Raw genomic sequence first — 55143 nt, forward strand, 5'->3', positions numbered from 1 at the left:
AGGGTGGGGTTAACGGGCCCACTGACAGGGGGGGGGAAGTTGGGTTTCCCGAAACGCTTGGGGGGGGTGTTGTGTGGGGGTTTTTTGGGGGAGCCACAACAAAAAAAACCCCCCCCCACGACCTGCGCCGAGCGGTTCTGGCCCGACCCTTGCCGCCCGCGTTGAGCACCTCTCGCTCAGGTTTCCGTAAACTCGGGATGAGCAGCGAGCGAAGTGGGTGAGGAACCGGTGGCCAACGCGGACGAACGCCGCTTCGACGTGCTGCGCGCGATCGTGGCCGACTACGTCTCCAACCAGGAGCCGGTCGGGTCCAAGGCGATCGTCGAGCGGCACAACCTGGGCGTTTCGAGCGCCACCGTGCGCAATGACATGGCCACCCTCGAAGAAGAGGGCTACATCACCCAGCCGCACACCAGCGCCGGCCGGGTGCCGACCGACAAGGGCTATCGGCTCTTCGTCGACCGGCTTTCCGAGATCAAGCCCCTGAGCGCCGCCGAGCGCCGGGCCATCACCACCTTCCTCGACAGCGGCACCGACCTCGACGACGTCCTCCGCCGCTCGGTGCGGCTGCTCGCGCAGCTGACCCGGCAGGTCGCCGTCGTCCAGTACCCGATGCTGACCAACGCCAAGGTGCGCCACCTCGAGGTGGTGCCGCTCACCCCGGCGCGGCTGATGCTGGTGCTGATCGCCGACAACGGCCGGGTCGACCAGCGCACGGTCGACCTCGGCGACGTCGTCACCGAAGACGACGTGGCCCGGCTGCGGTCCGTGCTCAACACGGCCATGTCCGGCCGGCGGCTCAACGAAGCGGCGGCGCGCGTCGCCGAGCTGCCCGACCAGGCGCCCGGCGGGCTGCGCGACGCGCTCATCCGCGTCACCACGGTCCTTGTCGAGTCACTGGCCGAACACCCCGAAGAACGCCTGGTCCTGGGCGGCACCGCGAACCTCACGCGCAACGTCGCCGACTTCCCGGGATCACTGCGTCAGGTCCTCGAAGCCCTCGAGGAACAGGTCGTCGTGCTGAAGCTCCTGGCCGCCGCGCGCAACCCCGGTGCGATCACGGTCCGCATCGGTGAGGAAAATGAGGACGAGCAGATGCGCAGCACCTCGGTCGTCTCCATCGGGTACGGCCAGGACATGGTGCTCGGCGGCATGGGGGTGGTCGGCCCGACCCGGATGGACTACCCCGGCACGATCGCCGCGGTGCGCGCGGTCGCCAACTACGTGGGGCAGATCCTGCACGGCCGCTGAGCCGGGCAGAGCAGAAGGAGAAGCAGAGACGGTGGCGAGGGACTACTACGGCATCCTCGGGGTGGCGAAGAACGCGAGCGACCAGGACATCAAGCGCGCGTACCGGAAGCTGGCCAGGGAGCTGCACCCCGACGTCAACCCGTCGGAAGACGCCCAGCACCGGTTCGGCGAGGTCACGACGGCCTACGAGGTGCTGTCCGACCCGCAGAAGCGCAAGATCGTCGACCTCGGCGGCGACCCGATGGACGGCGGCGCGCGCGGCGGGGGCGGCGGCGACCCGTTCGCCGGGTTCGGCGGCCTCGGCGACATCATGGACGCGTTCTTCGGCGCCGCGGGTGGTGGTGGCGGAGGTCGCGGGCGCGGTCCGCGCAGCCGGGTCCAGCCCGGCTCCGACGCGCTCATCCGGCTCGGCCTCTCCCTCGAGGAGTGCGCCACCGGGGTCGACAAGGAGATCGCCGTCGACACGGCGATCGTCTGCGACCTCTGCCGCGGCGCCGGCACCACCGAGGGCACCGGCGTCAAGACGTGCGACACCTGCGGCGGCGCCGGCGAGGTCCAGTCCGTCCAGCGGTCCTTCCTCGGCCAGGTCGTCACGGCCCGCCCGTGCCCGGTCTGCCGCGGCTTCGGCGAGGTCATCCCCGACCCCTGCCGCCAGTGCGGCGGCGACGGCCGCATCCGCGCCCGCCGCAACGTCACCGCCAAGATCCCGCCGGGCGTCGGCGACGGCATGCGCATCCGCCTCTCCGGCCAGGGTGAGGTCGGCCCCGGTGGCGGCCCGGCCGGCGACCTGTACGTCGAGATCGACGAGACCCCGCACGAGGTCTTCGTCCGCCAGGGCCACGACCTGCACTGCAACTTCCGCATCCCGATGACCACCGCGGCCCTCGGCGCCACCGTGCCGATCGCGACGCTGGTCGACGGCGACTACGAGCTCGACGTCGAACCGGGCACCCAGCCCAACGCCGAGCTCGTCCTCACCGGCAAGGGCATGCCCCGGCTGCGGTCCTCCGGCCGCGTCGACGGCCGCGGCGACCTGCACGTCCACATCGACGTCGTCGTCCCGACCAAGCTCGACGAAGCCCAGCGCGACCTGCTGGTCGAGCTCGCCCAGCAGCGCGGCGAGGAAGTGCCGACGCTGGCGTCCAACGGCAGCAAGCACGGCGGCCTGTTCTCCAAGCTGCGCGCCAAGAACCACCGCTGACCCGTGCCTGACACCACCCTGCCGGTCTTCCTCGCCGCCTCCGTGCCCGCCTCGGGGAGCACGGTCCTCGACGGCGAGGAAGCCCGGCACGCGGCGACCGTCCGGCGCCTGCGCGCGGGGGAGCGGCTCGTCCTCTCCGACGGCGCCGGCACGATGGCCCGCTGCGTCGTCGACGCCGTCCAGCCGGGCCGCGACGCCCAGCTGAACCTCACGGTCGAGGAGAGCTGGACCGAGGAGCCCCCGGCCCTGCGCGTCGTCGTCGCCCAGGCCCTCGCCAAGGGCGACCGCGGCGAGCTCGCCGTCGAGCTCGCCACCGAAGCCGGCGTCGACGCGATCGTGCCCTGGCGCGCCGCCCGCAGTGTCACCAAGTGGGACGACGGCGGCCGCGGCGACAAGGCCCTCGCCCGCTGGCGCGCCACCGCCCGCGCCGCCGCGAAACAAGCCCGCCGCGCCCACGTCCCCGACGTCACCGCACCCGTCGGCACCCGCGAGCTCGCCGGCCTCGCCACGACGATGTCCCTGGTCATCGTCCTCGAATCCGACGTCGAGGACCGGCTGACCGACCTGGAGCTCCCCGACACCGGCGACCTCCTGCTCGTCGTCGGCCCCGAAGGCGGCATCACCGACGAAGAGCTCCACACCCTGCGCGAAGCCGGCGCCCGAGCCGTCCGCCTCGGCACGACGGTCCTGCGCACCTCCACCGCCGCGGCCGTCGCCCTCGGCGCGCTCGGCGCCCTCACCACCCGCTGGCACTGAAAAGATCACCACAAAAAAGAGGCCACATTTTGCGCCCAGTTATGGCGCGATCACACTCCGACCCGTTACTCTCGTTTACTAACGCGCCACGCACCGTTTAGGCGCGCCACTGGGAAGACACAGACCCCGCCGGGCACCTCCCCCCTCGGTCCGGCGGAGCCGCGGATGCGGTAGATCGACCCCCAGGATCTACCGCTCCGCGGCGTTCCTTCCTCGCTTCGCTCGTTCGGTACGCCTTCGCGTTCGTTGTGTCTTCTGGGGGTCAAACCCCCAGACCCCCAGCCGGGGCGAGCCCCGGACCCCCGCGGGTTTTGTCTTTTCTCTGTTCAAAAGGCGCCTTGCTTTGCTCGGCGGCCTGCGGCCGTCTCGCAGCGTGTGGTTGCGTGCTCGCGGCCTTCGGCCGTCTTGCAGCGTGGGGTCGGTAGGGTGCTTGCATGAGTGAGGACGAGACCCTCTTTGAGCGGATCATTGCTGGTGAGATTCCTGCTGATGTTGTGTATCAGGATGCTTCCACCTTTGCGTTTCGGGATATTCGGCCTCAGGCGAAGGTGCATGTGCTCGTTGTGCCCAAGACTCGTTATCGGAACCTTGGGGAGCTTGCTGCTGCTGATCCCGGCCTGCTGAGTGATGTTGTTGCCACCGCTCGCAAGGTTGCCGAGATCGAGGGCATCGTCTCCAGTGGGTATCGCGTCGTCTTCAACACCGACTCCGATGCCGGGCAGACCGTCTTCCATGTGCACGCCCACGTGCTGGGTGGGGAGCCGCTCGGCTTCTTCGGAGCTCACGAGGGGTGAGTCGGGAAACCGGCCTGCGTCTTGTCGGGGGGTGCCAGTAGCATCGGTGGGGTCCGTAGTCCCTCACCGAGAAAGCAGGGCCGAGGCCACGTGGCCGGAACCGCACCGGGTGGAGCCGCCCGACCCGACGTCCCCGGAGACGTCCCCAAGACCGACGACAGCGCCGCCCAGGCAGCACAGTCCCGGTTCCCGATCCCCGACGCCGCCGCCCTCAGCCTGCTCGGCTCCCGCGACGAGAACCTGCGTGTCGCCGAGGAGCTCCTCGCCGCCGACGTGCACGTGCGCGGCAACGAGGTCACCCTGACCGGCACCCCCGCCGACGTCGCCTTCGCCGAACGCGTCTTCGCCGACCTGGTCACCCTCGCCACCGGCGGGCAGCAGGTCGGCCCGGACACCGTCCGCCGCACCATCGGGATGCTGAGCACCGGCGACGCCTCGCCGGCCGAGGTCCTCAGCCTCAACATCGTCTCCCGCCGCGGCAAGACCATCCGGCCCAAGACGCTCAACCAGAAGCGCTACGTCGACGCCATCGACAAGCACACCGTCGTCTTCGGCATCGGCCCGGCCGGCACCGGCAAGACCTACCTCGCCATGGCGAAGGCCGTCCAGGCCCTCCAGGCGAAGCAGGTCACGCGCATCGTGCTGACCCGCCCGGCCGTCGAAGCCGGCGAGCGCCTCGGGTACCTGCCGGGCACCCTGAACGAGAAGATCGACCCCTACCTGCGGCCGCTCTACGACGCGCTGCACGACATGGTCGAGCCCGAGTCGATCCCGCGCCTCATGCAGGCCGGCACCATCGAGATCGCGCCGCTGGCCTACATGCGTGGCCGGACCTTGAACGACGCCTTCATCATCCTCGACGAGGCCCAGAACACCACGCCCGAGCAGATGAAGATGTTCCTCACCCGCCTCGGCTTCGGCTCCAAGATCGTCGTCACCGGCGACATCACCCAGGTCGACCTGCCGAACGGGCAGCGCAGCGGCCTGCGGGTCGTCCGCGACATCCTGGGCTCGGTCGAAGGGCTGCACTTCTCCGAGCTGACCAGCCAGGACGTCGTCCGGCACAAGCTCGTCGGCGACATCGTCGACGCCTACGAGAAGTGGCAGGCCGTGCAGGACGCCCAGGACCAGCAGCAGGGCAACGGCTGGAAGGGTAACCGGCGTTGAGCATCGAAATCGCCAACGAGTCCGGCGTCGACGTCGACGAGACGTCCATCGTCTCGGCGGCCCGCTACGCCCTCGACAAGATGGAGGTCAGCCCGCTCGCCGAGCTGTCCATCCTGCTCGTCACCCTCGACGTCATGGAAGACCTGCACGAACGCTGGATGGACCTGCCCGGGCCCACCGACGTCATGGCCTTCCCGATGGACGAGCTCGACTCCTCCCGCCGTCCGGACGCGCCCGACGCGTCACCGGCGCTGCTCGGGGACATCGTGCTCTGCCCGGCGTTCGCCAAGGACCAGGCCAAGACGGCGGGGCACCGGCTGATCGACGAGCTGCACCTGCTCACCGTGCACGGCTGCTTGCACCTCCTCGGCTACGACCACGCCGAACCCGCCGAGGAACGCGAGATGTTCGCCCTCCAGAAGCGCATCCTCGGCGAGTACCAGGACGCCGTCTCCGCGCTGGAGAAGCGGGACGCCCAGCGCAACACCGACGACCGCGTGCTCGGCATCGCCGGGCTCGACGCGGGCGTCGCGCCGGCCGGGGAGCCACCCACCGGGGAAACGCCCTAGGCGCCAGCCATGGTCCAGCTCCTCTTCGCGATCGCGCTCGTGCTCCTCGCGGGCGTGTTCGCGGCGGCCGACGCCGCCGTCAGCACCGTGTCGCAGGCCCGGGCCGAAGGACTCGCCCGGCTCGGGCTGCCCGGCGCCCGCCACCTCGCCGCCGTCGTCGCCGAACGGCGCCGGCACATCAACCTGCTGCTCCTGCTCCGCCTCGGCTGCGAGCTCACGGCCACCGTGCTGGTCACGGTGTTCGTCGGCACCCGGCTCCGCCCGCTCGGCGTGGCCGTGCTCGTCGCGGCGGTCGTCATGGTCGTCGTCAGCTACGTCCTCATCGGCGTCGGCCCGCGCACCCTCGGCCGCCAGCACCCCTACCGCATCGGCCGGTACGTCGCCGGGCCGGTCCGCGTCCTCGGCTCGGTCCTCGGGCCGCTGTCCCGGCTGCTGATCCTCATCGGTAACGCCATCACGCCCGGCCAGGGCTTCCGCGAAGGCCCGTTCACCTCCGAGGTCGAGCTGCGCGAGCTCGTCGACCTCGCGCAGGAACGCGGGGTCGTCGAGGACTCCGAGCGCGAGATGATCCACTCGGTGTTCGAGCTCGGCGACACCATCGCCCGGGAGGTCATGGTGCCGCGCACCGAGATCGTCTGGATCGAGCGCACCAAGACCGTCCGGCAGGCCCTCGCGCTGGCGCTGCGCACCGGCTTCACCCGGGTCCCGGTGATCGACGAGTCGGTCGACGACATCGTCGGCGTGGTCAACATCAAGGACCTCATGGCCGCGTACATGGACCCGGACGGCCCGAGCACCGTCGTCGACACGCTGATGAACGAGGCCGGCTTCGTCCCCGACTCCAAGCGGCTCGACGAGCTGCTCAAGGAGATGCAGCGCTCGCACAACCACATGGCGATCGCCGTCGACGAGTACGGCGGCACCGCCGGCCTGCTCACCATCGAAGACGTCATCGAGGAGATCGTCGGCGAGATCACCGACGAGTCCGACGGCGACGAGCGTCCCGAGGTCGAGGAGCTCGACGACGGCGCCGTGCGCGTGTCGTCCCGGATGGGCGTCGACGACCTGGGCGAGCTGTTCGGCATCGACCTCGAAGACCACGACGTGGAGACCGTGGGCGGGCTGCTCGCGGAGCGACTGGGTAGGGTCCCGCTACCGGGGGCCGAAGCCGAGGTCGCCGGCCTCCGGCTCTTCGCCGAAGGCGGCAAGGACCGGCGCGGCCGCATGCGGATCACCTCGGTGGTCGTGCACCCGGCCGACGCCGAAGCGATGACCGACCCGGCCGACCGCACCACCCGGCGCCGGACGCGCCTGCCCCACCCCGACGAACGCGACAGGAGCGTCGAACATGCCTGACCTCGAGGCGGAGGACCAGAAGCTGGTCACCCTCGCCCGGTCCTCGCGCGCCCGCATCCAGGCCCCCGAAGGCGCCGCGGTCCGCGACACCGACGGCCGGACCTACGCCGCGGGCACGGTCGACCAGCCGTCGTTCAAGCTCACCGCGCTCCAGGCCGCGGTCGCCGCCGCGCTCTCCAGCGGCGCCGAAGGCATCGAAGCGGCCGCCGTCGTCAGCGAAGAAGGACTGCTCAAGGGCGCGTCCGTGCACGCCGTGCGCGACATCGCGAAGTACGCGCCGATCATCCTGGCCGCGCCGGACGGCACGGTGCTCGAGGTGCTGGAGCGATGACCGACCACCGCTCCGGCTTCGCCTGCTTCGTCGGCCGTCCCAACGCGGGCAAGTCGACGCTGACCAACGCCCTGGTCGGCACCAAGGTCGCGATCACCTCCAGCAAGCCCCAGACCACCCGCCACGCGATCCGCGGCATCGTGCACCGGGAGGACGCCCAGCTCGTCCTCATCGACACCCCCGGCCTGCACCGCCCGCGCACGCTGCTCGGCGAGCGGCTCAACGACATCGTGCACACGACGTGGTCCGAAGTGGACGTTGTCGGGTTCTGCGTGCCGGCCAACGAAAAGATCGGCCCCGGTGACAAGTTCATCGCCGCGGAGCTGCAGAAGATCGCGAAGCGCACGCCGGTCATCGGGATCGTCACCAAGACCGACCTCGTCCAGCCCCAGCAGGTCGCCGAACAGCTCCTGGCGCTGCAGAACGTCATGGAGTTCGCCGAGCTGATCCCGGTGTCCGCAGTGGACGGTTTCCAGGTCGGCGCGCTCGCGGACCTGCTCGTCGGCAAGCTGCCCGAGGGCCCGCAGCTCTACCCGGGCGGGGAACTCACCGACGAACCCGAACAGACGCTGGTCGCCGAGCTGATCCGCGAAGCGGCGCTCGAAGGCGTCCGAGACGAGCTGCCGCACTCGATCGCCGTCACCGTCGAGGAGATGCTGCCGCGCGAAGGCCGGGACGACCTCATCGACGTGCACGCGTTCCTCTACGTCGAGCGCCCCAGCCAGAAGGGCATCATCCTCGGGCACAAGGGCGAGCGGCTGCGCGAGGTCGGCGCCACCGCGCGCAAGAACATCGAGGCGCTGCTCGGCTCGAAGGTCTACCTCGACCTGCACATCAAGGTCGCCAAGGAGTGGCAGCGCGACCCCCGTCAGTTACGCCGCCTGGGCTTCTGACCCGGCCATTCCCCGGACGGGGGATGATCAGCGGAATTCCTGGTCTCGATTCGGTCGCGGCGGGAGGATTCACCGCACGCGCGACCGCGGCGCCCCCTACAGTCGCGGCTTCGACCACACCGCGACCGGTCGGGGCGGCCCGCGGAACCGGTGGTCGTCCACGGAGCAAGACGAAGGGGAACAACCGACCATGACCGACAGCCAGGGCATGCCCAACTACCCCGGCGACCAGCCGAACCAGCCCGGCGGCCAGCCGAACTACCCCGGTGGGCAGCCGGGTGGCTACCAGCCGGGCCCGCCCCCGAGCAACAACCTCGTCTGGGCCATCCTCACCACCCTCTTCTGCTGCCTCCCGTTCGGCGTCGTGTCGATCGTGCAGGCCGCGAAGGTGAACGGGCTGTGGGCGCAGGGCCAGACCGCCGCCGCGCAGGAAGCCTCCGACTCCGCCAAGAAGTGGGCGATCATCTCCGCGGTCGTGGGTGTCGCGTGGATCGTGCTGGTCGTCATCCTCTCGATCGCCGGTGTCTTCACCTTCGGCACGACGTCGTCGTCATACTGACGTAGCCGAGCAGCAGGAGGAACCCGGTGACCGACCAGTACCCGCCGCCGTACCCGCCCCCGGGCGGGCCGCCACCCGGCTACGGCTACGGCTATCCGCCGCCGAACTACGGGCCACCGCCGGACAACAACATGGTGTGGGCGATCCTGAGCACCGTGCTGTGCTGCCTGCCCCTGGGTGTCGTCTCGATCGTGAAGTCGAGCCAGGTCAGCTCACTCTGGTTCCAGGGCTTCCACGCCGAGGCGCAGAAGGCCGCCGACGACGCCCGCAAGTGGGCGATGTGGTCGGCCATCACCACCGGGATCCTCCTGCTGCTCTACATCGCCTTCATCGTGGTGATGGTCGTGATCGGCGTCTCCGCGGACCGGTACACGCCGTGACCACGACGACCGTCCACACCGGACACCCCGTCTACACCGGGCACCCGGCGCGGGGAGCCAGGGCCAAGCTGCGCGCGGTGAGCGCGCCGCTCGCCGTCGTGGCCGGGCTCGGCGTGTGCTGCGCCGTGGTCTGGGCCGGCGACCCGACGACGCCGGGCGGCTTCCTGCCGGTCTGCCCGACCAAGGCGCTGTTCCGGATCGACTGCCCGGGCTGCGGCGGCCTGCGGATGGCGTACAGCCTGATGCACGGGAACATCCCCGCGGCCGTGCACTACAACGCGGTGTCGTTCGTCGTCGTGCTCCTGTTCGTCTGGAGCATGGCGGCGTGGACGGTCGGCAGGCTGCGCGGCCGCGCGGTCGCCAGCTGGCTGCACTGGCGCTGGACGCCCCTGGCGTTTTCGGTCGTGTTCGTCGTCTGGTTCGTGATCCGCAACCTGCCGTTCGCCCCGTTCAGCGGCTTGCGCGTCTGAACGACGGCGGAGGGGAACCGGGTCCGGACCCGGCGCGTCGGACGGCGTGACGGGGTCACCCGGACAGCTGAAGCCTGGGAGGCGCGGCCGTCACCGGAGCGAGTACGCTCCCGCGGACGGTCCGCACCGCACCACCGGGCCGGACCCGTGCGAGGCTCCGCACGGGAGAGTGACCAACGAGGGGGAATACCGCGATGACCGATCCCTACGGTCAGCAGTCCTTCGGGCAGCAACCCGGTGGCCAGCAGCCGTTCGGACAGCCGCAGCCGGGCCAGGCGCCGCCGCCGTACGGGCAGCCGTACGGGCAGCCGGCGCCGTTCGGGCAGCAGGGCGTTCCCTTCGGCGCGCCGCGGAACTACGCGAGCTGGGGCCAGCGCGCGCTGGGCTGGCTCGTCGATTTCGGCCCCATCGTGGGCCTGTACCTGGTGCTGGGCATCATCGCCTTCCTCACCCGGGGCAACTTCATCTTCCAGATCCTGGCCATCCTCGGGTTTGTCGCCTGGATCGCTTGGACGGTGTACAACCGCTGGATCCAGGCGGGCAACACCGGCCAGTCCATGGGCAAGCGGGTCGCCAAGATCAAGCTCGTCCGCGAGGACAACGGGCAGCCGATCGGCGCCGGCATGGCGTTCCTGCGCGACCTCGCGCACTTCGTCGACAACTTCCTTTGTTACATCGGCTGGCTGTGGCCGCTCTGGGACGACAAGTCCCAGACGCTGTCGGACAAGATCGTCGGCACCGTCGTGGTCCAGGCCGACGAGTCGGCGGCGCCGAACCCGTTCGCCCAGCCCGGCGGGTTCGCCGGTGGTTACCCGCCGGCGGGACAGCCCCAGTTCGGCCAGCCGCCGTCGGGCGGTTTCCCGCAGCAGCAGCCGCAGTCCGGTGGGTTCGGCCAGCCGCAGCCGCCTTCGGGCGGGTTCGCGCAGCCGCCGTCCTCGGGCGGTTTCCCGCAGCAGCCCGCTTCCGGCGGGTTCCCGCAGACGCCGAAGCCGGGCGGGTTCGGCCAGCAGCCGGGCCAGCCGCTCGCGCCGCCGCCGGGCGGGTCCCCGTTCGACGAGCAGGCCGAGCGCACCCAGATGCTGCGCCCCGACTCCGCCGGGGGCGCGTCGCCGTTCGACGAGCAGGCCGAACGGACCCAGATGCTGCGGCCCGAAGCCCACGACGAGGCCGAGGCGACCCGCAAGATCGACCCGGGCCAGTTCGGGCAGCCGCCGAAGGACCAGCCGCCGCACCACTGACCGACCTTTCCGCGCAGCACCGCCGGAGCCACCCGGCGGAAGTTCACGAGTAGTTGGGGTACAAGTTCATGACCAATCCCTACGGCCAGCAGCAGCCCTATGGCCAGCAGCCGCAGCAGCCGCAGCAGCCCGGTTACGGCACGCCGTCCGGCGGCATGCCGGCGGCGCCGTACGGTCAGCCCGCGCCCTACGGCCAGCCGGCCCCGTACGGCCAGCCGCCCACCGGCGGCTTCGGCGCCCCGGGGTACGGCATGCCCGGCGGCGGCGACATCAACCAGATCAAGGACTACAAGGGCTGGGCGATCGGCAGCATCTTCCTCTGCTGGATCCTCGCGATCTTCGCGATCATGAAGTCCAACGAGGTCCAGACGTACAAGATGCAAGGCAACTACATGATGGCGGAGCAGGCGTCGAAGACGACCAAGACGCTCTGCCTCATCGCCTCCATCATCGGCGGCCTCGGCTGCGTGTTCGCGATCATCTGGATCATCGTCGCGGCCACCGCGGTGAGCACGTACTGCACGGGCTACTATTGCTGAACCCGGGTCGGTCCACCCCGGCATCGCCCGCAAGTGGGACGATGTCGGGGTGGTGAACCTCTACCGCGACACCGGGGTGGTGTTGCGCACGCACAAGCTGGGTGAGGCCGACCGGATCGTCACCCTGCTGACCCGGCGGCACGGCAAGGTCCGCGCCGTGGCCAAGGGTGTGCGGCGCACGTCGTCCCGCTTCGGTGCCCGGCTGGAGCCGTTCGGCCACGTCGACGTGCAGTTCTACACCGGCCGCACGCTCGACGTGATCACCCAGGTCGAGACCGTGGACGCCTTCGCGCTGCCGCTGGTCGCCGACTACCAGCGCTACACCGCGGCCAGCGCCATCGCCGAAACCGCGGACCGGCTCTCGGCCGAAGAGGGCGAGCCGGTGCTCAAGCTCTACCTCCTCGTCTGCGGCGCGCTGCGCTCGCTCGCCGCGGGGGAGCGTGACGCGTCCCTGGTGCTCGACGCGTTCTTCCTCCGCGCGATGTCCTACGCCGGCTGGGCGCCCGCGCTCACCGAGTGCGCCCGGTGCGGCCTGCCCGGCCCGCACGTCGCGTTCAGCGTCGCCGCCGGCGGGTCGATGTGCCAGGACTGCCGCGTGCCCGGGTCGGTGCACCCCGCCCCCGAGGTCCTGGACCTGCTCACCGCCCTGCTGCACGGCGAGTGGACGATGGCCGAGTCGACCCTGCCCGGCACCCGCCGCGACGCGAGCGGCCTGGTCGCGGCCCACCTGCAGTGGCATCTGGAGCGGCAGCTCCGGTCGCTTCCCCTGGTCGAGCGACGTGCCCGGGAGACCGTCGTGCCCGGGCAGTAGGGTCGAACTCGATCGGTTTCACCCATCCAGGGAGGCTCGCAGTGCTGCGCAGGGGACGCGAGAACAAGGCGTCGCGATACGAGCTGCGGGCCCCGGATCCGCACCCGTCGGGCGCGAAACCGCCGGAAATCCCGCGCGAGCTGGTGCCCAAGCACGTCGCGCTGGTCATGGACGGCAACGGCCGCTGGGCCAACCAGCGCGGCCTGCCGCGGATCGAAGGCCACAAGCGCGGGGAAGCCGTGATGATCGACGTCGCCGCCGGTGCCGTCGAGATCGGCGTCAAGTGGCTCTCGGTGTACGCGTTCTCGACGGAGAACTGGAAGCGCAGCCCCGAAGAGGTGCGGTTCCTGATGGGCTTCAACCGCGACACCATCCGCCGCCAGGTCGACTACCTCGGCTCGATCGGCGTGCGCATCCGCTGGGCCGGGCGCCGGCCGAAGCTGTGGGCGTCGGTGATCAAGGAGCTGCAGGCGGCCGAGGAGAAGACCAAGCACAACACGGCGCTGAACATGACGATGTGCGTCAACTACGGCGGCCGTGCCGAACTGGGCGACGCCATGCAGCGGATCGCGCGCGACGTCGCGGACGGTCGTTTGGACCCCGCGAAGGTCACCGAGAAGACCATCGGCAAGTACCTGTACCAGCCGGAGATGCCGGACGTGGACCTGTTCCTGCGGCCCTCGGGCGAGCAGCGGACGTCGAACTTCCTGCTGTGGCAGTCGGCCTACGCCGAGATGGTCTACCAGGACACGCTGTTCCCGGACTTCGACCGGACCCACCTGTGGCGGGCCTGCCTGGAGTTCGCGAAGCGGGACCGCCGCTTCGGCGCGGCCGTCGACCAGGCGTCGTCGTCATGAGCGCGACCGAAGCGGCCGAGACCGCGGAGCTGCTGACCCAGGCCAAGGAGTCCCTCGAGCGCTACCTCGAGGTGCACGTCGACGACGACGGCGCGCTGACGTTCTCCCACGGTGACGTCCCGTGCGTGATCCAGGCGACCCGGCTCGGCGAGGGCCTCACGGTACTGACGCTGACCTGCGTCGTCGGCTGGGACCTGGCGGACCGGCCGGAGCTGTCGATCGCCGTCGCCGAGCGCGCCGGGCAGGGGCTGTTCGGGACGCTCGGGGTCGGGCATTCGGACAACGGTGTCGACGTCACGCTGCGGTACGCGTTCCCGGCGGCGGGCCTGGACGCGGCCGCGCTGGGGACGTTGCTGATGCTGGTGGTGTCGACGGCCTCGCAGCTGCGGACCGAGCTGCCGGGCGTCGTCCCGGAGTAGATTTTTCGCCGCGAACGGTGGATTCCGGGCCGAAACGGACCGGATCCGACCGTTCGCGGCGCACGCGGCCGCGGCTTGTCGGCGGGCCCTGGCATAGTCGTCGCCGTGAACATGGTTTCCACTTCCGGCGCCCGGCGCACCCGGCGGTTCCGGGTCAGCTCGGTCGAAGTGCTGTGCGCGATCCTGCTGGTCGCGATCCTCGGGCAGGGCTGGCTGCAGCAGGTGTTCGACGTGCCCGCGCTGCGCACGGGCTCGACGGTGTTCGTCGCCGTCTGCGTGCAGGCGCTGCCGTTCCTGGTGCTGGGGGTGCTGATCAGCGGGGCGATCGCGGCGTTCGTGCCCGCGCGGGTGCTGGAGAAGGTGCTGCCGCGGCGAGCGGGGGCGGCGGTCGGTGTCGCCGGGCTCGCGGGGGTCGCGCTGCCGGGCTGCGAGTGCGCGTCGGTGCCGGTGGCGCGCCGGCTGATGGGGCAGGGCGTGGCGCCGGCGGCGGCGTTGACGTTCCTGCTGGCCGCGCCGGCGGTGAACCCGGTGGTGCTGGTGGCCACCGCGGTCGCGTTCCCGGGCCGGCCGGAGATGGTGCTGGCCCGGTTCGCGGGATCGCTGGCGACGGCGATGGTGATGGGCTGGCTGTGGGCCCGCTGGGGCAAGCTCGAGTGGATCACTTCGCGCGCGTTGCGGCGGCTGCCCGACGTGGCGGGCGGGCAGCGGTGGCGGGTGTTCGCGGAGACGGCCCGCACGGACCTGGTCGAGGCGGGCGGTTTCCTGGTGCTGGGCGCGCTGATCTCGTCGGCGCTGAACGTGCTGGTGCCGGCCCGCTGGTTCGGGGTGCTGGGCGAGCAGCTGGTGCTGGGCATCGTGGTGATGGCGGTGCTGGCGGTGGTGCTGGCGCTGTGCAGCGAGGCGGACGCGTTCGTGGCGGCGTCGCTGACGGCGATGCCGATGCTGCCGAAGCTGGTGTTCCTGGTGGTGGGGCCGGCGGTGGACGTGAAGCTGTTCGCGTTGCAGGCGGGCACGTTCGGCCGCTCGTTCGCAACCCGGTTCGCCCCGGCGACGTTCGTGGTGGCCGTGGGGTGCGCGGTCGTGGCCGGGCTGGTGGTGGGGGTGGCGTGAAGCGCGAGACGCAGAACATCCTGCTGCTCCTGTTGGGCGGCGCGCTGATCAAGATCGCGGCGAACGGCGACTACCTGAGGTACGTCAAGCCGGCCCAGCAGCCCTGGATCATCACGGGCGGCGCGGTGATGGTGCTCCTCGGAGCGGTGGCAATCGTCCGTGACCTCCTGGCGGCGCGCGGCAAGCCCGGCGCAGGTGACTCGGACGGCGGCCATGATGTCGACCACCACGGCGCGGGTGACGGTCATTCGCACTCCGCGCGCCCGGCGTGGCTGCTGCTGGTCCCGGTGCTGGCGGTGTTCCTGGTCGCCCCACCGGCCCTGGGCGCCGACTCCGTCATCCGCACCGAAGCCCGGGTGCCGGCGAGCGCGGCCGCGGCCAACGCCGCCGCGTTCCCACCGCTCCCGGCGGGGAACGTCGTCCCGCTGGCGGTCAACGAGTTCGTCAGCCGGGCGGGCTGGGACGCGGCAGGCACGCTCAACGGCCGCACGGTCTCCCTCACCGGCTTCGTCGTCCACACCGACGGCGCGACGCTGCTGGCCCGCCTGGTGATCAGCTGCTGCGCGGCCGACGCGTTCCCGGTCACGGTCCGCCTCCGCGACGGTCAAGCCGACCACCTGGCCAGCGACGCGTGGATCCAGGTGACGGGCCAGGTGGTCCCGGGCACGGCGACCAAGGCCAACAGCTACACCCCGGACTTCACCCCGGCATCGGTCACGACGGTCCCGGCCCCGAAGGACCCGTACGAGTACTAGCCCAGGCCGCCCCCACCCGGCCGCCTCACGCACCCAGCCGGACGACACGCGGACCTCGGCGGACGACACGCGTACTCAGCTGGACGACTCGCGTACCTGGATGGACGACTCGCCTGCCTGGCTGGTCACTCGCGCGCTTAGAAGGCCGCCTCGCGCACCCACCCGGACGACTCGCGTACCTGGGTGGACGACACGCGTACCCAGCCGGACGACACGCGTACCTCGGCGGACGACACAGCCGCGGGCCGACAGCAGCCCGAGGGTCAGTGGCGGGCGCAGGTGCCGGTGATCTCCACCGTGTGGGAGATCTCCGAAAAGCCGTGCTCGGCCGCGATCTTCTCCGCCCAGCGCTCGACCGCCGGGCCCTCGACCTCGACCGTCCGGCCGCACACGCGGCACACCAGGTGATGGTGGTGGTGCGCCGAACACCGGCGGTAGATCGCCTCGCCGGAGTCGGTGCGCAGGACGTCGATCTCGCCGGCCTCCGACAGGGACTGCAGGGTGCGGTACACCGTCGTCAGGCCGATGCCGTCGCCGCGTTTGCGCAGCTCGTCGTGCAGTTCCTGGGCGGAGCGGAAGTCGTCGACGGTACTCAGCAGCTCGACGACCGCGGCCCGCTGCTTCGTCGAACGGCGGCCCGGCACCGGGGCCTGGCCGCGCGGGGCGACGGCGTTCATCACTTTCCTTCCTGCACGTGGGCGACGGCGTCGACGACGATGTGCGCCAGGTGGTCGTCGGCGAGGCGGTAGACGACCTCGCGGCCGCGGCGCTCGCCCTGGACCACTCCCGCCGTCTTCAGCACCCGCAGGTGCTGGCTGATCAAGGGCTGCGCGACGTCGAGGGCGTCCACCAGCTCGTGGACGCACCGGTCGGCCGCGCGCAGCTGGAGCACGATCGCGATCCGGACCGGCGCGGCGAGCGCGCGCAGGAGGTCACCCGCGTCGGACAGGACCGCCGCCGGCGGGTGCGCCGGTGGCGTGGCCGCCGCCGGGGCGCACTCCGCCAGTGCCGGCTGGGCGCCGCTCCCGGCCACCGTCGCCATAACCGCCTCCCCCGTGACCATGAATTCCGTAGTCATTACCGACAACGGCGTCGCCCATCCTAGTGTTCCCCCGGCCGGGTGCCCCGTCCGTCACCGCTCTCTGCGGGGTACGGCCGGTCGTATTGCTCCATTCGGGTGAGTTCGTGGGATATTGGCTCTTCGGCTTCGCATGTAGTGGCCGACGGTGCAAGGTTGTCGCGGAGCGTTTCGTCGCTTCTCGTACGCCGGCGACCCGCCCTGAGCAAAGCAGTGGGGAGACATGACGCGTTTCGTGACCAAGGCAGCCGCGCTGACGGCCGTCCTGTTCCCGCTGGTCGGAGCCGGGGTGGCCGGTGCGCAGAGCCAGGCCGTCGACGAGAAGACCGGGCCGGTCGCGTTCGCGAACATCGCGTCCGTCCGGATCGGCAGTGAAGGCCAGCGCGGCGGCGCGCTCATCACCGAGACCCAGCGCTCGCCGCTGTTGCCCGGCCAGTCGAAGCTCGGCGCGGACCGCGTCTCGGTGCCGAAGGACGACGGCGAGCGGAACACCTTCGGCGGGCACTACCAGATCGACCTCGGCCGCTACAGCAACGGCAACCCGTACCCGTCGGGCGTCGCTAGCCGGGACCACAACGTCGTCGCCGCGCTGCAGGCGACCACCGTGCCCACCGCCGTCGCGGAGACGAACTACGCGCTGCGCGACACCTGGCAGGGCGGCGCGCAGCCGATCGACAACACCGTCCTCGTGCTGGAAGGCGCGAAGACCGCCGTGGACTGCACCGGCCCGGCCAAGCTCACCGGCACGTCCTCGGTCGCCCGGCTGTGGGTGCGCCAGGCGGACGGCTCGCTCGGCATCGTCCCGATGCCCGGCGGCAACGCCGGCCTCCAGCTGCAGAACCTGCGCCTCGGGCCGCCCGGTGACATCCAGAACGCCGCCGAGGCCACCACGGTCTCCGACCTGAAGCTGACCCGCGTCGCCGCGTTCGACCAGCTGATCCGGCAGGACGGCTGGCGCGGCGGCGACTTCACCGCCGTCGCCGGCTGGCGGGTCGAGATCACCACCCACGTCAAGGACGCCGCGGGCGCCGCGCTGCAGGACGTCGTGACGACCATCGTGCTCGGCGGGGTCAGCTGCTCGGTCCCGAAGGGGTTCGTCGCGAAGGCCGGTGGCCCCGCGGGCGGCACGACCGCCTCCCAGGCCGCGGTGCCGACGCAGGTCCCGGCCGGGTACCTCGGCGCGGCCGCGCCGGACACCGGCAGTGACGGCTCGCGTGTCCCGCTCGGCATCGGCCTGCTCTTCGGCGGGGTGTTCTTCGCCGCGGTCGCGCTGCTGCTCGGCAGGCGGCGCAAGTCCGGGACGGACTAGGTGCTCCGCACCGGGCTGGCCGCCGTCTCGGCGGCGCTGGCCGTGGCGGCCTTCGCCGCCGGCGTCATCCTGCTGACCTGGCTCCCGCCGACGGCGACGCAGGCCGCGGCGCCGCCGCCCGGCACGCTGCCGGGTGAGAACGCCGCCCCCGCCGTGCTGCCCGCGGACAGCGAGTCCGCCGCGCAGCAGCGCCCGGGCACGGTCCGGCTGCCCGACGGCGCCACCGCCCGGCTGGTCCGCACCGAGCTCACCGGCACCGGCGTGCTGCCGATCCCGCGTGGCCTGGGTGACGCGGCCTGGTGGGGCGCCAAGCTCGGCGCGGCCCGGGGCGCCGCGCTGCTGTCCGGGCACGTGAACTGGGAGGGGCAGCGCGGGCCGTTCGACGAGCTCTGGCGGATGCGCGACGGGGACGACGTCAGCGTCGTCGACGCGCGGGGCGGCCGGTGGGTCTACCGGGTCGACGACGTCGTCACGCTGCCGAAGGAGGCGCTGCCGGCGCAGGCCGCGAAGTGGTTCGGCCAGGACGGCCCGCACCGGCTGGTGCTGGTGACCTGCGGCGGCGACTACGTCGGCGGCACCGAGGGGTACGACGAGAACCGCCTGGTCACGGCCACCCTGGTGACCCGTCCGACCGGCTGACCCGAGTCCGGTGCAACCTTCTCCGCCCGGCACGGCATGTCTGTCTGTGCACTGGTCACGGAGTGAAGGAGCACAGGCGCATGCAGGAGCAGAACCCGGCGGAGCGGAAGAAGGCCACCGGCCGCTGGTGGATCGTGGGCGTGGCCGGCGCGTTCGTGATCGCGGCGCTGGTCGCGACCCTGCTCGTGTTCACCGGAAAGGATGAACCCGTCGGCGCGAACGGCACGACGACGCCGGTCGCGGCCGCGGACCAGCCGGCGAAGCAGGACACCGGCCAGGCCCCCGCGACGCTGGCGCTGCCCGGCGGCGGCACCGCGAAGCTGGTCCAGGAGGACCTGGACGCCGACGGCGCGTTGAAGATCCCTGAAGGCCTCGGCGAAGCCGCGTGGTGGGGCGCGAAGCTGGGCGCGGACCACGGCGTCGCGCTGCTGTCCGGGCACGTGAACTGGAAGGGCTCGAAGGGGCCGTTCACCGAGCTGTGGCAGGTCAAGCAGGGCCAGGAGGTGAAGCTGACCGACGCCGCCGGCGGCGCGTGGGTGTACCGGATCGACAAGACCGAGACGGTGCACAAGTCCGAGCTGGCCGGCCGCTCCGAGCAGCTCTTCGACCCGGACGGCCCGCACAAGCTGCTCCTGGTCACCTGCGGCGGCGAGTACGTCGGCGGCAAGGAGGGCTACGAGGACAACCGCGTCGTGACGGCGTCGCTGGTGACCCGGCCGTAGCCTGCGCGAAAAGCCCTGGGCCCCGACGGATACCCTGGACGTTCCAGTCAGATAACCGTCCCCGCATGCTTCCGGAGCGTGGAGTGCCCACGAACACCATCGATACCGTAGTCAGCCTGTGCAAGCGCCGTGGTTTCGTCTTCCCCAGCGGAGAGATCTACGGCGGTACCCGCTCGGCGTGGGACTACGGGCCGCTCGGGGTCGAGCTGAAGGACAACATCAAGCGCCAGTGGTGGAAGACCGTCGTGCAGGGCCGGGACGACGTCGTCGGCCTCGACTCGTCGGTCATCCTGCCGCGCCAGGTGTGGGTGGCCTCGGGGCACGTCAACGTGTTCACCGACCCGCTCATCGAGTGCCTGTCCTGCCACAAGCGGTTCCGCGCCGACCAGCTCGCCGAGGAGTACGCGGCGCGCAGCGGCAAGGAGACCTCCGAGGACGACCTGTCCGACGTGCCCTGCCCGAACTGCGGCACGCGCGGCAAGTACACCGCGCCGCGGGACTTCAACATGATGCTGAAGACCTACCTCGGCCCGGTGGAGTCCGAGGAGGGCCTGCACTACCTCCGCCCGGAGACGGCGCAGGGCATCTTCGTCAACTTCCTCAACGTGCAGACGACGTCGCGGAAGAAGCCGCCGTTCGGCATCGGCCAGATCGGCAAGTCGTTCCGCAACGAGATCACGCCGGGCAACTTCATCTTCCGGACGCGCGAGTTCGAGCAGATGGAGATGGAGTTCTTCGTCGAGCCGGGTGAGGACGAGACCTGGCACCAGTACTGGATCGACCAGCGCACCGAGTGGTACACCGACCTCGGCATCAAGCCGGAGAACCTGCGCCACTTCGAGCACCCGAAGGAAAAGCTCTCGCACTACGCGAAGCGCACGGTCGACATCGAGTACCGGTTCGCGTTCAACGCCGGGCAGGAGTGGGGTGAGCTCGAGGGCATCGCCAACCGCACCGACTTCGACCTGACCACGCACTCGAACCACTCGGGTGTGGACCTGTCGTTCTTCGACCAGGCGTCCGGCCAGCGCTACCGGCCGTTCGTCATCGAGCCGGCGGCGGGTGTCGGCCGGTCGATGATGGCCTTCCTGGTCGACGCTTACCACGAGGAAGAGGCGCCGACGGCGAAGGGCGGCGTCGAGAAGCGCGTCGTGCTGAAGCTCGACCCGCGGCTTTCGCCGTTCAAGGTCGCGGTGCTGCCGCTGTCGCGCAACGCCGACCTGACCCCGAAGGCCAGGGAGGTCGCCGCGACCCTGCGCAAGCACTGGAACGTCGACTTCGACGACGCGCAGGCGATCGGCCGCCGCTACCGCCGCCAGGACGAGATCGGCACGCCGTACTGCGTCACGGTCGACTTCGACTCGCTCGAGGACAACGCCGTGACGGTGCGCGAGCGCGACACGATGTCGCAGGAGCGCATCGCGATCGACAAGCTCGAGGCCTACCTGGCGGGCCGCCTGATCGGCTGCTGAACCATCCGGAGCCCGGGACCCCTGACACCTGTCACGGCCAGGACGTGACGCACGGTCTGGGGTCCCGGGCCTCCCGGGCGGCAGTCTGGGGGCATGCGAGAAACAGACATCCGGTCGGTCGCGGCGGGGGCCGCGGTCCACCTCACCGGCCTGCGGAAACACTACGGCGACGTGCACGCGGTCGACGGCGTCGACCTGACCATCGCCCCGGGCGAGGTGGTCGCCCTGCTCGGCCCCAACGGCGCGGGCAAGTCCACCACCGTCGACATGATCCTCGGCCTCAGCACACCGGACGCCGGTGAGGTGCGCGTCTTCGGGCGGAAGCCGATCGACGCCGTCCGCGCCGGGCTGATCGGCGCGATGCTGCAGGGCGGCGCGCTGATGGACGACCTGACCGTCGGGGAGACCGTCGGCATGGTCGCGGCGCTGCACCGCAAGCCGATGCCGGTGGCCGAGGCCCTGGCGGCGGCCGGGATCGGGGAGCTGGCCGGCCGTCGCGCCAACAAGCTTTCCGGCGGGCAGAAGCAGCGGGTCCGCTTCGCCGTCGCCCTGGTCAGCAACCCCGACCTGCTGCTGCTCGACGAGCCGACCGCCGCGATGGACGTCGGCACCCGGCGCGAGTTCTGGCAGTCGATGTACGCCTTCACCGAGTCCGGCCGCACGGTCCTGTTCGCCACGCACTACCTCGAAGAGGCCGAGGAGTTCGCCGACCGGGTCGTGCTGATGCGCCGCGGCCGGATCGTCGCCGACGGCTCGGTCGCCGAAGTCCGCGCGCTGGCCGGGGGCCGCACCGTGCGGGCCGCCGTGCCGGGCGCCACCGAAGCTGTGATCGCGGCGCTGCCGGGAGTCAAGGAGTTCGAGCTGCGCGGCGACCGCGTCGCGATCTCCAGCGGCGACTCCGACGCGACGCTGTGGGCGCTCAAGTCCGCCGTCCCGGGTGTGCACGACGTCGAAATCAGCGCAGTCGGCCTCGAAGGCGCCTTCCTGTCCCTGACCGCCGACGACACCGCGGAGGCCGTGCGATGAACGCCACCTACCTGTTCACCGAGATCCGGCGGAACTTCCGGGCGCCGCGGTTCCTGATCTTCGTCGTCGCCTTCCCGGTGCTGATGTTCCTGTTGCAGGCCAACGTCTTCGTCAAGGCGAGCGACCCGGACCACGCGGCGTTCACCGCGGTCGTGATGATCAACATGATGACCTTCGGGACGTTCGCCGCGGCCAACACCAGCGGCGCCCGGCTCGCGATCGAGCGGGCGCTCGGCTGGCAGCGGCAGCTGCGCCTAACCCCGCTCACCGGCGTCGGCTACCTCGGCGGCAAGGCGCTGTCCGGGATGCTTGTCGGGCTGCCCGCGCTGATCCTCGTTCCGGTGCTGGCGGTGACCGTCGAAGGGGTGCACCTCGACGCGGCGGGCTGGGTCCGGATCCTCGCCGGCATCTTCCTCGGCACGATCCCGCTGGTGCTGCTCGGTCTGCTCATCGGGCAGTTCGGCACGCCCGAGACGATGCAGCCGATCAGCATGCTGGTCACCCTCGGCATGGGTTTCCTCGGCGGCCTGTGGATCCCCATCGAGACGATGCCGTCCTGGATGCACGACCTCGCCCAGATCATGCCGACCTACTGGGTGCTGCAGCTGGCCCGGCCCGCGGTGACCACCGACATGGTGGTGTCGCTGCCGCAGGCCGCCGGTGTGCTCGCGGCGTGGACCGTGGTGCTGGGGGCGCTGGTGATCAGGCGTTACCGTAAGGACAGCGCCCGGGTCTGAGGGCCGGGACGGCGGAATGGGAACGGCGATGGCCAAGACGGAAGCGGAGCGCAAGCTCGGGCTGGGCAGTAGGGACACGTGGTGGGAGGACCCGCCGCCGAACCGCCACGGCGGCGGACCGGACAAGTTCCGGTGGCCGGTCCTGTCGATCGTGTTCACCCTGCCCTACCTCATCCCGGTGACGAAGTCGCTGCTGGCCCGGGACCCGGTGACGCCCTGGGTGGTGGTGCTGTGGGTGCTCGTCTACGGCGTCGCGGTCTCCTACGCGCTGTTCCCGGTGGCGTTCGACCGCAGCAAGCCGTTCCGGTTCGCTTACAGCGGGTGGATGCTCGCCCTGGGCCTGGCCGTGGTCGCCGCGACGCACACCAGCCCGTTCGTGATGCTCTACGGCACCGCCGCGCTGGTGTTCCTGCTGCCGCTGGCGTGGGTGGTGCTCCTCGACGGCGCGGCGCTGCTGCTCGGGGCCGTGATCCTGCTGGTGGACGGCCGGTTCGGCGACAACTGGGGCGACCTGGTCACCGTCGGGTCGGTGACGATGGCGATGTTCTTCATGTCCAGCCTGGTCCGGGCGGTCCGGCGGCTGCAGCTGGCCAACGAGGAGATCGCCACCCTGGCGGTGGCGAACGAACGCGAGCGCGTCGCCCGCGACCTGCACGACCTGCTCGGGCACAGCCTCACCACGATCACCGTCAAGGCGGGGCTGGCCCGGCGGGTGCTGGAGAGCTCGGGGGACATCCCGCGCACGGTCGAGGAGATCCGCGAGATCGAGAGCCTCACGCGCAGCGCGCTCTCCGACGTCCGCGCGACCGTGTCGGAGTACCGCGAGGTGTCGCTGTCCGCCGAAGTCGCCGGGGCCCGTGCGGCGCTGCGGGCCGCGGAGATCGACGCCGACCTGCCGCACGCCGTCGACAACGTCCGGCCGGAGCTGCAGAACACCTTCGGGTACGTGCTGCGCGAAGCCGTGACGAACGTGCTGCGGCACTCCGGGGCCAAGCAGGTCAAGGTGAAGCTCGGCGACACCTGGCTGGAGATCGAGGACGACGGCACCGCCACCGAGGTCGTCGCGGGCAACGGCCTGCGCGGGCTCACCGAGCGGCTGGCCGCGGTCGGGGGGACGCTGCGGACGTCGGTGCGGCCCGGGGGAGGATTGCTGGTGCGGGCGGAGGTCCCGCAGCCGGAACCCCGCGCCACGGCCCCGGCCGTGCGCGCCGAACCCGCGGGAGGACTCGCTTGATCCGGGTGTTGCTGGCCGACGACCAGGCCATGGTGCGCGGCGCGCTGGCGACCGTGCTGGGTCTCGAATCCGACATCGAGGTGGTCGGGCAGGTCGGCTCCGGCGACGAGGTGGTGGCCGCCGCTCGCGAGGCCAAGCCGGACGTCGCCCTGCTGGACGTGCAGATGCCGGGCAAGGACGGCCTGGAGGCGGCCGCCGAGCTGCGGGCCGCGCTCCCGTCGTGCCGGGTGATCATCTGCACGACGTTCGGCAGGCCCGGGTACCTCGCCCGCGCGATGGCGGCGGGCGCGGCCGGGTTCGTCGTCAAGGACGCGCCGCCCGAGCAGCTCGTCGAAGCCGTCCGGCGAGTCCACAGTGGACTCCGGGTGGTGGACCCGGCGCTGGCCGCCGAGTCGCTCGCCACCGGCGCCAGCCCGCTCACCGGGCGGGAGCGGGACGTGTTGCGGGAAGCCAAGGACGGCAGCACGGTCGCCGACGTCGCCCGTGCGCTGCACCTGTCGGAAGGGACCGTGCGCAACCACCTGTCGGCGGCGATCGGCAAGACCGGCGCCCGGACCCGGGCCGAAGCGGTGCGGGTCTCGGAGGAGCGCGGCTGGCTCTGAGCGGCCGGCGGCGGTCTGACAAGATGGGCCGGGTGGGTACCGCTGAACGCAGGAAGCCGTCGCGCGCGAGCTGGGCGCGCCGGATCGCGCTCGGCACGGTCCTCGTGCTGCTCGCGCTCGTCGGCGGCACGGCGTTCCGGATCTGGCAGGTCGCCCGCGAAAACGACCGGACGCAGGCCGACGTCATCGTCGTGCTCGGCGCTGCGCAGTACAACGGCAAGCCGTCGGACATCTACGCCGCGCGGCTGACCAAGGCGAAGCAGCTCTACGACGCGGGTGTCGCGAAGACCATCGTGACCGCGGGCGGCAAGAAGGCCGAGGACAACTTCACCGAGGCCCGGGCCGGGCAGCTGTGGCTGACCCGGCGTGGGGTGCCCGCGACGGCGACGCTGGCCGTCGGGGAGGGCAGTGACACGCTGCGGAGCCTGCGCGCGGTCGCCGGGCAGGTCGAGGCGCGCGGCTGGCGCACGGCGGTGCTGGTCAGCGACCCGTGGCACTCCTTCCGCGCCCGGACCATGGCCGACGACCTGGGCCTGGACGCCTGGACCGCGCCGACGCACAGCGGGCCGATCGTGCAGGAGCGCGTCACCCAGGTGCGCTACATCGTCCGTGAGACCGGCGCGCTGCTGTACTACCGCCTGACGAAGACCCCGGCCGACGACCTGTTCGCCACGTTCCTGGGATGAGCTTTTTGTCGGTCTCCCTGCCTAAGCTGAGCGGGTGAACGACGGCTACACCGAGCACGACACCGCCCGCCTGCTGCCGGAACCGGCGAAGGGCGCGGCGCTGCCCGGCACGCGCGCGGACGGGCGCAGCGCGTTCTCCCGCGACCGGGCCCGCGTGCTGCACTCGGCGGCGTTGCGGCGGCTCGCCGGCAAGACCCAGGTGGTCGGGCCGGGGGAGGGCGCGGAGGTCACCGGCGTCCCGCGCACCCGGCTGACGCACTCGCTGGAGGTCGCGCAGATCGGCCGGGGCATCGCCGAGGAGCTGGGCGCCGACCCGGACCTCGTCGACACCGCGGGGCTGGCGCACGACATCGGGCACCCGCCGTTCGGGCACAACGGCGAGCGCGCGCTCGACGAGGTCGCCACCGCGTGCGGCGGGTTCGAGGGCAACGCGCAGACGCTGCGCATCGTCACCCGGCTGGAGCCGAAGCTCCTGGAGGGCGACGCGACGTCCGGCCTCAACCTGACCCGCGCCTGCCTCGACGCGACGACGAAGTACCCGTGGGTGCGCAGGCCCGGCCAGGCGAAGTACGGGGTGTACGCCGACGACGCCAAGGTGTTCGAGTGGTTCCGCGAAGGCGCCCCGGCGGAGCGGACGTGCCTCGAGGCCCAGATCATGGACTGGGCCGACGACGTCGCGTACTCGGTGCACGACGTCGAGGACGGGGTGCTGGCCGGCCGGATCAAGCTGGGCGTGCTGGGTCACCCGGACGAACGCGCGGCCGTCGCCGCGGCCGCCGCGAAGCACTTTTCCGGCCAGTCGGTGTCCACTTTGGAGGGTGCGGCCGAGGAGCTGCTGGCGCTGCCGGTGGTGGCCGCGGTGATCGAGGCGGGCTCCGACGGCTCACCCGGCGCCCAGGTGGCGTTGAAAAGGCTGACGAGCGAGCTGGTCGGCCGTTTCACGACGGCGGCGGTCACCGGCACCCGGGCGGAGTTCGGCGAGGGCCCGCTCGGCCGCTACCGGGCGCGGCTCTGCGTCCCGGAGCAGGTCGCGGCGGAGGTGGCCCTGCTGAAGGCGCTCGCGCTGCGGTACGTGATGAGCGACCGGCGCCGGCTGGCGATGCAGGAGGGGCAGCGGGAGCTGCTGGCGGAGCTGGTGCACGCGCTGGCGCGCCGGGCCCCGGAGTCGCTCGACCCGCTGTTCGTCCCGGCCTGGAACGCCGCACCGGACGACGCCGGCCTGCTGCGCGTGGTGGTCGACCAGGTCGCCTCCCTGACCGACGCCCAGGCCCACGTCTGGTACTCCTGGCACGTAACCCGCCTGCACTGACCCGCCCCGCGCGTGTCCGGCGAGGCATCACACGCGTGTAGTTGCCCCGGTGAGGCGGACACGGGGTTTTCAGGCAGCTGAGGTTTGAGCGTAATTGATGCGGGTGTCGGCCGGGGTGTTCTGGCCGATGGTGGAGTGCAGCCGGTGGTGGTTGTAGTAGCGCAGATAGCCGAACACGTCCTGGCGGGCCTGGGCCCGGGTCTGCCAGATGGTGGTGCCGATCTCGGTCTTCAACGTCGCGAAGAACGCTTCAGCGACGGCGTTGTCGTAGCAGGACCCGACCCGCCCCACCGACGGGCGGATCTTGTGCTCGGTGAGCGCGGTCCGGAACTGGCCCGAGGTGTACTGAACACCGCGGTCGGAGTGAAACACCGCATCCGGCTCGATGAGGCCGCGGGCGGCGGCGAGGTCGATGGCGTCGCAGACCAGGTCGGTGCGCATGTGGTCGGCCATGGCGTGCCCGACGATTTCGCGGGTGTGCAGGTCGATGACGGTGGCCAGGTAGAGCCAGCCTTCGCAGGTGGGCAGGCAGGTGATGTCCCCGACCATGCGCAGGCCCGGGGCGGTGGCGGTGAAGTCTCGGTGGATCAGATCGGCCACCGGCGCGGTCGGGCCGGCCGCGGGGCGGGTCAGGGTTCGGCTTTTGCGGCGGGTGATCCCGGTCAGGCCGTGTTCGCGCATCAGCCGCTCGACCCGTTTGTGGTTGATCGCGTGGCCGCGGCGGTGCAGTTGCGCGGTGATCCGCGGGACTCCGTAGGCGCCACGATGTTCGGCGTGGATCCCGGCGATCACCCTGGCCAGCTCGGCCTCGGCCTCCGCTCGTGCGGTCCGGGTGGCTTCGGCGGTGGCCCATTCGTGGAAGCCTTGCCGGCGCAGCCCGAGGACCCGGCACAACCGCTTCACACCGAAGGTGGCGCGGTGTTCGGAGATGAACCGGTAGCGGTAGCTCATCGATCCATCTCGCGCGCAAAATAGGCGGCTGCTTTCCGCAGGATCTCCTTCTCTTTCTGCAGCTCAGCGACCTGCTTCCGTAGCCGCGTCACCTCATCGGTCACTGCTGGATCTGCCGCCGGCCCGGTGTCGGCGGCCTGTGTGGCGGTGTTCACCCACGAGCGCAGGGTCTCGTGGTTGACCCCGAGTTCGCGGGCGATCTGCCGTAGTGGCCGGTCACTCGAGTTGACCAGCTCGACCGCGTCACGTCGGAACTGCTCCGGATACTTCGGCCTGCGAGACACCAGGACATCCTCCCTCCAGACCACTGTCTGGAATCAAGGTGTCCGGCCCCAGGGGGCAACCCCACACGCGTGTCGGCTGCTCAATCACGTGTGTCGTCCGGCCAGGTGCGTGTGTCGGGCGGGTGGGGAGGTGGACCGCGGGGGGTGGGTGGTTCTGGCACCGGGGATGGGCCGTTCGGTGGGGGATTTGTCACCCGTGGGCGGAGTTCCGCGTAGCCGGTCGACGGGGTGAAGCGTTCCGGTAGTCTCGCCCGCATGGCCACGGACAGCCACCTCCGGTTCGCCCTCGCCGTCCACGCGGCCCTCGGCTCCGACGGCGGGAACTCCTGTTTCTCGCCGTATTCGGTGGCCAGCGCGCTGACCCTCGCCGCACTGGGCGCCCGGGGCGACACCCGCGAAGAGCTGGTCGCGCTGCTGGGCGACCCGGCCGAGCAGACGTCGCTCCTGCGGGACGCCGCCCAGCTCGTCGAAGAGGCACGCGGGGCCCAGCAGCCCGAGCTGGCCGTCGCGAACACGCTGTGGGCCGACGACCGCCTCCCGCTCGAAGACTCCTTCAAGACGGAGCTCGCGGGGTGGCCCGGCGCGGCCGTCGCGAGCGCGCCGTTCGAGAAGGAGCCCGAGACCGCCCGGGCCACGATCAACGAAGACGTCGGCCGCACGACGCACGGGTTGATCCCCGAGCTGCTGCCGGCGGGCTCGATCGACTCCAGCATCGCGGCCGTGCTGGTCAACGCGCTGTACCTCAAGGCCGCGTGGATGAAGCCGTTCCGCGAGGCCAACACTTCGGACGCGCCGTTCCACGCGCCGTCCGGCACGCGTGACGTGCTGACGATGTGGCTGAGCGAAAGCGTCGGGTACGCGCACACCGGCGGCTGGCAGGCCGTGCAGCTGGCCGCCGCGGGCGGCCTGCAGACCGTCGTGCTGCTCCCGGACGCCGACCTCGCCGAGGCCGAAGCCGCGCTCGACCAGGCCGCGCTGACGAGCCTGCTCGGCAAGATCCGCTTCAAGCCGCTCGAGCTCGCTCTCCCGAAGGTCTCGCTCGACATCCCGAGCCAGCTGACCCGCGTGCTGCAGGGCCTCGGCGTGCGCACGATGTTCACCGACCGAGCCGACCTGGGCGGGCTCTCCCCGGACCCGCGGCTCGCGGTGTCCGAGGTGCTGCACCAGGCCGTCCTGCGGGTGGACGAACAAGGCTTCGAAGGCGCCGCGGCGACCGCGCTCACCATGCGCCTGACCTCGATGATGACCGACGCCCCGGTCGCCGTCACGGTCGACCGGCCGTTCCTGCTGCTGGTCCGGCACACCGGCACCGGGGCCCTCTACTTTTTCGCCAGGGTGGTCGAACCGTGAGCTTGAAGTCCGAAGCCGTGCCCGAGCTCGTCCCACCCGCGCCCGAAGCCCCGGCCGCCCCGAAGCGCTGGGCGTGGCAGGACTCCGCGATCGCCGGCGGCTTCCTGCTCTTCACGATCCTGCTCTACAACGGCCTGTGGTTCGACCTCAAGCGCGGGTACCTCTGGAACGGCGCGTCCGACCAGAGCCAGTGGGAGTGGTACTCGACGGTCGTCGCGAAGTCCGTCCTGCACTTCCAGAACCCGTTCACGACGGACCTGCAGAACTACCCGCACGGCGTGAACATGGCGGCCAACGCGGCGATGTTCGGGCTCAACATCCCGCTCGCCCCGCTGACGCTCACCTTCGGCGCGACGCTGACCTGGGCGATCGTGCTCACCGCCGGGCTCGCCGGCACCGCGATCGGCTGGTACTGGGTGTTTTCCCGGCACCTGGTGCCGAACCGGACCGCGGCCGCGATCGGCGGCGCGTTCTGCGGGTTCGCCCCGCCGATGATCTCGCACGGCAACGCGCACCCGAACTTCGTGGTGCTGTTCGTGCTGCCGTTCATCGCGCTCAAGACGATCCAGATCGCCCGCGGGGAACGCCCGGTGCGCAACGGGATCTTCCTCGGGCTGCTCGTCGCGTGGCAGATCCTGCTGGGCGAAGAGCCGCTCGCGATCTTCGCGCTGACGTTCCTCGTGTTCGCGGTCGCCTACCTGATCCCGCGGCGCGCGGAGATCCGCGGCATGCTGGCGCCGCTGGCCAAGGGCGTCGGGGTCGGCGCGGTCGTCGCGCTGCTGATCGCCGGGTTCCCGTTGTACTGGCAGTTCTTCGGCCCGCAGAGCTTCCATTCGCTGCTGCACGGCCCGGCGGGCAACGACACGGCGGCGTTCACGCGCTTCGCGACGCAGTCGATCGCGGGGGCGCCGGAAGCCGCCGCGGACGTCTCGATGAACCGCACCGAGGAGAACGCGTTCTTCGGCTGGCCGCTGATCGTGCTCATGGTGATGGTCACGATCTGGCTGTGGCGCGACGTCGTTTCGCGAGCGCTCGCGATCACGATGTTCGTGATGGCGTTCCTTTCCCTCGGTGTCGAGATCACGGTGGCGCACGAGGACACCGGCATCCCCGGGCTGTGGAAGTGGCTGGGGCAGCTGCCGTTGCTGGACTCGCTGCTGGAGTCCCGGCTCGCGATGGGCTGCATCCCGGTGGTCGGCGGGCTCCTGGCGATCGCGACGCACCGCGTCTGGACGGCGGCCGCCGAGCAGCCGGAGCCCCTGGAGGGCAAGACCCGCTTCCCGCTGCGCATGGTCTGGGTCGGCGCGCTGGTGGCGGTGCTGCTCCCGATCGCCCCGACGGAGCTGGTGACGCACGAGCGCCCGCTGTCGCCGTCGTTCTTCGCCGACGGCACCTGGCGCCAGTTCGTCGCCCCCGGCGGCTCGCTCGTGCCGGTGCCGCTGCCGAGCACCGGTGAGGCGGAACCGTTGCACTGGCAGGTGGACGCCGGCCTCGGGTACCCGATGCCGGAGGGGTACTTCGTCGGCCCGACCTCCGCGGACGACCGCCGCGGCCGTTACGGCGCGGTGCCGCTGCCGACGTCGGACCTCTTCGCCGAGGTCGAACGCACCGGCCAGACGGCGGACGTCACCGAAGCCGACCGCACGCAGGCCTTGGCGGACCTGCGCGCGTGGAACGCCGACGTGCTCGTGGTGGGCCCGCGGCAGAACCAGGAAGCGTTGAAGTCCACTGTGGAGCTCCTGCTGCGGAAGCCGGCGGAGTTCGTCGGCGGGGTGTGGGTCTGGGACGTGCGCGCGCTGACGCCGTAAGCGGTCACCCGGCCGCCACGAGAATCCGGGCCAGCTCTTCGGGCTGGGAGAACATCGGCCAGTGGCCGGTGTCCATTTCGACCAGCTGCCAGCGTTCGCTCGTGAGCAGCTCGACGACGTCCGGGCTCGGCGTGTCACCGTCGAGCAGGCACTTGATGTACGTGGCGGGGATTTCCCCCAGCGGTCGGGCCAGCACCGCCGGTTCGATCAGCGACGCCGCCGGGTGCGGGGTCGATCCGCTGACGATGCGGGCGACCTGCTGCTCCGAAAGCCCTTGCCCCGCATAGTCTTCCGCGGTCAAGGGCGGCCAGAAGCCGCTCTCGGTGAGGGCGGCCAGCCGCTCGGCGCTCCAGTGCGACGCGAACGCCTCACCGTCGGCGGGGACATTCGAGTCGACGAACACCGCGCGGCGCAGCCGGTCGCCGATCCGCTCGGCGGCCTGCCCGGCCGGGATGCCGGAGTAGCTGTGCCCGACCACCACGACGTCCCGCAGGTCACCGCGCTCGACGACGTCGACGATGTCCTGCACGTGGGTCTGCTGCCCCGCGGGCACGGCCCGCCGTTCGGCGAGCCCGGAGAGGGTGACGGCGTGGGCGCCGTGGCCGGCCTCGCGTAATGCCGGAACCACGTCGTCCCACGCCCACGAGCCGAGCCAGGCGCCGGCGACCAGTACGAATTCAGCCATGCCCGGAACCTAGCCGAGGGCACCGACATTTTCGGTAGAGTCGGCGGTCGTGACCTCAATGGACGAGCAAGGCCGGCCCGAGCCGCCCTTCGACGGGGACGAAGCCGCGACGCTGGTCGGGTTCCTCGAGTACCACCGCGCGACCCTGGCGTGGAAGTGCGCGGGCCTGGACGCGGCCGCCCTGCGCACGACGCTCGCCCCGGCCGCGATGACGCTGGGCGGGCTGCTCAAGCACATGGCCTACGTCGAGGACAACTGGTTCTCGTTCGTGCTCTTCGACCACCAGCGGGCCGCGCCGTTCACCACGGTGGACTGGGCGCGAACTCCGGACTGGGACTGGGATTCCGCGGCGGACGACTCGCCGGAGGAGCTCCGGAAGCTGTGGGAGGACGCCGTTTCCCGCTCGCGCACGGCGCTGGCGGGCGTGCTGGAAACCGGCGATCTGTCCCAGCGCTCGGCCCGGCGGTTGCGTGACGGCGGGTGGCCGAGCCTGCGCTGGATCCTGGTCCACATGGTGGAGGAGTACAGCCGCCACAACGGCCACGCCGACCTGATCCGCCAGTCGATCGACGGCAGCACGGGCGAGTAGCTCAACGGCTCTTGCCCACCGAGTCGGAGTCGATGCACAGCCGGTCGTCCCGCAGCGCGAGGCCGAGGACGTGCGTTTCGGTGACGTCCGGGCGGCCGTCGCGGTAGTGCAGCCGGATCCGGGCGGTCACCGTGCTGCCGGCGACCGCCGGCGTGCCGACCACCTCGGCGCCGCTGAACTTGCTCCAGAACTTGTCGTAGCTGTCCCGGGTCCGCAGCCGCAGGTTCGGGCCGATCAGGTCCCAGCCGGCGTCGGTGTCCGGCATCAGCCCGTAGTAGTGGACGACGAACCCGGACAGGTCGCCCGGCGACGGCCGGCTCGCCCCGGCCGTCGTCACCGCGACGGGCACGGTGGTCTCCGCCACCGGAGCGGTGGTGCGGACCGGCGCGGCCACCGGCGCCGACGTCGGTGTCCCGGACGGCGTCCGCGTCAGCAGTGCGGGCAGGGCGATCAGCGCGCCCACCCCGCCGAGCAGGATGAGCACGACGACCGTGAGCGCGAGTGCGAGAGCCGGTCCGCGCCGCGGTGCGGCGGCCTCCGGTTCGACCCGGGTGAAGGCCCGGGTTTCGGCGGGTGGCGGCGCGAGGACGGGACGCGACGGCGCCGAGCCCAGCGCGGCGCGTGCCCCCGCCGCGAGCGCCGCGGCGGTGGGGTACCGGTCGTCCGGGCTCTTCGCCATCCCGCGGGCCACCACGCCGTCGAGGGCCACCGGCGTGCCGGGGCGCAGCAGGCTCGGCCGCGGTGGCGGCTCGTTCAGGTGGGCGTTGAGCAGGGACGCCGCCGTGGTCGCGGCGAACGGCTTGGTGGCGGTCAGGCACTGGTGCAGGACGCACGTCAGGGCGTAGACGTCGACCCGCTGGTCGGGGCGGGCGCCGGTGAACCGTTCGGGCGCCATGTAGTCGAGCGTGCCGATGGCGGCGCCCGCGCCGGTCAGCCCGGTCGCCGACTCCTGGGAGCGCGCGATCCCGAAGTCCACCAGGTAGGCGAACCCGTTGTGGTTGAGGAGGATGTTCGACGGCTTGACGTCGCGGTGGACCAGGCCTTCGGCGTGCGCGGCCGTGAGGGCCTGCGCGATCTGGCCGACGACGTCGACGGCCTCGCCCGGGTCCATCGGCCCGCGCGTGCTCAGCCGGGTCGCCAGGTCCTCACCTTCGACGAGCTGCATGTCCAGGTACAGACGGCCGTCGATTTCCCCGAACGAGTGAATCGGCACGATGTGCGGCTCGCGCAGCCGGGCCGCCGCGTGCGCTTCACGGCGGAAGCGTTCGCGGTATTCCTCGTCGGCGGCGAGGTGGGCCGGCAGCACCTTCAACGCGACGACCCGGTCGAGCCGGGTGTCGTAGGCGCGCAGGACCTCGCCCATGCCGCCGCGCGCGATCGGCCGCTCGATCCGGTACGGCCCGAATTCGGTGTCCACGTGGCTCCTTCGCAGGCGGATTACCCCCGAAGTCGCCCGGCGACCGGCCGCGCGTTACACGTCGGTCATTCCCGGAAACCGGTCCGGGTACGGCGAAATCAGCCGACGAAGAGGCATAACGGGTGGCCCGCCGGATCCGCGTACACGCGCAACGGCTCCTCCGGGTCGTCCGCGTGGTCGGCCAGCAGCCGCGCACCCAGAGCCAAGGCCCGCTCGTGCTGTTCGTCCAGCTCGGCCACCGTTTCCACGGTCAGGTCGAGGTGCAGCATCTGCGGTCGCGGCCCGGCCGGCCACGTCGGCGGCTCGAGGGATTCGACGCGCTGGAACGCCAGCCGCGGCACGCCGGCGGAGTCGAGGAGGACGGCCCAGTCGTCGCCGTCGCCCGGGCGGAGGGTGAACCCCAGGAGCCGCCGGTAGAAGCCGGCCAGGCCGCGGGCGTCGGTCGTGTCGAGGACGACCTGGCGCAGGTGCGGCACCCGGTCGGTCACACCGCCTGCGCGATCTGGAAGACGTTGCCGAACGGGTCGCGGACCATCGCGCGGCGGTCGCCGTAGGGCATGTTCGCCGGTTCTTCGAGGCTCTGCGCGCCGCAGTCGAGTGCGCGGCGGTACGTCGCGTCCGCGTCGGGGACGTAGACGTAGAGGAACGCGGGGAACAGCGCCCGCTCGCCTTCGGCGGACACCAGCACGAGCGAGTCGCCGATGCGGATCTCGGCGGGGCGGCCGCCCTCGACCTCGCCGGTCGCGCCGAAGACCGTGCGCAGGAACGCGACGGCGGCGACAAGATCGCTCACCACCATCCGCGGGACGACCGTCTGGGAACCCGGGTTCATACCGGCCCACCCAAGCCCGTTCCGGCGCCGAGCACAAGTCAGAGCCGCAGGCCGGCCGGCTTCACCAGGAACCGGTCGACCTGCTCGACGGCGGGCGGCCACGACAGGTCGGGCTCGTTGATGCGCTGCGCCGGCATGCCGTTGACGGCCGTCCGCAGGTCGATGGCGACGGTGCGCGCGACCATGACCTCCTTGAACGGCATGCCGTGGCGCCGGTGGACCTTGCTTTCGTGCAGCACCTTGTACGAGAGCGCCTCGTCGTCGGCCAGCTCGTCGAGCATCCCGACGGCGGCCGTGACGATCTCTTCGCGCAGCTGGCCGGCGCGACCGCGAGAAGACCTTCCTGTGCGTCACGGCAGATGTCTGCGTCGGGAGCCTGGGCCTCGCGTTCACGGCACACGTGCGCGCGGGGCTCGAGGACTACGACTGCGGTTACCCGGCCGCGACCGCCTGGATCGAACGCATCGCCGAGCTGGAGACCGAACTCGGCCTCCCGCGGCCAGACGCGGAACCGCCGGCCGGGCTGGACGCACGCTGCGCAGCGGCGCGGCACCCGAAGACGTCCGCGCGGCGCTGCGGTTCCTCGCGCAGTTCGGCGTCACCCGGGCTTGGCACGCCTGGGAGGTCCTGAACGAAATCCTGGCCTAACCGAGGACTTCGTCGGCGAGCCGGCCGAGGTAGCCCGCGAAGCGGTCGCGATCTTCCTCGGGCCAGTGGCCCACCAGCGCCTCGAACGCCTGACGTTGGTGGGCGCGCGAAGCGTCGAGGAACTCCTTCGCCGTGTCGGTCAGGGTCAGCACCGCGCGGCGGGCGTCGCGGGCCGACGTCGAGCGCACGACGAAGCCGTCTCGACCCGCTTCGCCGACCATGCGGCTGGCCACCGAGCGGTCGATGCCCAGCTGGTGCGCGACGTCGGCGACCGTCACCTCGTCGTTCGCCGACCCGGCGATCGCCTGGATGACAAAGAGGTTCGGCACGGTCCACGCCGGTGGGGCGCCGTCGGCGAAGCGCTCGACGACGTCCGGAGCCCACTGGCGCGCCCAGTGGCGGACCAGGCGGAAGAGGGCCGGTCCGCCGTCCGGGCTTGATGTGTGCATAAGGCACGCTATAACGTGTGCTTTATGCACACATCTCGGAACCTCGCCTTTGCCGGCCTGCTGCTCGGGATGGCCATGGCCCAGCTCGACGGCTTGGTCGTCACCGCCGCCCTGCCCTCGATCGGCGAAGACCTGCACGCCCGCACCGGGCTCGTCGCGGTCACCGCGGCCGGCCTGCTGACCCTCACCGTCGCGACGCCGCTGCACGGCCGGCTCGGCGACCTCTACGGCCGCCGGGTGTCGTTCGCCGCGTCGGTGCTGGTGTTCGCCGCGGCCTCGGCGTGGTGCGCCGCCGCGCCCGACGTCGGCTCGCTGATCGCCGCCCGCGCCCTGCAGGGGCTGGGTGGCAGCGGGCTGATCGTGACGGCGATGAGCGCGCTCGGCGAGCTGTTCGACCGCGACGAGCTGCTGCGGCGCCAGGGCTGGCAGACGGCGGTGTTCGCGGCCGCGACCCTCGGCGGCCCGCCGCTGGGCGGGCTGCTCGCGGCCGGCCCGGGCTGGCGCTGGATCTTCCTGGTCAACCTGCCGCTCTGCGTGCCCGCGCTGGTGCTCGGCCTGCGTGGGCTGCCCGCGAAACGCCGTGGCACGCAAGAGAAGTTCGACGTCGTGAGCAGCCTGCTGCTCACCGTCGCAGGCTCCGCCGTGGTCGCGCTCGGCACCGTCGACACGCTCGCCCGGAGTCCACTGTGGACACCGGTGCTCGTGGTGACCGCCGTCGCCGCCGGGGTTCTGTTCGTCCGGCTCCAGCGGCGCGCGAAGAGCCCACTGATCTCGCCGAAGGTGTTCGCGGACGCCGTCCTGGCGCGCGCGGCGCTGGTCAACGGCCTGGCGGGCGCGGCGCTCTACGGCACGTTCACCTACGTCGCCCTGGTCGCCGCGCTGCGCGCCGCCGCGGCCGGCACCGGGATCCTGCTCGTCGCGATGACCGCCGGGCAGCTCGTGCTTTCGGCGTCCTTCGCCGCGCTGGCCCGCAGGCACCCGGAAATGACGGCGTGGGGCCGGTTCGGCTGCCTGCTCGGCACCGCCGGGCTCGCGGCGATCGCCGTCTCCGCGGCTTTCGACGGCACGCCGTGGGTGCTCGCGCCCGGGTTGTTCGCGATCGGCGCCGCCTTCGCCGTCTGCACGTCGGCGTACACGATCCTGGGCCAGACGCGGGCGAAGCGCGACCTGATGGGCGTCACCCTGGGGTCGCTGACCTTCGCGCGCCAGGCCGGCGGCCTGGCCGGGGCCGCGGTGTTCGGCTGGCTCGCGCTGGCCACGACCGGCGGGCTGGGCGGGGCGGGCCTCACGGTCGTGTTCGCCGCGGCGGCCGCGACGATGCTGGTGGCGTGGCTCACTTCGCCGGTCGTCACGTCTTCGGGCGCCGTCTCGTCCTCCTCGTGACCGAGACGAAGGAGACCGAAAATGCCTCGCATCGCCGCGAAGAAGACCACTGAAGCCGGGCCGTTCCTCAAGCTGATCTACCGCTTCGCCGGCCGTCGTTACGGCGCGGTGCCGGAGCCGATGGCCGTCGTCGCGCACCACCCCGGCCTGCTGCGGGCCAACGCCGTGCACGAGCTGATGGTGGAGCGCGCGTCGAAGAAGCTGCCGCCGAGCGTGCGGGAGCTCGCCGTCTACCGGGTCGCGACCCGGATCGGCTGCTCGTGGTGCGTCGACTTCGGCACCATGCTGCAGAAGCACGACGGCCTCGACATCGAGCGGCTGAAGAAGATCGACGACTACGCGACGTCGGCGGCGTTCAGCCGGTCGGAGCGGCTCGCGATCGCCTACGCCGACGCGATGTCCGCAGAGCAGGTGACGGTGACCGACGAGCAGGTCGCCGAGCTCGAGCGGGAGTTCGGCCGGGAAGGCGTCCTCGAGCTGACCTACCAGATCGCGCTGGAGAACTCCCGGGCCCGGATGAACAGCGCGCTCGGCATCGTCGACCAGGGTTTCACCTCGGGCGACGCCTGCCGCGTCCCGCTCCCGTAGGACCCGCCGAACCCGACCCCGGTGGGATGCGCCACCGGGGTCCGCCGCGGGACCGTTCCGGGCATGCACCTCGTAGCCAGTGAACGGATCAAGCTCTTCAGCATCAGGACACCCTGGGTGTGTGGCCTGCTCGCGCTGGGCGCCCTCGTCGTGCCGGCCTTGCTCACCGCCGCCACGGCCACCGAGTCGGCGCTGCCGCCGACGGTCGCGAGCACCCAGTTCGGCTCACCGTTCGGGTTCGTCGCCGCGCTGGTCCTGGGGGCGCTGGCGGTGACGAGCGAGTACCGCAGCGGCACGATCCGCACCGCCTTTCAGGCCGTGCCGAGCCGGATGCCGGTGCTGGTGGCGAAGGCGGCGGTCGTCGGCGGGTACGCGTTCGCGCTCGGCGAAGCCGCCGCCTTCGCGGCCTGGCTCGCGGCGCGGCTCGTCGCGCCGGGCGCCGACCTCGCGCTCGACAGCGCCGCGGACTGGACGATCGTCGCCGGGACCGGCCCGGTGTTCGCGCTCACCGCGGTCTGCGGGGCGGGGTTCGGCCTGCTCGTGCGGCACACCGGCGGCGCGGTCGCCCTGCTCGTCGCCTACCCGCTCGCCGCGGAGAACGCGATCGCGCTGATCCCGGACGCGGGCCCGGCGATCCATCGGTGGCTGCCGCTGAACGTCGCCGCGAAGTTCCTCAGCGGCACCGGCGGCGCCAACGGCGGCCGGGACGGCGGCAACGCGGCGGTGCTCTCCGACTCGCCACTGAGCCCCGGCTGGGCGCTGGTCTGCTACGCGGCCTTCGCCGCGCTGGTGCTCGCCGCCGGGATCACGGCCGCGCGGCTCCGGGACGCGTGATGCGGGCCAGCTTGTCCGGGTTGACGACGTCGTAGATCGCCACGATCTTCCCGTCGCGGACGCTCACCGACTGCACGTGCTCGTCCAGCGCGAGGAAGCCGTCGCGGCCGGGCATCGGCGGCAGGTACATCCCCAGGTCGCCGTTGACCAGCACCGCCTCGCCGCGCTCGACCATGCCGGGGGCGTACTTGCGCACCAGCCCGAGGAAGAACCGGGCGATCTTGTCCGGGCCGAAGATGAGCTGGCGGGTGGTGCGGCCCTTGCCGTTCGAGTCGCCGACGAGCACGACGTCCGGGGCGAGCAGCTCGGTCATCGCCCGGATGTCGCCCTGCTGCAGCGCGGTGACGAACTTCTCGAGGATCCGCGCCTGGTCCGCGAGCGGCGCGCGCGGCGGCGGGTCGGCGTCGGCGAGGGCCTTGCGCCCCCGCGAGGCGTGCTGGCGAGCGGCCTCGACCGAGACCCCGAGCGCGTCGGCGATCTCCGCGAACGGCACCGAGAAGGCGTCGTGCAGCACGAACGCGACCCGCTGCTCCGGGGTCAGCTTGTCGAGGACGACCAGCGCGGCCATCCGCAGCCCGTCGTCGCGGACCGCGACCTCCAGGGGATCCTCGCTCACCGGCTGACCGAACGGCGTGACCACCGGCTCCGGCAGCCACTGGCCGACGTACCGCTCGCGCTGCGCGGCGGCCGACTTCAGCCGGTCGAGGCAGATCCGGCCGACCACCGTGGTCAGCCAGCCCCGCAGGTCGCGGATCGCGGCGCGGCCGGCGTCGTCCAGCCCGGCCAGCCGCAGCCAAGACTCCTGGACGGCGTCCTCGGCGTCGGCCCGGGTGCCGGTCAGCCGGTAGGCGACCCCGATCAGGTGACCGCGGTGCTCGGCGAACCGCGCGGCGAGCGTGTCCTGGGCGGTGGGCGTGGAGGCCATGCCCCGAGTGTGCCGCAAACGGCACGTCTAGAGTGGATGCCGTGGCAGGACGGATTCGGGAGAGCGACATCGCGGAGGTGCGCGAGCGGAACCGGATCGACGAGGTCGTCGGCGAGTACGTGGCGCTGCGGCGCGCCGGCGGGGGCAGCCTGAAGGGCCTCTGCCCGTTCCACAACGAGAAGACCCCGTCGTTCAACGTCCGCCCGACGCACGGCACCTTCCACTGCTTCGGCTGTGGCGAGGGCGGCGACGTGATCAAGTTCGTCCAGAAGATCGACCTCATCACGTTCGTGGAGGCCGTCGAGCGCCTCGCCGACCGCGTCGGCATCCGCCTCACCTACGAAGGCGGCGGCGCGACCATCCAGCGTGACCGCGGCAGCCGCAGCCGGCTGATCGAGGCGCACCGGGCCGCGCAGGAGTTCTACGCCGAGCAGCTGGTCACCGACGAGGCGCGCGCCGCGCGGGACTTCCTGTCCGAGCGCGGGTTCGACGCCGCCGCGGCCAAGACGTTCGGCTGCGGGTTCGCCCCCGGCGGCTGGGACAAGCTGACGAAACACCTGCTCACGCGCGGGTTCGAGGTCAAGGAGCTGCTGACGGCGGGGCTGTCCAAGGAGGGCCAGCGCGGCCCGATGGACCGCTTCCACCGGCGCCTCGTCTGGCCGATCCGCGACGTCGGCAACGAGGTCGTCGGCTTCGGCGCGCGGCGGCTGTTCGACGACGACCGCATCTCGGCGAAGTACCTCAACACCGCCGAGTCGCCGATCTACAAGAAGTCCCAGGTCATGTTTGGCCTCGACCTGGCCAAGCGCGAGATCGCGAAGCGGCACCAGGTCGTCGTGGTCGAGGGTTACACCGACGTGATGGCGATGCACGCGGCGGGCGTCCCGACCGCGGTCGCGTCGTCGGGCACGGCGTTCGGCGAAGACCACATGAAGGTGCTTCGCCGGCTGATGATGGACGACGACGCCTTCCGCGGCGAAGTGATCTTCACCTTCGACGGTGACGAAGCGGGCCAGAAGGCCGCGCTGAAGGCGTTCGAGGGCGACCAGACGTTCGCCGGGCAGACCTACATCGCGGTCGCGCCGGACGGCATGGACCCCTGCGAGCTGCGCCTGGCCAAGGGCGACAGCGCGGTGAAGGATCTGGTCGCGCGGCGGACCCCGCTGTTCGAGTTCGTCATCCGCAGCACGCTCAAGAACTACGACCTCGACTCGGTCGACGGCCAGGTCGCGGCGCTGCAGAAGACCGTGCCGATGGTCGCGGCGATCAAGGACCGCGCGGCCCGCGACGGCTACGCGTCGAAGCTCGCCTGGTGGGTGGGCTGGCAGGACGTCGCGCAGGTGGTCAACCGGGTCCGCGGCAGCGCGGGCGCGACCGACAAGCGCGGCGGCGCGCCGTTGAAGCAGCCGGCCCGCGTCGGCGCCCCGGCCGTCCAGGCGCCCGCCGAGGACCTGGCCCGCCCGGCGCCGAAGGACCCGCGGTTCGCCATCCAGCGCGAGGCGCTCAAGGCGGCGCTGCAGCAGCCCGCGATCGCCGGGCCCGAGTACGACGCGCTGCCGCTGGAGGCGTTCACGCACCCGGTGTACGTCGCGGTGCACGAAGCCGTGCTGAAGGCGGGCGGCGCGGGTTCGGGCCTGACCGGCCCGGCGCTGCTGGACGCGGCCGCGCCCCACTGTCCGGAAGGGACGGTCCGGCGCGTGCTCTCGGAGCTGGCCGTGGAACCGTTGCAGGCCAAGGACGAAGTCGACTCCCGGTACATCTCGTCGATCCTCGCCCGGCTGCAGGAGAGCCTCGTCGGCCGGCAGATCGCGGAGATCAAGGGCAAGCTGCAGCGGCTGTCGCCGGTCGAAGCGCCGGACGACTACCGCGCGCTCTTCGGTGACCTCGTGGCGCTGGAGCAGTACAAGAAGTCGCTGGGCGAGCAGGCCGCCGCCAGCTCGTGGAGCTGACGTGAGCTTCCTGCGCCGGTTGCTGGGCGACCGCACCCCGCCGGACTTCGCCGGAGCGCTTTCGGACGGCGAAGACGTCATCGACAGCGCCCCGGTCGAGGGCGGCGGCTACCTGGTCGTGACGCAGCTGGGGCTGTGGATCCCGGACGGCGACGGCACGCGGCGCGTCGGCTGGCACCTCGTCGGCAAGGCGACCTGGGCGGACGGCGTGTTCACGCTGACGGAGTCGGCCGAGGCCGGCACGGCGGGCGCGGCGGTGATCCTGGCCGACCGGCCGCCGGTCCGCTTCCGGCTGGCCGCGTCGGGCAAGGTGCCGCGCGAGGCCTACCAGCGCGTCGAGGGCTCGATCCGCTCGCGGCACCGGCAGGAGATCGGGGCCGGGGGAGCATGGTTCGTCCAGCGGAAGGTGCCCGGTCGCGACGGCAGCGTCCTGCAGGTTCGGCCCGACCCGGGCACGGACGCCGAGCTCGTGGCGGCCATCGCCGAGCAGGCCGCCGCGAAGCTGGTCAACCCCGCCGAATAGCAGTACACTCGTACTCAGTACAGGCGTACTGTTTACCGGGAGGCTGCCGTGTGGGATCCGGACAAGTACCTCGACTACGCCGACCTGCGGGCCCGGCCGTTCTACGACCTGGTCTCCCGCATCGGCGCCACATCGCCGCGCCGCGTCGTCGACCTTGGGTGCGGCCCGGGGAACCTGACGGTTGCGCTGCGGGAACGCTGGCCTTCCGCGGCCCTGGAGTGCGGTGACAGTTCACTCGAAATGGTGACGGCCGCACGCTCCCGGGGTCTCGAGGCGTCCCTGCTCGACGTCCGCGACTGGACGCCGGCGCCGGACACCGACGTCGTGGTGTCGAACGCCGTGCTGCAATGGGTGCCGGACCACGCGGTCTTGCTTCGTCGCTGGGCCTCGTTGCTGCCTTCGGGCGCGTACCTGGCGATCCAGGTCCCGGGCAACTTCAACGCGCCATCGCATGCGCTGACGAGGGAGCTGGCAGCGTCCCCGGCGTGGTCGTCCAGGCTGGCCGAGGTGGTCCTGCGCGAGGACGACGCGGTCTCGAGCCCCCTGGAGTACGCGAACCTCCTGGCCGACGCGGGCTGCGGAGTGGACGCCTGGGAGACGACGTACGTGCAGCCGCTGCGGGGGCCGTCACCGGTGCTGGAATGGATCACGGGGACGGCGTTGCGCCCGGTCCGGGCGGCGTTGCCGGACGCCGAGTGGGAGCAGTTCCGCGCGGAGCTGGCCCCGCTCCTGGCCTCGGCCTACCCGGCCCGCGCCGACGGAACGACGTGGTTCGAGTTCCGCCGCGTGTTCTTCGTCGCTACCGTTTGACCTTCTCGCTGATCTTGGCCCGCGCGACCCCGGCGGCACCTTGCACCATGGGGTGGTCGACGACCCGGCGGTAGGTGCGCACGAGCTGCTCGTACCGCCCCCGGCCTGCCTTGGCGCCCAGCACGTAGCCCAGGCCCGCGCCCAGCAGGAACTTCTTCATCCGCGTCCACGCCTTCCATCGGTTGGTCGTCCGAGGAGTCCATTGTCCAGGAAAACGGCGCGCAGGGGGCGGTTGCGCCAAGTGGGGGGTGGGTGCGGAGGGTGTGCGGGCATGGGCTAAAGTTCTTCTTGTCGGTCGGCGAGACCGGCACCGGAAGTGAGCGACATTCCCCTGTAGCTCAACTGGCAGAGCATTCGGCTGTTAACCGGAGGGTTCTTGGTTCGAGTCCAAGCGGGGGAGCAAAGCCCAGGCCAATGGCCTGGGCTTCTTTGTGTCCGGGCACCGAAAGCCCAGACGGTCCAGAAACCCTCCAGATTCACGAGCCCGTCAACGACGGCTCATCCCTAGCCCGGCTTCGGGTTTGCCGCGCTGCGTGACGTCGTCAGCTCGTTGCGTTCGGCGGTGATGCGGGCCAGTTCTTGCTCGAGATGCTTCGCGTACTCGTCGGCGGACTTCCAGGCTTGCTCGGCGTCGTTCCTGGCCGACAGGGCTGCGGCGAGGTCGTGTTCCAGTTCGCCGAACAGGGACTCGCGGTAACGAGCGTGGCTGACGGGAACGCTGAAGTCCTTGTCGCGTGGGTCGAAGGAGACGGCGATCAAGCCGTCCCCGCTGAAGGACTCGCCGACGCTGTGTTCGGCGATGATGTGGGCGCCGGCGTCGAGCAGGGAGTGCAGGGCCTTCTGGTGGGTGAGCGGGTCGCCGGAGATTGCGTGGTGGTGGGTCGAGACGACCAGGAAACGCACGCGGCCGGCTTCGAGGTCACCTCGGGCGCGCTCGAGCAGCAGCGTCTCCGCACCCTGGACGTCGGCCAGGACGAGGTCGACCTGGGCCAGATCGGCTTCGTGCATCAGGGAAGCGAGGTCGTGCTGGGCGACGATGTGGGTCTGTCCGTCGCTTTCGGCTTTGAAGTCCAGGTGTCCGCCCGGTTCGCCGATTGCGGCCTGGCTGAACCGGACGCGGTCCTGGTAGCCGTTGAGTACTGCGTTGCGGCGGCCGACGTCGAGGTATGCGGGGTCGGGCTCGAGCGCGACGACGCGGCCGGTGGGGAACGTGTGGCAGAACCAGAGGCCGTAGTACGCCCAGAAGCTGCCGAACTCGATCATGGCCGGTGTGCCGCCGTCGCCGGCCAAGCGTTCGATGATCCGGTGGAAGACCAGCTCTTCCTGGGGTTCGTGATGGCCGCGCAGTGCCCGGATGATTTCGGTCATCCAGCCGCCGTAGTAGCCGCCTTCCTCGACGAGCAGGCCGTTGTGCATGACCTGGACCCGGCCGCCGTCGTGGTCGCGTGTCTGCCCGGCGTCCTCGACCTTGGTGATGTCGTCGGCGTCGGTGCAGCCGGCCGTGGCCAGCATCCGGCGGCCCAGCGCGGGATCGAACCCTGTGATGTCCGGAACCAGCCGCTCCACGAAACCTCCAAGAAAGTAACCGCGGATCGAACCTTAGATCTTGCCGGCCGGGTCGCCTCGGGGGCCTGGCGAGAAAGTTCTGCGTGGAGGTACACGGATCGTGCGCCGCGGCAGTCTTCCTAGTGATGGCTGACTACGAGGACTTCGTCCGGGCGCACCTGCCGCGGCTGCTGCGCTACGCGACGATGCTGGCCGGGGAGCGGGAACAGGCCGCCGACCTGGTGCAGGACGTGCTGGTCAAGGTGTACCGGCGGTGGTCGCGGATCAGCGACGCCGAGCACCCCGACCGCTACGTCCTGCGGATGGTCACCAACGACTACCTGTCCTGGCGGCGCAGCCGGTCGGCGCGGCTGATCGCCGTGGGCGACCCGCCGGACGAGGCGCGGCCGGACGACTTCGCGTCGGACCACGCGGCGCGCGAGGACATGTGGCAGCGCCTTGCGCGGTTGCCCCGGCGGCAGCGCGCGGTCGTGGTGCTCCGGTACTACGAGCAGCTCGCCGACGCCGACATCGCGGACCTGCTCGGCTGCGCCCAGGCGACCGTGCGGGCCCACGCCCGCAAAGCCCTGACGACCCTGCGACACGGCCTGAGCACCGACCGGATGGCCCAGGCGAAGGAGAGCTGATGGACATCGAGAACCTGATCAAGGACACCTTCACCGCCCACGAGCAGGACGCCCCCGACAGCGACCAGGTCCTGGCGGCCACGCGGCAGCGCCTCGACCGCGGGCGCGCCGTGGTGAGCCGTCCGCTCGCGGCCGGGGCCGGGGTGGTCCTGCTCGTCCTGGCCGCGGTCGCCGTCGTCGCGCTGAACCGGCCCGTGCACGACAACCAGGTCGCCACGGGCGCCGGCCCGAGCAGCGGTCCGGTCGCCGTCGAGGCGCCGGCCAAGGCGGGCGTCGCGGAACTGGCCATGCCCTACTCGCTCGGCTGGCTGCCGCCGGGCAAGGCCGACTACCTCGCGCGCCGGATCAACATCGGTGGCAGCGCTGCGAACCCCGGCAAGCCGGTGTACGGCGGCGAGTACATGCTGACCGTCACGTCCGGGCCCCAGGTCCTGTTCGTGGACGTGCAGGAAATGCGGATGATGCCGGTCAAGCAGGCCGCCTTCAAGTCCGGTCCGGGCCAGCCCGTCACCATCGGCGGGCGGGCCGGCGTGGAGAGCTCGCGCTCCGGCGGTCCGGGCGGCTACGAGGTGTACCTGACCCACCCCGACGGCGGCTCGCTGTACGTCAACGTGGCCGCGCAGCCGGGCAGCACGGCGTCGGCGCAGCAGCTGGTCGACGCGGGCCGCCGCGTCGCGGGGAGCGTCGCCTTCCCCGGCGCCACCACCGTCACCCCGGCGTTCGGCCTCGGCAAGCTGCCCGACGGCCTGCGGATGTGCGCGTTCGACGTCGAGCAGGACGGCCCGGGCGGTCTGCGCACGAACTACTCACTGGGCACGTGCAGCGTCCTGCCGCCGGTCCAGGTGCGCAGCGACGAGGCCGGCCAGGTGCGCGGCACCGCGGGGAAAGCGGTCCAGGGACACGCGACCCGCTACCTGGACGAGAACGGTTACCGCACGCTCTGGATCCTCAAAGCCGTTCACGACGCGCCGATCGCCGTCGCGGGCTCCAGCGCGCAGGCGGAGCTGTACGCCATCGCCGAGCACCTCGTCTTGCCCCACTGACGGCTTCACGCCACGTTCGGTCCGGTCGAGCCGCGGATGACGAGCTCGGGGCGGAAGAGCTGGGACTCGGGTGCTTCCCCTTCGACCCGGGCGCGGAGGTGGGCGAAGGCGGTCGCGGCCATCCGGGCGACCGGCTGGCGCACGGTCGTGAGCGGCGGCGCGGCGAGGTCGGCGAGCATGATGTCGTCGAAGCCGGTGACCGAGACGTCGGCGCCGACTTCGAGGCCGGCGTCGCGGATGCCCGCGCAGACTCCGAGCGCGCAGAGGTCGTTGATCGCGACGATCGCCGTCGGTGGTGCGGGTTCGGCCAGGAGCTCGGCGGCGGCCGCGCGGCCGAGGCCGGCCATGTCCGTGTCGCCGTAGGAGCGGCCGTCCCACACCGTGCTTTCCGACGCGGCCTCGTCGAGTGCTGAGCGGAACCCGCGGAGGCGTTCGGTCCGGTTGACGCTGCCCAGTGCCCCCGAGACGAACGCGAGCCGGCGGTGGCCCAGGCCGAGCAGGTGCCGGGTGGCCAGACCCGTGCCCATCGCGTTGTCCACCGCGATGTTCACCAGGCCCGGCGGGTCGTCGGCCTGCGCGGTGCGGTCGAAGGCGACCACCTGCATGCCGCGCTCGGTCAGGGGTGTCACGTGGGCGAGGGAGGGGAGCGCCGAGCAGAGCACCACACCCCGGACGCCGTCGTCCCACAGTTCCTCGAGGTAGGTGCGCTCGCGTTCGAGGTCGCGCTCGCTGTTGCACAGCAGGACGTGGTAACCCGCGGCCAGCGCGGCGCCCTCCAGGTGCCGGGCGAAAGTGCCCCAGAACGGGTTCGCCACCGACGGGACGATCAGGCCGGCCACCTGGGTGCGCCCGGTGCGCAGCTGCCGGGCCGCGCGGTTCGGGCGGTACCCCAGCCGGGTGATCGCCTGCTCGATCCGGGTCCGGGTGCCGGCCTGCATGCGGCTCGTGCGGCCGTTGAGGTAGTTGGACACCGTGCTCGGCGAGACGCCGGCCTCCTCGGCCACCTGGTAGATCGTCACCACGTTGTCAGTGTATCGATCCACTCGCGAACATACTGCTCTTGACGGTGATCAATTTCCGACTTAGCGTGTTTTCCGATCAACTTGGTAAATCGATGCACCACGTGATCGGGGGAACGATGAAGCTTCGAGCCATCCTGACGGGGTCGTGTGTGACGGCCGCGTGCCTGTCCGGGGTCGCCGGCGGAACGGCCGCCGCGGCGCCGTGCCAGTACCCCGCCCAGGTGCTGGACCTGGCGAACTGGAAGGAGACGCTGCCGATCGGGTCGGCCGGCAGCCCCACCGAAGTCAAGCAGCCCGCGCTGGCGACCTACGCGCGCTCGCCGTGGTTCACCACGACGCCGTCGTGCGACGGCGTCCAGTTCCGTGCCGCGGTCAACGGCGTGACGACGAGCGGGTCGAAGAACCCGCGGTCCGAGCTGCGCGAGATGACGAACAACGGGCGGGACAACGCCTCCTGGTCGTCGACGTCCGGCACGCACACGATGACGATCTCGCAGTCGATCACGAACCTGCCGGCCGGGCGGCCGTACGTCGTGGCCGGGCAGATCCACGACGCCGACGACGACGTGGCGGTGTTCCGGCTCGAAGGCAGCAAGCTTTACGTCACCAACGGCGACGACAGCCACTACCAGCTCATCACGTCCGACTATGTCCTCGGCACGACGTTCGAGGCCAAGTTCGTCGTGGCCGGCGGCAAGATCCGGGCCTACTACAACGGCGTCCTGAAGGCGACCATCTCGAAGAAGTTCTCGGGCGCCTACTTCAAGGCCGGCGCCTACACCCAGGCGAACTGCGACACCACGTCTCCGTGTGACGACGGAAACTTCGGCCAGGTGGTGATCCACCGCGTCACCGTCACCCACGAGAAGGCCGACGTCGCGACCGCGGGGAGCCAGGGCAGCTGCACCGCGCCGGACGGCCTGAAGCTGAAAGACCAGGACTACGAAGACGACCAGCTCCCGTGGCAGCGCAAGAACGGCGAGGAGGTCGTCGTCTACTTCGCCACCCAGGGCCTGCCCGCCGAATACCTCGACGACGTCAAGCAGGGTGTCGCGTCGTGGGACCGCAGCCCGTGTGTCCAGCCGCGGCTCACCGAAACCTGCGCGACGGGGACGAACTGCGTCACGATCGGCCTCAAGGGCTCGGACGAGGATGACGACGACGGCAACTTCGACGCCGTGGAAAAGGGAAAGTTCACCGTCGGCGGCCACATCACGTACTACACCAAGCCGCTCGCCGAAGAAGGCCCCGTCGCCACGCTCAACGTCGTCAAGCACGAGATGGGCCATGCCATCGGCCTTCGTCACCGTGCGACCAAAGGTGTCCTGATATACGCGGACACGAACCACACGACCGAACCGGACAACGTCGACTACGACAACCTGCTCGTCCTCTACGGCAGGCAATAAGGCTCAGAGGGTCGGCTTTCCCGGCTGGTAGAGCCACTTCTGGAAGAACGAGTCGAGGTTGCGGTCGGTCAGGCGCTCGACGAACTGGATGAACTGGCGTGTCGAGACGTTGCCGTACCGGTGGGTCGTCGGCCATTGCGTCAGGACCTTGAAGCACGCGCGGTCGCCGATCTTCAGGCGCAGGGCCTGCAGGGTCATCGCGCCGCGGTTGTAGACCAGGTCGTCGAAGATGCGGTCGCGGCCCGGGTCGGCGACCTGGCCGGTCCAGTCCTTCTCGTCGGCGTAGGTCTTCGCGAAGGTCTGCTGCACCGGGACGCCGTTGAACTTCTCCTGGTAGAGCCATTCCGAGTAGGTCGCGAAGCCTTCGTTGAGCCAGATGTCCGCCCAGCGCACCGGGGTGAGGCTGTCGCCGAACCACTGGTGGCCCAGCTCGTGGGCGAGCAGGTCGCCGTCGACGTCGCTGGTGGTCTGGTCGTAGACCGGGCGGCTCTGGGTCTCGAGGGCGTAGTCGACGCCGACGTCGGCGAGGATGCCGCCGGTCGAGTCGAACGGGTACGGCCCGTACATCGAGGATTCCCACTTGACGACCTGCGCCGTGGTTTCGTTGAACACCTTGCCCTGACCGGGTTTGGTGGTGATCGACTTGCCGATCGCGGTGATGTTCGGCAGGCCGCCGGCCGCCACGCCGCGCGTCACGTCGTAGTTGCCGATCGCGAGCATGCTCAGCTCGCTGGACATCGGCCGGTTCATCGACCAGCGGAAGGTGGTCTGGTGATCGCGCGTGGTGGTGGGCCCGGGTTCGCCGTTGGCCAGCACGGTGAGCCCGGCCGGGACGGTGATGGTCTGGGTGTAGGTCGCCTTGTCGTTCGTCGTGTCGTTCACGGGGTAGTAGGTCGCCGCGCCGATCGGCTGGTTGAGCGCGACCGCGCCGTCCTTGGTGGTGACCCAGCCGGAGACGCCCAGCGCGGAGTCGTCGATCTTCTGCGGGACGCCCGCGTAGGTCACCGAGACGACGAACGGGCTGCCCCTCCGCAGCCCGAACGGCGGGGTGATCACCAGCTCCTGGGCGCCGCTGCGGGTGAACGCGGCGTTCAGGCCGTTCACCGAGAGCCGGCTGATCTTCAGCGGTCCCTGGAAGTCCAGGTCGAAGCGGGAGAGGTCCTGGGTGGCCGTGGCGAGAATCGTCGTGGTCGCGTTGATCGCCTGGGATTGGGGGTTGTACGCCAGCCGGATGTCGTAGTGGCCGACGTCGTAACCGCCGTTGCCCATGTCCGGGAAGTACGGATCGCCGGCGCCGGGCGCACCGGGGGAGAACCGCGGCGCCGGGGCCGCCTCCGCCGCCGGGCCCGTCGCGGCCAGCAGACCGGCGGACAGCGCGCAGGAGATGATCACCAGGTGGACACGGCTACGGTGGGCGCCTCGCATGGGTCCTCCTCGGCAGTCATCGACGCTGAAGAGTAGGACCGAGGCGACAGGCGGATCAAGCGGCAGCGCCCGCTCACCCCAGCCGGGCCGCCCGCGTCAGCAGGTGACGCCGCTCGGGCTCGCTGGTCGTGCGCCGGGCCGCTTCCTGGTACCCCGCGCGGGCGGCGGTGGGGTCGCCCGCCATCTCGAGCAGGTGCGCTCGCACCGACACCAGGTGATGGGACGCCGAAATGCGCTCGTCCGCCGACAGGGCGTCCAGTACCGCCAGCCCGGCCGCCGGGCCCCGCACCATCGCCACGGCCACCGCCCGGTTGAGCGTCACCGTCGGGTTCGGGGCCACGCGCTCCAGAACCGTGTACAGCGCCAGGATCTGCGGCCAGTCGGTGACGTCCGCGGTGGGCGCCTCGTCGTGGACGGCGGCGATCGCGGCCTGCAGCTGGTACGGCCCGATCGGGCCCTTCGCGAGGGCCTCGGTCACCAGCGCCACGCCCTCGGTGACGGCTTCGGCGTCCCAGAGCGTCCGGTCCTGCTCGCTCAGCGGCACCAGCGACCCGTCCGGGGCCGTGCGGGCCCGGCGGCGGGCGTCGGTCAGCAGCAGGAGGCTCAGGAGCCCGGCCACCTCGCCGTCGCCGGGGACCAGGCGGTGCAGGTCGCGGGCCAGGCGGATCGCCTCGGCCGTCAGGTCGGCGCGCACCAGCCGTGTTCCCGAGGTGGCCGTGTACCCCTCGTTGAACACGAGGTAGACGACCTGGAGCACGACGGCGAGCCGGTCCGCCTGCTCGGCCGGCGGCGGCAGGGCGAAGACGGCCCCGGCGGCCTTGATGCGCTGCTTCGCGCGGCTGATGCGTTGCGCCATGGTCGCTTCGGGCACGAGGAACGCCCTGGCGATCTCGGCGGTCGACAGGCCACCGACGGCCCGTAGCGTCAACGCGATCTGCGACGGCGGTGTCAGCGCCGGGTGACAGCAGAGGAACAGCAGCGTGAGCGTGTCGTCGTCGGGGTACGGCTCGCCGCCGGCGGGCGGAGTGCCGAGGGCGTCGGCCTCCTCCCGCCGGCGACGGGCGACGTCGCTGCGCACCTGGTCGGCGAGCCGCCGCGACGCCACCGTCACCAGCCAGCTGCGGGGGTTCTCCGGCCACCCGTCGGCCGGCCACTGGGCCGCGGCCGCCGCCAGCGCCTCCTGGACGGCGTCCTCGCAGGCGTCGAACTGGCCGTAGCGGCGCACCAGCGTGCCGAGCACCTCCGGGACCAGCCGCCGGACGGCCCGCCAGCCGGTCACGGCGAGACTTCGGCCTCGTGCATCAGCGGCCGGACCTCGACACCCCAGTGGCGCGCCGACGGGTTGCGCGCCGCGATCTCCAGGGCCCGGTCCAGGCTGTCGCAGTCGAGGATCGTGAAGCTGCCCAAGAACTCCTTGGCCTCGGCGTACGGGCCGTCGGTCACCGCCGGCGTCGCGCCGGAGACCCGGACCATCTTGGCGTTCACCTGGTCGGCCACCCCGTAGGCGCCGACCAGCTCGCCCGACTCGAACAGCTCCTGGTTGAGGGCGTCGGTCTCGCGGATGAGCTCGGCGAGGGCCTCCGCGCCGATCGAGGTGAAGGCCTCTTCGTTGCCGTAGATCAGCAGCATGAACTTCACGGCTCGCTCCTCTCTCAGTGCGCCGGCCCGACCAGCTCGCCGCCCGCGCCACGATCGTCCAGCACCAGCTTCGCCCGTCCGGTGACGGTATAGCGGAGGTGGGTGACCCCGGGCGCGTCGACGACCCGCGTCGGGACCAGCTCGACACCGTCGTCCGCGCCGAGGCCGAGACCGGCGTCGAAGAGGCGCTGGCCGTCACCCAGCAGCACCGGGGCGACGTGCAGCTCGAGCTGGTCGAGCAGCCCGGCGGCCAGCACCTGGCGCAGCAGCTCGCCGCCGCCGGCCACCGCCACGTCCTTGCCGCCGGCGGCGGCCCGGGCCAGCTCGATCGCCCGCGCGGGGCCGTCGGTGACGAACGTGAAGGACGTGCCACCCTGGCGTTCGAGCACCTCGCGCGGCCGGTGGGTGACCACGAAGACCGGCGCGCGGAACGGCGGCTCGTCGCCCCACGGGACCTCACCGGCGTCGAACATGCGCCGCCCCATGACGTAGGCGCCGGCGGCGGCGAACGTCTCCGCGACGATGTCCGAATCGACCGACTGGGCGCCACCGGCGAAGCCCTGTCGCTCGCGCCAGGCCATGGCGTCGACGGCCCAGCGCGTGACGCGGAAGAAGCCGGGCGCTTCGGGGCCGCGCATCCAGCCGCTCATGTCCTGGGGCTCGGCGGTGTCCCGCGGTCCGGTGTAGAAGCCGTCGAGGGACACCGACATCTGGGCGGTCACTCGGGTCATGGTTCCTGCTCCTCGGGGGTACGAGGCGGCCCTGGTGGCCGCCCTTGCCCCTGAGTCGGAGCCGATCGTGGGTTCTCTACACGCGCCGCGGGTTGGCTTTTCGGGAGAAAAACTCGACAGGTTTACCCGCTACTCAGCGGTAGAAACCTCGTTTGAGGGAAAGAAAAAACTTCGATCTACACCCAATCCGGTGAGGTCGCCGCGCCGAAATCTGACTGACGGTGAAGTCCCCACCCGAAAGGGGGTGAGATGGATGGATACTTCCCTGACGGACACGACCCCGGCCGGGCCGCCGCTGATCCTGCGGATGCTCGTGCTGGCCGGGGCGTTGTTCGGGTTCACCCTGCTGGCCATGGCCCTGTCCGGGACCGCGCACGCGGCCGAAGGCGGGTCGCCGGATCGGCCCGGGCTGCTCGATCGGGCCGGGAGCACTGTGCACGACAGTCCTGCCCTCGGGCCGGTGACGGACACGGTGCACACGGTGTCGTCGCAGGTGGCGCCGGTCGCCAAGCCGGTGACGGACACCGTGAACGGTGTGTCGTCGCAGGTGGCGCCGGTGGCCAAGCCGGTGACGGACACCGTGCACGGTGTGCTCGATGGTCCGGCCCTCGGTCCGGTAACCAACACCGTGCACGGCGTGCTCGACAGTCCGGCCCTCAAGCCGGTGACGAACACCGTGCACGCGGTGTCGTCGCAGGTGGGACCGGTGATCGAGCCGGTGACGAACGGGCTGGCGCCCGTGGTTTCCGCGGTTACCCGTCCGGTGCTGGAAACGGCGGAACCCGTGCTGTCGGCCTTGCGGCCGGTGGTGCACGCGGTGTCGCCGGTCCTGCACGCCACGGCCCCGGTGACCGCACCGGTGGTGCGGGCGATCGGGGGCGAGCGGGCTGATCCGGTGGTGATCGGACAGCCGGTCACCCCGGCCGAACCGGTCGCCGGAAGCCCGGCGGTTGCCGCACCGCGCGGTGCGGTCAGTGCCTCGCCGGTGGTGACCGTCCTGACGCGGGCTCACGAACCGCCGCGTGACCGGACGGCCGTGGCCGGCCAGGCCGAGGCCGGTGTTGCCGGTCCCGCGTCCGGCTCCGGGGGCAGCGGGCTGCCCGCGGACCTCGCCGGCATGAGCGGTGCGATGTCGGTGAGCGGCGGGAGCGCGCACGGCGGCGAGTTCGCCGTGACCGCGTCCGGCTCGGTCATCCCGGGCACGGACCGGACCTGGCGGGCTCCGCCGGGCGGGCGAGCGTCGCCGTACTGGCTGGTCTTCTACGGAAACGACCATCCGAGCTGATTTTCCCCTTCCATCCCAGAAATCCATAGAGGACACAGGGCACGGAAAGGGAAGTTCATGCACAAGTACGTACGACGCGGCCTGACCGCCGCGTTCATCTCCGGCGGGTTCGTCCTGCTGGGCAGCGCGGTGGCCAGTGCGGACACCGGTAACTCGGGCCCGCTCGGCGGGCTCGGGAACACCCTGCACTCGGTCGTCTCCGGAACCGCCACCGGCGGCAACGGCGGTGACTCCGGCTCCGGCGGGAACGCCAGCAGCAGCAACAACGCTGCCAGCGGGAACTCCGGAAACTCGGGCAACTCCGGTTCGACCGGCGGGAACAGCGCCTACGGCGTCTGCGTCCTGGCGAAGTGCAGCACCTCGGTGTCCTCGGGCAACTCCGGGAACACGGGCGCGACCGGCTCGACCGGGAACGCCTCGAACACCAGCAGCACCACCGGTGGGAACTCCGGGAACGCCGGCCACGGCGGCTCGGGAACGTCGGCGGCGGCCGGGAAGAACACCGCGGACTCGCGGGGCGCCCGCGGCGGCCTGACCGGTGTCCTCGGCTCGGTGACGGGCACCGCCAAGGGCGGCAACGGTGGCAACTCCGGCGACGCCGGGAACGCCACCAGCTCGAACTCGGCGGTCTCGGGGAACTCGGGCAACTCCGGGAACTCCGGCTCCACCGGCGGGAACAGCGCCTACGGCCTGTGCCTGCTGGCGCAGTGCTCCACCACGGTGTCCTCGGGCAACTCGGGTGACACCGGCGCCACCGGGTCGACCGGCGACGCGACCAACACCAGCACGACCACCGGCGGCAACTCGGGCAACGCGGGCAACGGTGGCGACGCCACCACGGTCGCGTCCGGCCGCAACTCCGCCACGAACAACGGTGGGCACAGCTGGGGCTGGAACCGGCACGAGCAGGGCGGCCAGACGGGCGTCCTGGGCTGGGTCACCGGCTCCGCGAAGGGTGGCAACGGTGGTGACTCCGGCGACGCCGGGAACGCCACCAGCCACAACAACGCGGTGACCGGGAACTCCGGCAACTCGGGTGACTCGGGCTCGACCGGCGGCAACTCCGCCATCGTGTGGACGCTCGGCGGCCAGAACAACGGCCGCGGGAACCACGGTTGTGGCTGCTACCACGGTGGCGGCTGGAACAACGGCGGTGGCACGAAGTCGCACACCACGGTGACTTCGGGCAACTCGGGTGACACCGGCGCCACCGGCTGGACCGGTGACGCGACCAACACCAGCACGACCACCGGCGGGAACTCCGGCTGGGCGGGCAACGGCGGCGACGCCACGGTTGTCAGCACCGGCCACAACTCCGCCACGAACAGCGGTGGGCACAGCTGGAAGCGTCACGAGCAGGGCGGCCGCACCGGCGTCCTGGGTCTGGTGACCGGCACCGCCAAGGGCGGCAACGGTGGCAACTCCGGCGACGCCGGAAACGCCACCAGCCACAACAACGCGGTGACGGGCAAGTCCGGCAACTCGGGCGACTCGGGCTCGACCGGCGGCAACACCGCCGTCACGTCGACCCGCGGGCACGAGCAGCAGGGCCGCCACCACGGTGGCTGGAAGCACGAGAACGGCACGACGTCGCACACCGCGGTGACTTCGGGCCACTCGGGTGACACCGGCGCCACCGGCTCGACCGGCGACGCCTGGAACACCAGCAGCACGACCGGCGGGAACTCCGGCTGGGCGGGCGACGGCGGCAACGCCGACGTCATCGCCATGGGCTGGAACACCGTCGCGCACACCCCGCACACCGTCTGACGGACAGCGGGTTCAGCAGTACAGGGAGCGGGGCGCCGGGGTCATCCCGGTGCCCCGCTTTCGTTTCCGGGCCACGACCGGTCAGCCGCTGACGTGCGCCGTGTTGTCCAGCCAGTGCCGCACGAGACCGGCGTCGCCCTCGATGGTGACGCCCTCGGTGGGCGGGAGGGCGCCGGGTCAACGTCAGCAGCAGGGACCGTGCCGGGCCGGTCACCGTCACGTCGGCCACGCGCCGCTCGATCATCTCCGCGACCCAGTGCTGGGTCTGGCCACGTGCTCGACCAGGGCGGTGACGGTCCACTCCGGAGCCGTCGGGACCACGGCGTCCGGCCC

At 71.5% G+C, this 55143-nt stretch carries 61 protein-coding genes and 1 tRNA gene; 44 read left to right on the plus strand and 18 right to left on the minus strand.

Going from position 1 to position 55143, the window contains the following annotated elements; genetic code table 11:
- Window positions 1–228 precede the first annotated feature (228 nt).
- The 19 genes from hrcA to ACZ63E_RS06655 all read left to right on the plus strand — a co-directional run bounded on the left by hrcA (window position 229) and on the right by ACZ63E_RS06655 (window position 15456).
- Window positions 229–1251 (plus strand): heat-inducible transcriptional repressor HrcA, encoded by a 1023-nt coding sequence (gene hrcA / locus ACZ63E_RS06565; protein WP_465310203.1) that lies wholly within the window; start codon window positions 229–231, stop codon window positions 1249–1251.
- Between the two features lie 31 nt (window positions 1252–1282).
- A complete protein-coding gene (gene dnaJ / locus ACZ63E_RS06570; RefSeq protein ID WP_465309516.1) occupies window positions 1283–2452 on the plus strand; it encodes a molecular chaperone DnaJ in 1170 nt (389 codons plus the stop codon).
- A 3-nt stretch (window positions 2453–2455) separates the two neighbouring features.
- Window positions 2456–3208: a 16S rRNA (uracil(1498)-N(3))-methyltransferase gene (locus ACZ63E_RS06575; protein ID WP_465334885.1), complete on the plus strand. Its 753-nt coding sequence runs from the start codon at window positions 2456–2458 to the stop codon at window positions 3206–3208.
- 434 nt (window positions 3209–3642) lie between these two features.
- Window positions 3643–4002 (plus strand): histidine triad nucleotide-binding protein, encoded by a 360-nt coding sequence (locus ACZ63E_RS06580; protein WP_465309520.1) that lies wholly within the window; start codon window positions 3643–3645, stop codon window positions 4000–4002.
- Window positions 4003–4092: 90 nt separating this feature from the next.
- Window positions 4093–5169, plus strand: a complete 1077-nt coding sequence (locus ACZ63E_RS06585; RefSeq protein WP_465334887.1) for a PhoH family protein — start codon at window positions 4093–4095, stop codon at window positions 5167–5169.
- Window positions 5166–5738, plus strand: a complete 573-nt coding sequence (ybeY, locus tag ACZ63E_RS06590) for an rRNA maturation RNase YbeY (RefSeq protein ID WP_465309524.1) — start codon at window positions 5166–5168, stop codon at window positions 5736–5738. The genes ACZ63E_RS06585 and ybeY overlap by 4 nt, the downstream gene beginning before the upstream one ends.
- Window positions 5739–5747: 9 nt before the next feature.
- On the plus strand, window positions 5748–7094 hold the full coding sequence (locus ACZ63E_RS06595) for a hemolysin family protein (RefSeq protein WP_465334889.1): 1347 nt from the start codon (window positions 5748–5750) through the stop codon (window positions 7092–7094).
- Window positions 7087–7425 (plus strand): cytidine deaminase, encoded by a 339-nt coding sequence (locus tag ACZ63E_RS06600; protein ID WP_290060591.1) that lies wholly within the window; start codon window positions 7087–7089, stop codon window positions 7423–7425. The genes ACZ63E_RS06595 and ACZ63E_RS06600 overlap by 8 nt, the downstream gene beginning before the upstream one ends.
- Window positions 7422–8318 carry a GTPase Era gene (era, locus tag ACZ63E_RS06605; protein ID WP_465334891.1) on the plus strand — a complete coding sequence of 299 codons (897 nt, stop codon included), beginning with the start codon at window positions 7422–7424 and terminating at the stop codon, window positions 8316–8318. Before ACZ63E_RS06600 ends, era begins: the two co-directional genes overlap by 4 nt.
- 190 nt (window positions 8319–8508) lie before the next feature.
- The gene (locus ACZ63E_RS06610) at window positions 8509–8877 is read left to right on the plus strand and encodes a CD225/dispanin family protein (protein ID WP_465309530.1); all 369 of its coding nucleotides are present in this window, start codon (window positions 8509–8511) and stop codon (window positions 8875–8877) included.
- 26 nt (window positions 8878–8903) lie between these two features.
- Entirely contained in the window at window positions 8904–9257 is a 354-nt protein-coding gene (locus tag ACZ63E_RS06615; protein WP_465309532.1) for a CD225/dispanin family protein, read from the plus strand.
- Complete coding sequence (locus tag ACZ63E_RS06620) at window positions 9254–9727, plus strand: DUF2752 domain-containing protein (RefSeq protein ID WP_465334893.1); 474 nt, start codon at window positions 9254–9256, stop codon at window positions 9725–9727. Before ACZ63E_RS06615 ends, ACZ63E_RS06620 begins: the two co-directional genes overlap by 4 nt.
- A gap of 194 nt (window positions 9728–9921) precedes the next feature.
- Window positions 9922–10965, plus strand: coding sequence for an RDD family protein (locus tag ACZ63E_RS06625; protein ID WP_465334895.1), 1044 nt, complete (start codon window positions 9922–9924; stop codon window positions 10963–10965).
- A 68-nt stretch (window positions 10966–11033) separates the two neighbouring features.
- Window positions 11034–11504 carry a CD225/dispanin family protein gene (locus ACZ63E_RS06630; RefSeq protein WP_465334897.1) on the plus strand — a complete coding sequence of 157 codons (471 nt, stop codon included), beginning with the start codon at window positions 11034–11036 and terminating at the stop codon, window positions 11502–11504.
- 49 nt (window positions 11505–11553) lie between these two features.
- Window positions 11554–12315, plus strand: coding sequence for a DNA repair protein RecO (recO, locus tag ACZ63E_RS06635; RefSeq protein ID WP_465309540.1), 762 nt, complete (start codon window positions 11554–11556; stop codon window positions 12313–12315).
- 41 nt (window positions 12316–12356) lie between these two features.
- Complete coding sequence (locus ACZ63E_RS06640) at window positions 12357–13172, plus strand: isoprenyl transferase (RefSeq protein WP_465334899.1); 816 nt, start codon at window positions 12357–12359, stop codon at window positions 13170–13172.
- On the plus strand, window positions 13169–13591 hold the full coding sequence (locus ACZ63E_RS06645; RefSeq protein WP_465334901.1) for a YbjN domain-containing protein: 423 nt from the start codon (window positions 13169–13171) through the stop codon (window positions 13589–13591). The genes ACZ63E_RS06640 and ACZ63E_RS06645 overlap by 4 nt, the downstream gene beginning before the upstream one ends.
- A gap of 111 nt (window positions 13592–13702) precedes the next feature.
- Complete coding sequence (locus ACZ63E_RS06650) at window positions 13703–14701, plus strand: permease (RefSeq protein WP_465335506.1); 999 nt, start codon at window positions 13703–13705, stop codon at window positions 14699–14701.
- Window positions 14698–15456, plus strand: coding sequence for a TIGR03943 family putative permease subunit (locus ACZ63E_RS06655; protein ID WP_465334903.1), 759 nt, complete (start codon window positions 14698–14700; stop codon window positions 15454–15456). Before ACZ63E_RS06650 ends, ACZ63E_RS06655 begins: the two co-directional genes overlap by 4 nt.
- A 263-nt stretch (window positions 15457–15719) precedes the next feature.
- On the opposite strand, the gene ACZ63E_RS06660 is transcribed toward ACZ63E_RS06655, so the two are convergent.
- On the minus strand, window positions 15720–16133 hold the full coding sequence (locus tag ACZ63E_RS06660; RefSeq protein WP_465309548.1) for a Fur family transcriptional regulator: 414 nt from the start codon (window positions 16131–16133) through the stop codon (window positions 15720–15722).
- Window positions 16133–16498 carry an ArsR/SmtB family transcription factor gene (locus ACZ63E_RS06665; RefSeq protein WP_465334905.1) on the minus strand — a complete coding sequence of 122 codons (366 nt, stop codon included), beginning with the start codon at window positions 16496–16498 and terminating at the stop codon, window positions 16133–16135. Before ACZ63E_RS06665 ends, ACZ63E_RS06660 begins: the two co-directional genes overlap by 1 nt.
- A 259-nt stretch (window positions 16499–16757) precedes the next feature.
- Here ACZ63E_RS06665 and ACZ63E_RS06670 point away from each other — a divergent pair, with 259 nt between their 5' ends.
- The 10 genes from ACZ63E_RS06670 to ACZ63E_RS06715 all read left to right on the plus strand — a co-directional run bounded on the left by ACZ63E_RS06670 (window position 16758) and on the right by ACZ63E_RS06715 (window position 26270).
- Window positions 16758–17843 carry an LPXTG cell wall anchor domain-containing protein gene (locus ACZ63E_RS06670; protein WP_465334907.1) on the plus strand — a complete coding sequence of 362 codons (1086 nt, stop codon included), beginning with the start codon at window positions 16758–16760 and terminating at the stop codon, window positions 17841–17843.
- Complete coding sequence (locus ACZ63E_RS06675; protein ID WP_465334909.1) at window positions 17844–18482, plus strand: class F sortase; 639 nt, start codon at window positions 17844–17846, stop codon at window positions 18480–18482.
- 80 nt (window positions 18483–18562) lie between these two features.
- Complete coding sequence (locus ACZ63E_RS06680) at window positions 18563–19204, plus strand: class F sortase (protein WP_465334911.1); 642 nt, start codon at window positions 18563–18565, stop codon at window positions 19202–19204.
- An 83-nt stretch (window positions 19205–19287) separates the two neighbouring features.
- A complete protein-coding gene (locus tag ACZ63E_RS06685) occupies window positions 19288–20676 on the plus strand; it encodes a glycine--tRNA ligase (protein WP_465309558.1) in 1389 nt (462 codons plus the stop codon).
- Window positions 20677–20769: 93 nt separating this feature from the next.
- Entirely contained in the window at window positions 20770–21702 is a 933-nt protein-coding gene (locus ACZ63E_RS06690; RefSeq protein ID WP_465334913.1) for an ABC transporter ATP-binding protein, read from the plus strand.
- Window positions 21699–22439, plus strand: a complete 741-nt coding sequence (locus ACZ63E_RS06695; protein WP_465334915.1) for an ABC transporter permease — start codon at window positions 21699–21701, stop codon at window positions 22437–22439. The genes ACZ63E_RS06690 and ACZ63E_RS06695 overlap by 4 nt, the downstream gene beginning before the upstream one ends.
- Before the next feature lie 28 nt (window positions 22440–22467).
- Entirely contained in the window at window positions 22468–23673 is a 1206-nt protein-coding gene (locus ACZ63E_RS06700; protein ID WP_465334917.1) for a sensor histidine kinase, read from the plus strand.
- Window positions 23670–24275, plus strand: a complete 606-nt coding sequence (locus ACZ63E_RS06705) for a response regulator transcription factor (protein WP_465309566.1) — start codon at window positions 23670–23672, stop codon at window positions 24273–24275. Before ACZ63E_RS06700 ends, ACZ63E_RS06705 begins: the two co-directional genes overlap by 4 nt.
- A 32-nt stretch (window positions 24276–24307) precedes the next feature.
- The gene (locus tag ACZ63E_RS06710) at window positions 24308–24961 is read left to right on the plus strand and encodes a YdcF family protein (RefSeq protein ID WP_465334919.1); all 654 of its coding nucleotides are present in this window, start codon (window positions 24308–24310) and stop codon (window positions 24959–24961) included.
- 34 nt (window positions 24962–24995) lie between these two features.
- A complete protein-coding gene (locus ACZ63E_RS06715; RefSeq protein WP_465334921.1) occupies window positions 24996–26270 on the plus strand; it encodes a deoxyguanosinetriphosphate triphosphohydrolase in 1275 nt (424 codons plus the stop codon).
- 69 nt (window positions 26271–26339) lie between these two features.
- Here ACZ63E_RS06715 and ACZ63E_RS06720 read toward each other — a convergent pair whose 3' ends face one another.
- Together ACZ63E_RS06720 and ACZ63E_RS06725 are read right to left on the minus strand one after the other, a co-directional pair.
- On the minus strand, window positions 26340–27221 hold the full coding sequence (locus ACZ63E_RS06720; RefSeq protein ID WP_465334923.1) for an IS3 family transposase: 882 nt from the start codon (window positions 27219–27221) through the stop codon (window positions 26340–26342).
- Entirely contained in the window at window positions 27218–27505 is a 288-nt protein-coding gene (locus tag ACZ63E_RS06725) for a transposase (protein ID WP_465334925.1), read from the minus strand. The genes ACZ63E_RS06720 and ACZ63E_RS06725 overlap by 4 nt, the downstream gene beginning before the upstream one ends.
- A gap of 255 nt (window positions 27506–27760) precedes the next feature.
- Here ACZ63E_RS06725 and ACZ63E_RS06730 point away from each other — a divergent pair, with 255 nt between their 5' ends.
- The gene (locus ACZ63E_RS06730; RefSeq protein ID WP_465334927.1) at window positions 27761–28855 is read left to right on the plus strand and encodes a serpin family protein; all 1095 of its coding nucleotides are present in this window, start codon (window positions 27761–27763) and stop codon (window positions 28853–28855) included.
- On the plus strand, window positions 28852–30663 hold the full coding sequence (locus ACZ63E_RS06735; RefSeq protein WP_465334929.1) for a glycosyl transferase: 1812 nt from the start codon (window positions 28852–28854) through the stop codon (window positions 30661–30663). The genes ACZ63E_RS06730 and ACZ63E_RS06735 overlap by 4 nt, the downstream gene beginning before the upstream one ends.
- A gap of 4 nt (window positions 30664–30667) precedes the next feature.
- On the opposite strand, the gene ACZ63E_RS06740 is transcribed toward ACZ63E_RS06735, so the two are convergent.
- On the minus strand, window positions 30668–31348 hold the full coding sequence (locus tag ACZ63E_RS06740; RefSeq protein WP_465334931.1) for an alpha/beta fold hydrolase: 681 nt from the start codon (window positions 31346–31348) through the stop codon (window positions 30668–30670).
- A 58-nt stretch (window positions 31349–31406) separates the two neighbouring features.
- Between ACZ63E_RS06740 and ACZ63E_RS06745 the strand changes: the two genes are divergently transcribed.
- Window positions 31407–31937, plus strand: a complete 531-nt coding sequence (locus ACZ63E_RS06745) for a DinB family protein (protein ID WP_465335507.1) — start codon at window positions 31407–31409, stop codon at window positions 31935–31937.
- A gap of 1 nt (window position 31938) precedes the next feature.
- Here ACZ63E_RS06745 and ACZ63E_RS06750 read toward each other — a convergent pair whose 3' ends face one another.
- From ACZ63E_RS06750 to ACZ63E_RS06770, 5 genes are all read right to left on the minus strand, one after another.
- On the minus strand, window positions 31939–33354 hold the full coding sequence (locus ACZ63E_RS06750) for a serine/threonine-protein kinase (protein ID WP_465334933.1): 1416 nt from the start codon (window positions 33352–33354) through the stop codon (window positions 31939–31941).
- Window positions 33355–33452: 98 nt separating this feature from the next.
- Window positions 33453–33842, minus strand: coding sequence for a VOC family protein (locus ACZ63E_RS06755; RefSeq protein WP_465334935.1), 390 nt, complete (start codon window positions 33840–33842; stop codon window positions 33453–33455).
- Window positions 33839–34186, minus strand: coding sequence for a VOC family protein (locus ACZ63E_RS06760; protein WP_465334937.1), 348 nt, complete (start codon window positions 34184–34186; stop codon window positions 33839–33841). Before ACZ63E_RS06760 ends, ACZ63E_RS06755 begins: the two co-directional genes overlap by 4 nt.
- A 38-nt stretch (window positions 34187–34224) precedes the next feature.
- Window positions 34225–34467, minus strand: a complete 243-nt coding sequence (locus ACZ63E_RS06765; RefSeq protein ID WP_465334939.1) for a hypothetical protein — start codon at window positions 34465–34467, stop codon at window positions 34225–34227.
- A gap of 363 nt (window positions 34468–34830) precedes the next feature.
- Window positions 34831–35283, minus strand: a complete 453-nt coding sequence (locus ACZ63E_RS06770) for a MarR family winged helix-turn-helix transcriptional regulator (protein WP_465334941.1) — start codon at window positions 35281–35283, stop codon at window positions 34831–34833.
- A gap of 24 nt (window positions 35284–35307) precedes the next feature.
- Here ACZ63E_RS06770 and ACZ63E_RS06775 point away from each other — a divergent pair, with 24 nt between their 5' ends.
- The 3 genes from ACZ63E_RS06775 (at window position 35308) to ACZ63E_RS06785 (ending at window position 38088) form a co-directional block, all read left to right on the plus strand.
- Entirely contained in the window at window positions 35308–36666 is a 1359-nt protein-coding gene (locus ACZ63E_RS06775; RefSeq protein ID WP_465334942.1) for an MFS transporter, read from the plus strand.
- Window positions 36667–36687: 21 nt separating this feature from the next.
- A complete protein-coding gene (locus tag ACZ63E_RS06780; protein ID WP_465334944.1) occupies window positions 36688–37254 on the plus strand; it encodes a carboxymuconolactone decarboxylase family protein in 567 nt (188 codons plus the stop codon).
- A 63-nt stretch (window positions 37255–37317) separates the two neighbouring features.
- On the plus strand, window positions 37318–38088 hold the full coding sequence (locus ACZ63E_RS06785; RefSeq protein WP_465334946.1) for a hypothetical protein: 771 nt from the start codon (window positions 37318–37320) through the stop codon (window positions 38086–38088).
- On the opposite strand, the gene ACZ63E_RS06790 is transcribed toward ACZ63E_RS06785, so the two are convergent.
- Window positions 38060–39013, minus strand: a complete 954-nt coding sequence (locus ACZ63E_RS06790; RefSeq protein ID WP_465334948.1) for a sigma-70 family RNA polymerase sigma factor — start codon at window positions 39011–39013, stop codon at window positions 38060–38062. The genes ACZ63E_RS06785 and ACZ63E_RS06790 overlap by 29 nt on opposite strands.
- Window positions 39014–39045: 32 nt before the next feature.
- Here ACZ63E_RS06790 and dnaG point away from each other — a divergent pair, with 32 nt between their 5' ends.
- From dnaG to ACZ63E_RS06805, 3 genes are read left to right on the plus strand one after another with little or no spacing between them, the layout of a single operon-like run.
- Entirely contained in the window at window positions 39046–40962 is a 1917-nt protein-coding gene (gene dnaG / locus ACZ63E_RS06795; protein ID WP_465334950.1) for a DNA primase, read from the plus strand.
- A 1-nt stretch (window position 40963) separates the two neighbouring features.
- Entirely contained in the window at window positions 40964–41485 is a 522-nt protein-coding gene (locus ACZ63E_RS06800; protein WP_465334952.1) for a hypothetical protein, read from the plus strand.
- A gap of 48 nt (window positions 41486–41533) precedes the next feature.
- Window positions 41534–42295: a trans-aconitate 2-methyltransferase gene (locus ACZ63E_RS06805; protein WP_465334954.1), complete on the plus strand. Its 762-nt coding sequence runs from the start codon at window positions 41534–41536 to the stop codon at window positions 42293–42295.
- Here the strand turns inward: ACZ63E_RS06805 and ACZ63E_RS06810 are convergent.
- Window positions 42285–42455 carry a hypothetical protein gene (locus tag ACZ63E_RS06810; RefSeq protein ID WP_257919844.1) on the minus strand — a complete coding sequence of 57 codons (171 nt, stop codon included), beginning with the start codon at window positions 42453–42455 and terminating at the stop codon, window positions 42285–42287. The genes ACZ63E_RS06805 and ACZ63E_RS06810 overlap by 11 nt on opposite strands.
- 167 nt (window positions 42456–42622) lie before the next feature.
- Between ACZ63E_RS06810 and ACZ63E_RS06815 the strand changes: the two genes are divergently transcribed.
- Window positions 42623–42695, plus strand: a tRNA-Asn gene (locus ACZ63E_RS06815).
- Window positions 42696–42799: 104 nt separating this feature from the next.
- On the opposite strand, the gene ACZ63E_RS06820 is transcribed toward ACZ63E_RS06815, so the two are convergent.
- Complete coding sequence (locus tag ACZ63E_RS06820; protein ID WP_465334956.1) at window positions 42800–43861, minus strand: FkbM family methyltransferase; 1062 nt, start codon at window positions 43859–43861, stop codon at window positions 42800–42802.
- Window positions 43862–43986: 125 nt separating this feature from the next.
- Here ACZ63E_RS06820 and ACZ63E_RS06825 point away from each other — a divergent pair, with 125 nt between their 5' ends.
- Window positions 43987–44487, plus strand: a complete 501-nt coding sequence (locus ACZ63E_RS06825; RefSeq protein WP_465334958.1) for a SigE family RNA polymerase sigma factor — start codon at window positions 43987–43989, stop codon at window positions 44485–44487.
- Window positions 44487–45530: a hypothetical protein gene (locus ACZ63E_RS06830; protein WP_465334960.1), complete on the plus strand. Its 1044-nt coding sequence runs from the start codon at window positions 44487–44489 to the stop codon at window positions 45528–45530. Before ACZ63E_RS06825 ends, ACZ63E_RS06830 begins: the two co-directional genes overlap by 1 nt.
- A gap of 5 nt (window positions 45531–45535) precedes the next feature.
- On the opposite strand, the gene ACZ63E_RS06835 is transcribed toward ACZ63E_RS06830, so the two are convergent.
- Window positions 45536–46552, minus strand: coding sequence for a LacI family DNA-binding transcriptional regulator (locus tag ACZ63E_RS06835; protein ID WP_465334962.1), 1017 nt, complete (start codon window positions 46550–46552; stop codon window positions 45536–45538).
- Window positions 46553–46668: 116 nt separating this feature from the next.
- Here ACZ63E_RS06835 and ACZ63E_RS06840 point away from each other — a divergent pair, with 116 nt between their 5' ends.
- The gene (locus ACZ63E_RS06840) at window positions 46669–47961 is read left to right on the plus strand and encodes a polysaccharide lyase family 7 protein (protein ID WP_465334964.1); all 1293 of its coding nucleotides are present in this window, start codon (window positions 46669–46671) and stop codon (window positions 47959–47961) included.
- A gap of 3 nt (window positions 47962–47964) precedes the next feature.
- Here ACZ63E_RS06840 and ACZ63E_RS06845 read toward each other — a convergent pair whose 3' ends face one another.
- The 4 genes from ACZ63E_RS06845 to ACZ63E_RS06860 form a co-directional block, all read right to left on the minus strand.
- Complete coding sequence (locus tag ACZ63E_RS06845) at window positions 47965–49386, minus strand: M1 family metallopeptidase (RefSeq protein ID WP_465334966.1); 1422 nt, start codon at window positions 49384–49386, stop codon at window positions 47965–47967.
- Window positions 49387–49459: 73 nt separating this feature from the next.
- The gene (locus ACZ63E_RS06850; RefSeq protein ID WP_465334968.1) at window positions 49460–50665 is read right to left on the minus strand and encodes an RNA polymerase sigma factor; all 1206 of its coding nucleotides are present in this window, start codon (window positions 50663–50665) and stop codon (window positions 49460–49462) included.
- Window positions 50662–51015 (minus strand): YciI family protein, encoded by a 354-nt coding sequence (locus ACZ63E_RS06855; RefSeq protein ID WP_465335508.1) that lies wholly within the window; start codon window positions 51013–51015, stop codon window positions 50662–50664. Before ACZ63E_RS06855 ends, ACZ63E_RS06850 begins: the two co-directional genes overlap by 4 nt.
- A gap of 23 nt (window positions 51016–51038) precedes the next feature.
- The gene (locus tag ACZ63E_RS06860) at window positions 51039–51755 is read right to left on the minus strand and encodes a dihydrofolate reductase family protein (RefSeq protein WP_465334969.1); all 717 of its coding nucleotides are present in this window, start codon (window positions 51753–51755) and stop codon (window positions 51039–51041) included.
- Between the two features lie 253 nt (window positions 51756–52008).
- Here ACZ63E_RS06860 and ACZ63E_RS06865 point away from each other — a divergent pair, with 253 nt between their 5' ends.
- Together ACZ63E_RS06865 and ACZ63E_RS06870 are read left to right on the plus strand one after the other, a co-directional pair.
- The gene (locus ACZ63E_RS06865) at window positions 52009–53040 is read left to right on the plus strand and encodes a hypothetical protein (RefSeq protein WP_465334971.1); all 1032 of its coding nucleotides are present in this window, start codon (window positions 52009–52011) and stop codon (window positions 53038–53040) included.
- A gap of 57 nt (window positions 53041–53097) precedes the next feature.
- Window positions 53098–54810 carry a beta strand repeat-containing protein gene (locus ACZ63E_RS06870; RefSeq protein WP_465334973.1) on the plus strand — a complete coding sequence of 571 codons (1713 nt, stop codon included), beginning with the start codon at window positions 53098–53100 and terminating at the stop codon, window positions 54808–54810.
- Window positions 54811–55143 lie beyond the last annotated feature (333 nt).

The organism is Amycolatopsis sp. NPDC104819 (assembly GCF_055583145.1).

Coding starts and splice junctions, on each gene's coding strand:
- ACZ63E_RS06580 (WP_465309520.1), top strand. CDS start 3,643: ATGAGTGAGGACGAGACCCTCTTTGAGCGGATCATTGCTGGTGAGATT.
- ACZ63E_RS06595 (WP_465334889.1), top strand. CDS start 5,748: ATGGTCCAGCTCCTCTTCGCGATCGCGCTCGTGCTCCTCGCGGGCGTG.
- ACZ63E_RS06600 (WP_290060591.1), top strand. CDS start 7,087: ATGCCTGACCTCGAGGCGGAGGACCAGAAGCTGGTCACCCTCGCCCGG.
- era (WP_465334891.1), top strand. CDS start 7,422: ATGACCGACCACCGCTCCGGCTTCGCCTGCTTCGTCGGCCGTCCCAAC.
- ACZ63E_RS06610 (WP_465309530.1), top strand. CDS start 8,509: ATGACCGACAGCCAGGGCATGCCCAACTACCCCGGCGACCAGCCGAAC.
- ACZ63E_RS06625 (WP_465334895.1), top strand. CDS start 9,922: ATGACCGATCCCTACGGTCAGCAGTCCTTCGGGCAGCAACCCGGTGGC.
- ACZ63E_RS06630 (WP_465334897.1), top strand. CDS start 11,034: ATGACCAATCCCTACGGCCAGCAGCAGCCCTATGGCCAGCAGCCGCAG.
- ACZ63E_RS06645 (WP_465334901.1), top strand. CDS start 13,169: ATGAGCGCGACCGAAGCGGCCGAGACCGCGGAGCTGCTGACCCAGGCC.
- ACZ63E_RS06650 (WP_465335506.1), top strand. CDS start 13,703: ATGGTTTCCACTTCCGGCGCCCGGCGCACCCGGCGGTTCCGGGTCAGC.
- ACZ63E_RS06660 (WP_465309548.1), bottom strand. CDS start 16,133: ATGAACGCCGTCGCCCCGCGCGGCCAGGCCCCGGTGCCGGGCCGCCGT.
- ACZ63E_RS06665 (WP_465334905.1), bottom strand. CDS start 16,498: ATGGCGACGGTGGCCGGGAGCGGCGCCCAGCCGGCACTGGCGGAGTGC.
- ACZ63E_RS06670 (WP_465334907.1), top strand. CDS start 16,758: ATGACGCGTTTCGTGACCAAGGCAGCCGCGCTGACGGCCGTCCTGTTC.
- ACZ63E_RS06680 (WP_465334911.1), top strand. CDS start 18,563: ATGCAGGAGCAGAACCCGGCGGAGCGGAAGAAGGCCACCGGCCGCTGG.
- ACZ63E_RS06690 (WP_465334913.1), top strand. CDS start 20,770: ATGCGAGAAACAGACATCCGGTCGGTCGCGGCGGGGGCCGCGGTCCAC.
- ACZ63E_RS06695 (WP_465334915.1), top strand. CDS start 21,699: ATGAACGCCACCTACCTGTTCACCGAGATCCGGCGGAACTTCCGGGCG.
- ACZ63E_RS06700 (WP_465334917.1), top strand. CDS start 22,468: ATGGCCAAGACGGAAGCGGAGCGCAAGCTCGGGCTGGGCAGTAGGGAC.
- ACZ63E_RS06720 (WP_465334923.1), bottom strand. CDS start 27,221: ATGAGCTACCGCTACCGGTTCATCTCCGAACACCGCGCCACCTTCGGT.
- ACZ63E_RS06730 (WP_465334927.1), top strand. CDS start 27,761: ATGGCCACGGACAGCCACCTCCGGTTCGCCCTCGCCGTCCACGCGGCC.
- ACZ63E_RS06740 (WP_465334931.1), bottom strand. CDS start 31,348: ATGGCTGAATTCGTACTGGTCGCCGGCGCCTGGCTCGGCTCGTGGGCG.
- ACZ63E_RS06745 (WP_465335507.1), top strand. CDS start 31,407: ATGGACGAGCAAGGCCGGCCCGAGCCGCCCTTCGACGGGGACGAAGCC.
- ACZ63E_RS06760 (WP_465334937.1), bottom strand. CDS start 34,186: ATGAACCCGGGTTCCCAGACGGTCGTCCCGCGGATGGTGGTGAGCGAT.
- ACZ63E_RS06765 (WP_465334939.1), bottom strand. CDS start 34,467: ATGCTCGACGAGCTGGCCGACGACGAGGCGCTCTCGTACAAGGTGCTG.
- ACZ63E_RS06770 (WP_465334941.1), bottom strand. CDS start 35,283: ATGCACACATCAAGCCCGGACGGCGGACCGGCCCTCTTCCGCCTGGTC.
- ACZ63E_RS06775 (WP_465334942.1), top strand. CDS start 35,308: ATGCACACATCTCGGAACCTCGCCTTTGCCGGCCTGCTGCTCGGGATG.
- ACZ63E_RS06780 (WP_465334944.1), top strand. CDS start 36,688: ATGCCTCGCATCGCCGCGAAGAAGACCACTGAAGCCGGGCCGTTCCTC.
- ACZ63E_RS06785 (WP_465334946.1), top strand. CDS start 37,318: ATGCACCTCGTAGCCAGTGAACGGATCAAGCTCTTCAGCATCAGGACA.
- ACZ63E_RS06790 (WP_465334948.1), bottom strand. CDS start 39,013: ATGGCCTCCACGCCCACCGCCCAGGACACGCTCGCCGCGCGGTTCGCC.
- ACZ63E_RS06810 (WP_257919844.1), bottom strand. CDS start 42,455: ATGAAGAAGTTCCTGCTGGGCGCGGGCCTGGGCTACGTGCTGGGCGCC.
- ACZ63E_RS06825 (WP_465334958.1), top strand. CDS start 43,987: ATGGCTGACTACGAGGACTTCGTCCGGGCGCACCTGCCGCGGCTGCTG.
- ACZ63E_RS06830 (WP_465334960.1), top strand. CDS start 44,487: ATGGACATCGAGAACCTGATCAAGGACACCTTCACCGCCCACGAGCAG.
- ACZ63E_RS06840 (WP_465334964.1), top strand. CDS start 46,669: ATGAAGCTTCGAGCCATCCTGACGGGGTCGTGTGTGACGGCCGCGTGC.
- ACZ63E_RS06845 (WP_465334966.1), bottom strand. CDS start 49,386: ATGCGAGGCGCCCACCGTAGCCGTGTCCACCTGGTGATCATCTCCTGC.
- ACZ63E_RS06855 (WP_465335508.1), bottom strand. CDS start 51,015: ATGCTGCTGATCTACGGCAACGAAGAGGCCTTCACCTCGATCGGCGCG.
- ACZ63E_RS06860 (WP_465334969.1), bottom strand. CDS start 51,755: ATGACCCGAGTGACCGCCCAGATGTCGGTGTCCCTCGACGGCTTCTAC.
- ACZ63E_RS06865 (WP_465334971.1), top strand. CDS start 52,009: ATGGATACTTCCCTGACGGACACGACCCCGGCCGGGCCGCCGCTGATC.
- ACZ63E_RS06870 (WP_465334973.1), top strand. CDS start 53,098: ATGCACAAGTACGTACGACGCGGCCTGACCGCCGCGTTCATCTCCGGC.